Below are 57,671 nucleotides of genomic sequence, written 5' to 3'. Positions count from 1 at the left end.
CAGCCCTGCATAAAAGTAATATAACGGATCCCCGGACCGTCTACGGTTCCGAATGATTCCACTGAATGAATGCGACCTAAGGTCATTATTATTCCTCAAATATCTATAAAAAAGGCTGTATCGATAATTTGTTACACATCGATACAGCCAATTTTAGCAGAGACTACATACTTTTAGTAAATGTACGAGTAATCACGTCTTGTTGCTGCTCTGGAGTGAGCGCATTAAAGCGAACGGCGTAACCTGATACACGGATTGTTAATTGTGGATATTTATCCGGATGAACAATCGCATCTTCTAACATTTCACGATTCATCACGTTAACGTTTAAGTGTTGACCACCTTCACGATTTGGCTTGCTTAAGAAGTAGCCATCCATTAATGACGCTAAGTTAGTACGACGACCAGTGTCATCTTTACCTAATGCATTTGGCACGATAGAGAAAGTGTAAGAAACACCATCTTGTGCGTGAGCAAATGGTAGCTTGGCGACTGATGTTAATGAAGCAATTGCGCCATTTTCATCACGACCATGCATAGGGTTTGCACCTGGAGCAAATGGTGCACCTGAACGACGACCGTCTGGAGTGTTACCGGTTTTCTTACCATAAACCACGTTTGAAGTGATGGTTAAGATTGATTGAGTTGGAATGGCATTACGATACATTTTCTTATCGCGAATTTTTGCCATAAAACGTTCAACTAAATCGCAAGCAATGTCATCTACACGAGCATCATTGTTACCAAATTTTGGATAGTCACCTTGAATATCAAAATCAACGGCAATACCATTTTCGTCACGGATAGGCTTAACTTGAGCGTACTTAATTGCAGACAATGAATCGGCAGCAATTGATAAACCAGCAATACCACAAGCCATAGTGCGGCGCACATCGCGGTCATGTAATGCCATCAACGCAGACTCGTAAGAGTATTTGTCGTGCATATAGTGAATGGCGTTAAGTGCAGACACATACTGTGTTGCAAGCCAGTCCATTAAACCGTCAAGACGAGACATCACATCATCAAACTCAAGTACATCGGCAGTGATTGGATCTGCTTTTGGAGCAATTTGAGTTTTAAGTTTTTCGTCAACACCACCGTTAATGGCATATAACATGGTTTTGGCTAAGTTAGCGCGAGCACCAAAGAACTGCATGTGTTTACCCACAATCATTGGGCTAACACAACAGGCGATGGCGTAATCGTCAGACTCGAAGTCTGGACGCATTAAATCATCGTTTTCATATTGAATTGAGCTGGTGTCAATCGATACTTTTGCACAGTAGCTTTTAAACCCTTGTGGTAATTTTGTTGACCACAATACGGTAATGTTTGGCTCTGGGCTTGGGCCCATGTTGTACAAGGTATGTAAAAAACGGAAGCTAGATTTTGTGACTAATGTACGGCCATCAAGACCCATACCTGCGATAGACTCAGTTGCCCAAATCGGGTCTCCAGAGAATAGTTCATCGTATTCAGGTGTGCGAAGGAAACGAACCATACGCAATTTCATCACAAAATGGTCAACCATTTCTTGGGCTTGCTGTTCAGTAAGAACACCATTTTTAATGTCACGTTCAATATAAGCATCAATGAACGTTGAAGTACGACCCAGTGACATTGCTGCGCCATTTTGGCTTTTTACTGCAGCAAGATAACCAAAGTAAGTCCATTGAATGGCTTCTTTAGCATTTTTGGCTGGCACAGAAATATCACAACCGTATTTGGCTGCCATCACTTTCATTTGGCCTAAAGCACGATGCTGCTCAGAAATTTCTTCACGTAATTGAATCACACTTGATAAGTCTTCGCCTGCTTCAAACTGCGCTTGCAGTGAACTGAATTGGGCAAACTTATCTTTCATTAAGTAATCAATACCGTATAAAGCAATGCGGCGGTAATCACCAATAATACGACCACGGCCGTAAGCATCAGGTAAACCCGTTAATATACCTGATTTACGACAAGCCATAATTTCAGGGGTATAAACATCAAACACACCCTGGTTGTGGGTTTTACGTAATTCAGAATAAATGTAATTAACATCGCTGTTAAGTTCACGGCCATATGCTTTACATGAACCTTCAACCATACGAATGCCGCCATTAGGCAACATGGCACGTTTTAATGGTGCATCAGTTTGTAAACCGACAATAGTTTCAAGCTCTTGATTAATGTAACCAGCATTATGAGAAGTAATGGTAGAGACCATGTCAGTATCGAAATCGACAGGAGCATGAGTTTGGTTCTCTTGCTTGATGCCTTCCATAACTTTGTCCCACAAAGTTAATGTTGCATCTGTTGCACCTGTTAAGAATGACTCATCACCCTCATATGGTGTGTAATTTTGTTGGATAAAGTCACGTACATTAACTTCTGTTTTCCAATCGCCAGCTACGAAACCTTCCCACGCGTTGGCAAATAGTTCGGTTTTATCTGTCATTTACTTAACCCTCTGGTTGATTTTCAACGGATACTGTCTCAACTAGCACGAGCTGGTATCCGTGAGTATTTACATTCTGTCATCTAGGCGCATTCGCTAGATTGAGCTGTTAACATCTTCTGCGACATTGGTGGCAGAAATGTTCCGCCTGGTTTTTATAATGACGCTAATCGATATTGTTTTAGTCAATGAATTAATTGGTAAGACCATTTATCCATGAGTTGATAATAGCACAGCTAAATGACGATATCGGCAGCTTTTGATAATTGAATAACAAAAGTGTTAACTGGCTAACATATCTGTTTAGAATTAAGAGTAGCACACATTAATATTAGCCAATAAAAAAGCGAAATCGTTGCCGATTTCGCCTTTTAAGAGTGATATTACCAAGTACAACGCGATTATAAGAAGGCTGGGATACCTTCAATCATACCTACTGCTAACATCGCCGCTAAACAAATCACGAATGCTAGCGTTGGGATCACGATACGGTCGGCAAACGATAATGTTTTAGGACGTTCTTTGTCACCAATTAAGCCGTTGTTATCAAGCAACATGGTTAATGCCCATGCTAATACCGGATTGGCTACAAATGAGGCAAAAATACAGATCCCTGCAGCTTGGCTACTGGTGGTGTCTTTAACCATCTGTAAGCCGGCTTCCAGTAACGGTAGGAACACACCGACTAACAATGCAATTGACATAACCGGGCGCCATACTGTGATATCCATAGGATAACCAATGACAGCGACAATAATACATAAGCTGCCAAGCAAGATTGCGCCAGCAGGAATAGGACGTTTGGCTATTGCAGCAGGGATCATATAGGTTCCCCAAGAAGAGGTAATGTTACCGCCACCTACTGCTGTACCTACGATCTGTCTCACTGAACAGGTGGTCATGGTGTCATCGACATCCATCAGTACTTTTTCAGCCCCTTTTGGGTAATTTAATTCTTGGAAAATACGATGACCAAGGAAGTCTGGTGACCACATGGCAACAGCAAGAATAGCAAACGGTAATGATGCAATAAAATGGGCCATATTAGGTAAACCTAACTGCCAACCGTGTTCAGTTGAGCCCCACCAATACACAGGGTTTAAATTAGGAATCCCAGGCGCCGTGGTAAACTGTAAATCCAAGCCTGCACCAAAAGCAAATGCCAGTGCGACTGCTGCAATCGAACACAAAGGAATGGCTAACCAGCGTTTACCAAATTTAGCTAATGCTGCATAAATGATCACATTGATTAACAATATGGCAAAGGCAACATAACCGAGTGAGTAGTCCAAGTTATGCTTGGCTTGCAGTCCGCCAGCCCAGTCGAATAACGAGCCTATTTGACTTTTCGCTCCCATGAAGCCTAAGAACACTAATAAGCCGCCAGCCACGCCGCTACTGGTGAGATTGACCAGTTTCGAGCCACCTTTGAAATAACTTAAAATTAAGCCAAATATACCAATGAGAATTGCTAAGGCTAAAGGGTGGGCACCGGCGAGTGCGATAGTACCAATTAACGGGATCATTGGTCCATGGTTGCCGCCGAGGTTTGCCCTTGGGTTAATAAAACCTGAGCTAATAATACAGAACAGTAAAGCAGGGATGAGCATTTCTACCCGCACGACTTGGATAGCAAAGTCAGCGCCAAGATTGATGTGGTCCCACTTTTCGCTTAAGCCAGCAGCCCAAGCAGCCATTACCGCTGAATACATCACAGTAATACCAATGGTTCCAGCGATGGCTGGAACTAAGTCTTCCCATTCAAAGCGAAAATCACGCCCAGGGAGGTTAAGTCCCCAGCGTCTTGGTTTCATTATTTTTAGTTCGTTTTCTAAATAGGCATCGCGAGTATCAAATTCACTCGCAGGGCGGTGAAGTTCGCGATAGCTCGCTTCTTGTGCTTGTTTTTCTGAATTGCTGACAGTTTCTGACATAATTTCTCATTCTCCGAAAAGAACAGGTTAATCCATCAAATGATGAAGTTTAAGTGTGTTCCCTTGAAGTGATGGCGATATTCATAAGAGCTGCTTGCCAGAGAGCCGCTAATAGCTCTTATCACTTTACTCATCTGTAATGTTTCATTTGTGAAGCATTACAGTGATGTCCTTATTTAAGTCTTTCTTGGTAAGACCAATTTACCTAACGAATTTTAGCATAGTGATTTGATTGCATCACTTGGTATCAATAAAGTTGATGTTTTGTTTGTTGGAAGTGAGAGCTGGATAACAAGTTGACTGCATTATTAGACGAAGAAATGAGTCTAAAAGTTAGCTCGCTTAGCCCTTTGCTGTTAAAAATATCATGCCACATCAATATAATTGATACAAAGTATCGTCATCGTTCAATCGTAGTTGATATCAAAGCAGGTTATAGCATCAATACTAGACAATAAAAGTTTACTGAGGTAAAAATTATCTCGGCTTATGCAAATCGTTTGAAGGTAAAACTGAGTATCGAGAAACTTGATACTGATGATAATGTCTAGTCTTACTGTTGCTTAAAGCTCAATATTATTTTAGTTAATATGACTGTAGCAGGAATAATTAACTCGAGTTGACGTTAAATACAATCGACAGGTGTTAGCTGAGTTTACGCCAACTTAGCCTGCCACAGCGCGATGTTATGAGGCAGGTTAGTCGGTCGTATCAAAATAGATGCAGCAAAGCAGGCGAGCATAACCTGTTACTATTGCGCTTAGCGCTAATGGTGTGGTGTTTAAGCTGCGAAGATAGAGGCCATGCCGATTAACAATCGGCACTAAATATGTTGTACAAGTTCTTGGTCAATAATGAAGCTTAACTGCGAGTAACACACTTTGCTTCTGCAATAAGGCAATCTCTGAGTGGGTTATCACCAGTATCTTGGCGCCAGATAAATGATAAATGTCGTTTTAAGTTTAATTCAGGCGTAGTTAACACAACTAATTCGCCATTGGCGACATCTTGTTCGACATCCAAATAGGGCAAGCAGCTTAAATACACGCCATTTTTAACTAAAGCTTTTAATAAGCCGACGTGATCGTATTCTTTCCAGACATTTAATTTAACAATTACCCCATGGATGGCGGCATCAAAAATACGCCGAGTGCCAGCACCTGGCTCTCTTAAAACCCATTTGGCTTGTTCAAGTTGAGCAATGCTAGTGCGTTTGTTTTGCGCAAACGGGTGGTGCGGAGAGACAACAACAACCAGGTGATCATCAATCCATGGTTCTTGATGCAATCGACTGTCGTCAATTCGACCTTCAATAACCCCTAAATCAAATTGATAATCGAGTACCTCTTGTGCTACATGGTCGCTATTTTCAACGGCAATTTCGATTCTGAGCTCTGGAAAATCGTTATCAATTTTACTGATCAAGGCGGGTAATAAATGCTCCGCAGCGGTTTGGCTCGCGCACAGTTTTACTGTGCCACTAATAATATGTTGATCGTGAAGGCCCAGAGCGATTTGTTGTGCGTCTTGCAGTAGTTTTTGGGCCCTTGGACGTAACCATCTTCCCCAATGACTCAAGATAAGTCGATTTCCCTGGCGGATAAATAATGGTCGGCCCAATAAATGTTCGAGTTGGCTTAGCGACATGCTAACCGCTGATTGACTCATTGACAGTTTCTTAGCTGCTGCGCTAACGCTCTCTAAACTTGCAACAGCATCGAAAACGGCTATTTGCTTAAGCGTATAATGCATGAGATCCCTTATTGGTGAAAAACAAGATATAAAACAATGTTTCCATGATCAGCTATTTTTGATCCTAGGTATACTTAACACTATAAAATTTGTGGCCTTGCTTCAATAATCGTTATTTATCCGTTGGAAAAATCGCCATACCTGCTATCTAACAATGTTCACTTTTACAATGCTTAAATCTAAATGATGAAATTAACTGGCGAAGTGAACAAGACAAAGGTTTACGATTTCTATAAGACGTTGCCTGAATTTTGATGGGCATCAGATTGTAATTGAATGAATTAACGAATAAAAAAACGGCATCCTAAGATGCCGTTTAACCTATCTAACCTTAGTGGTTAGATAAATAGCTTAGCGCTCAATGTTTAAAACTTATAGCTAGCGGTAGTATGGAAGAAGCGACCAACGTTATCGTAAGCTGAGCTGGTGGTATCTGTACCTGTATAGCCGTAAGGCAAGTCACGGTTAAATACGTTATCGATACCAAACTTCAAGGTAATACCTGAGTTAAAGTTATATGCAACTGCCATATCACTGATAAAGTAATCACCAAATTCCATGTTGCTGTTTGGATTCGCATTTAAGGCTAATTCTTTATCGGTATAAAGGCTTACACCCTCAACAAAGCGTGTTCTCCAGCTAATATCCCAGCTATCGATTGAGTAACCTAAGCTCCAGTTTGCTTGCCATTTAGCATAACCGGCAGTGCCTGCAAGTTCTTCAAATGTATCTGGCTCATCCTGGAATGAAAAGTCTTTACGTTTTAATAGGCGAGTCGCAATAAGGTTAGTGCGTACATCACCACTAAAGGCTTCAAAGTTATAACCAATATCAAAGTCGATACCAGCAGCTTCAAGCGACGCAATGTTTAACGAGAACTGTCTAATTTGAGTAATTTCATGGCTCGCTGGATCACGAGTAATTAAGCTACAGTACTCGTTATTCACACCAGTTTTAGAATCGACACAACGGTCAATAATATCTTGAGCACCAACGGCACTGATGGCGTTTTCGATCTCAATATTCCAGTAATCGGTAGTGATCGATAATCCATCGATAAAATCAGGTTGATAGACAATCCCTAGGGTAAAACTTTTCGATTCTTCTGCTTTTAGCTCGCGGTTACCACCACTTAATCCTTCAAGCGTTTTATCGTCGTAGTCTGCATCAAAGCCAGCTGGGATCCCTAAAGCGGCACAATTTGTCTGACGTTGAGTTGGATCTTCTAAATCATTTAAGTATTTAGCACGGCAAGAATCATTTACTGAGAAGAATGTTTGGCTTTCTGCACCATACAACTCACTAATGTTTGGCGCACGCATGGCTTCAGAGTATGTTGTACGAACGCGGAGTTGATCGTCGACCTCCCAGCTTAAACCTGTTTTCCAAGTCGTTGCATTGCCAATAGTACTGTAATCGGCAAAACGAATCGCAAGATCAAGATCTAATTGGCGCATCATAGGTAAATCGGCTAATAATGGTAGCGTGATTTCAGCAAAAACCTCACTGACATCAAAATCACCTTTATCTTCACCTAATGCATTAAAGAAAGTACCTGCCGCATTTGATGGTTCAAAAATCTCGCTCTCTTCTTTACGGTATTCAACACCGGTAGAGAAGCCTGCATAACCGGCAGGTAATTCAAATAAACTCGAGTTAGTTAATGAGCCACCAAGTACAGTTTGCTTAATAACTGAAGTACCTGTTGAAGTGGTATTTATATAATTGATTGCATCTTGACTTGGCGCGCCAAAACCAAAGATGTTAACCGGCACACAGCCAGCATCTCTAGCGGCTTGATCTCGACATACCGCAACACCATTTTCTAAAACTGAATCAAGTGCGTTGGTATAATTATCATAGATTAAGTTATTTTTATTAACCCGCTCTAAATCCGTTTGACCGTATATAGCATAGGCGTCGTAATCCCAATCTTGAAATACTATACCTTCAAGACCGACAACATAGCGTTGGGTTTCACGAGTATCATCTTCAATGCGTGCACCCAAGTCCGTCATAAAACGACGGATATTGAGAGTGTCTAATGGCGCAGCATTTCCATCGCTATCTTTGTTTGCTTTCATTAAAGCAACAAGTTCAGGATTGATAAAAGCGTTATCAATTTTAATATTGTTAACCGGGTTGCCAAAGAAAAATGCCGGTTGACCTTCATCTGTTGATTGGCTGTTAACGTATTTAGCTTCAAAATAAACGTTATGGTTATCATTAAGCTGGTAGTTTGCTTTGAAGTTAATATTGTAACGTTCAAATTCGGGTTGTAACTCAACAAATTGATTCAAGTTTGTTACATCGCAATTAGCACAACGAATGCCATCAACATTTTGACCACTATAGACATCTCTTAACGAGCCATCAGGATTAAAGCTTTTCCAACCGTCTAAGTTGAAAGTACCCGCATTACTAATGGTGTAATGACCAGCATTAGGTGTCCATATTTTATCTGGATCTGATGGGTCATTATTATCGGTAGGACGATTTTTATTTGCTAGACTCGAAAATGAAGTTGATGTTTGATCGCGATCAAAGGCGCGAAGTTGCTCTTGAGCACTGTATTCAACTGCGAAGGCAACATTACCATCACCTTGGGCGAAGTCAGTTCCATAAGATAAAGAAAAACGATCCTTATTGTGGCCGCTGTCATCAGCCCAACCTTTGGTTGCTGATACATCTAAACCGTTAATGTCTTTCTTTAAGATAAAGTTAACTACACCAGTTACCGCATCAGCGCCATAAATAGCAGATGCACCGCCGGTGATCACTTCAACTCTTTCAATCCAAACACTTGGGATAGTATTAACATCAACAGAGGATGTACCAGCAGAGCTTGATACATGACGTTTACCGTCGACTAATACTAGTGTTCTGGCGGTGCCCATGCTTCTTAAATCGAGCAAGTTAAGACCAGATGTACCAATAAATCGCCCAGAGTTGGCTAGCGAGTAGGTATTACCGAGTGCAGGTAATTGGTTTAGCGCTTCACCAATATTAGTTACACCTGTTGATAATAACTCGTCGCCAGTAATTACTGTAACCGGTGTTGGTGCTACAGCGCCTTCACGAATAATACGTGACCCCGTTACAGATATTCTTTCTACCGGTGCAGCAGCAGTGTCTTCTGCTGCAAAAGTATTAAAAGTAGTTGCAGCAGACAGCGCCGCACCACCGATTAGCGCTACGCGAATCGCATTGGCTAGTTGTGAATTTACTTGCATTTATCTCTCCCAGAATTATTTTTTATTATGTGATGATTTTTTTTAAACATTTTTAATATAAAAATGAAACAAAATTACACCAATATGGATATAACCATAATGAGATTAAAATACAATACTTATAAATCAGTATGTTACCCAAATAGGCGTTAACACATTAAACATCTTTAATTAACACAAAATAAGCAATTCAGTGTCTAAAATACTTGATTGTGAGTGTTTTGATGCTAACTAGTTTCGTTGTTTTTGGTTTATTGTTGTGTATATGTTTATTTGTTGGGGGTATTGAGCGGGTTTTAATTACTGGTTGTTATGGGGTTGTAATTTTTGTTGGTGTAAAAAAAGATGAAATTATTTAATTACGCTGAAAATGATAGGGTAAATAATCCTTTTTAGACTAAGCAGTATTAGTCATTAATAGAGTTATGAATAACGCTATTAATAACTTAAGTGACTCGTGCGATATTATTTTCTTACTAGGAAAGATAATTGAAGTGGTATTTATGCGGTTATCTTGATTTGTTATTCCTGTTTAATCGGTTGTTGACTAGTGGTTAATTTTTATTCGGTAATATCTAACTCACAAGAGCAGACAAGTAGGCGAGCGGTATTATTATTTGCGATAAAAAATGCCAGCAATTTGCTGGCATTTTGGGGTTAATTTAGCGCTTAACGATTAAATTAAGCTAACCGGTATTACTGCACGTTTTCACTGTCACTAAATTCACCAGCAAATAATGCTGTTGATAAATATCGCTCTGCGGCAGATGGAAGAATAACCACAATCATTTTATCGGCAAATTCTGGTAATGCTGCAATACGGTTAGCAGCAACAACAGCAGCACCAGAAGAAATACCTACAAGGATACCTTCTTCTTTCATTAAACGACGGGCCATTTCAATTGACTCGTCATTTGTAACGGCTTCTACGCGATCAATAAGAGATAAATCTAAGTTACCAGGAATAAATCCAGCACCGATACCTTGAATTTTGTGTGGACCGGGCTGTATAGGCTGTCCAGCTAAAGCTTGAGCAATAACAGGTGAGTCAACAGGCTCAACAGCGACAGAGGTAATGGTTTTACCTTGTGCTTTTAAGAAACGACTGACACCGGTCAATGTACCGCCAGTACCTACACCTGCAACAAATACATCAACTTCACCATCAGTATCATTCCAGATCTCTGGACCTGTGGTTTGTTCATGAATTGCTGGGTTAGCAGGATTATCAAATTGGCCAAGTATTAGATATTTTTCTGGTGCTGATTGGCGAATTTCTTCTGCCTTCTCAATAGCACCTTTCATACCTTTAGCACCTTCTGTTAGCACTAAGTTAGCACCTAATGCCTTAAGCAGCTTACGACGTTCTAAGCTCATCGTGTTTGGCATAGTTAAGGTTAATTTGTAACCACGCGCTGCAGCAACATAAGCAAGTGCAATACCTGTGTTACCAGATGTAGGTTCAATTAACTCGATATCTTTAGTGAGTAGACCTTTTTTTTCAGCATCCCAAATCATGTTCGCGCCAATACGGCATTTGATACTGAAACTAGGATTACGTGATTCTACTTTTGCTAACACATTGCCATTGCTGACGCGGTTTAAACGAACTAGCGGTGTGTTGCCTAAAGTATATGAATTATCTTCGAAAATTTTGCTCATGGATTATTTGCTCCTATGGTTGCATTGTCTAATCATAATCTGCTTAGCAGGATTTAGAAGTGATAATTTGTTCTTCTTTATTCCTTTTAGTTATTAAGGTGTAAACCTTTATTCTAAAAAATCTCTATATGCTGCTATATTAGGCTTTTGGGGCGAATTATCATCATTCAATGGTCTGACCATCAGATAAATTTAATTTAGTATGCCAAGAATAAATCATAAAATACTAGAATGGCGTTAATCAGCAAAATGTTTCTATGTCGTGCTACCCAATTGACGAGCATGGTTTATTGATAAGGGAGAGTAAACCTTTCAATAAATTAGATCGATGAATTGATGTCGATCTCTCTGGCGCAGATGAACTTTCGCTAACTCATTCACTAAAAATGGTAGAGCAAAATGAATAAAGTTGTGATTTCAGGCAGTGGTTTATACACACCACCTTACAGTGTCTCTAACGACGAACTGGTTAACAGTTACAACAGCTATGTAGACCTATTTAATCAGCAAAATGCAGCAGATATCGAAGCCGGAGCCACGGTTGCAATGGCGTACTCTTCAAGTGAGTTTATCGAAAAGGCCTCTGGGATAAAAAGCCGTTATGTGATGGTGAAAGAGGGGATTCTCGATACCGATATCATGATGCCATTAATTGCTGATAAGTCTTCTGAATTATTATCTATGCAAGCTGAAATGGGGATTAACGCAGCCAAACAAGCCCTAGAGCAAGCAAACCTAACGGCTGAAGACATTGATTTAGTGATTGTTGCTTGTGCTTATACACAGCGCGCTTACCCGGCGATTGCGATTGAGATCCAGCAAGCTATGGGCACTAAAGGATTTGCTTATGACATGCTTGTGGCTTGTTCATCAGCGACTTTTGCGATTGTGAATGCGGTTAATGCGATTCGTGGCGGTACGGCAAACAGAGTATTGGTCATCAATCCTGAATTAACCTCACCACAAATCAATTTTCGTGATCGTGACAGTCATTTTATTTTCGGTGACGTTGCTACCGCAGTTGTGGTTGAGCGCGAAGAGTTATCGACCTCAAAACGTGCCTTTAGCGTATTGTCTATGCGTTGTTTAACTGATTACTCTAGTAATATTCGCAGTAATTTTGGCTTTGTAAATCGTTGCGATCCTGAAAATGCTACTACGGCTGATAAATTGTTTCATCAACAAGGTCGTAAAGTATTTAAAGAATTATTACCGATGATTTACCAGCATTTAGATGCCCAATTTACTGATGAGCAAATAAAACCTGAAGAATTTAAGCGTTTATGGTTGCATCAAGCTAACATTAATATGAATTTGTTTGTGGTGAAAAAGCTTCTTGGTGACAATGTTGAAGCAGATAAAGCACCAATAGTACTCGATGAGTATGCCAATACCGCTTCTGCGGGATCGGTTATTGCTTTCCATAAATTTAATCAAGATTTCAAAACCGGTGACTTAGGTTTATTGTGCTCATTTGGTGCGGGTTATTCTATTGGTAGTATTGTACTTGAAAAGTGCTAATTGGCTGATAGGCCGTCATTAAGATGCCTACCTTGCTAGCGCCGATTGATTCAATATAATAAAAGTAGCTCTTGTTCTATGGCTAAGTGAGCCGTTTGAGCCGATAAGATCTGTAATGAATAAGGCCGTTGATACTCAGTATCAACGGCCTTATTGCGTCTACAGCAACTTGCTTGGTGCTGGGAGTATTTCGTCATGGCAGAAATCTATCGCATTAGCTTACCCGTCACGGTTTTGTGATTAATGCTTACAGTAACCAAGCGTAGCTGACTTTCATAAAGTAGGTCTTTTCGTCTTGGGTTAATGAATCAATGTCATCATTAGCAATAAAGGCATCTGAGTAACCGAGATAGAATACGCTTTGTGGGTTGAGTTTATAGCCATACAGTAATTCATTACCCATATCTTGATAAAGTGAATCAGGGCGTTGGTAGCGGTATAAATCAGCATCGCGCTCTATACGCGTGTACACACTGCTAAGGCGGATAAAACTGTTTAGCGTCAGCTGCCAATTTAGGCGAACGTCACTGAGATTGGCTGTAAATAAACGTCCATCGTCAACGTCTAATACCTGGTAACGATGCGAGATATTCAGCACAAGAGATTCGGTTAGTTTCCATTCCACACCTGGATTGAACATGGTAATTGTTGCCGGACGATCGTTGGCAAAATCAATATCATCGCCATAGTTTACATCCAGCTCGAGTTTGAGTGAACCAATGGGAGTGAAGTTAGTGTAAAACCAGCCTAAGGTTTCTTCAAACATGGTGGTATTGCCATCAATGTTGATGATGCTTGGATTATGACGCCGACCCACTCGTTCACGTTGTACGATACCTGAGGCGATATAGCTTTGTAGACCACCTTCGAATTCAACAAGTATTTCTGTTTCTTGTTCCAAACGCTCATTATCTTGGCTATGGCTAATATCCCAGTCGCCACCGAATGTTATTTTGCTGAAGAAGTTATTTTCTGGGTACCAAATATAGCCGCCGCCAGCAACAAACTTGCTCACATCGACTTTATCAATGAATCCCAAATCGGCCCTAAAATCGCGGCCAATAGATTGGTATTGTGTGTTGGCATACCAATTACGGCGTTCATGCTTGTAAGTGATGCTGTACATAGCATCACTAAATTCACCGTCTTTACGAGTACGAAGCACGCGCTCATTTATCGCACAATCTCCTCGGTCACAATCAAGTTGGCTTTGGCTACAATTATCGCCGCCACAAAATTGATTAAATAGCGCATCAGGATAGGCGGTTTGTGAGTGGGCATATTGAGCCGTCAATGTATCTTGCTTTGTCGGTTGATACTTGATGTCGGCGCTAGCGACATAGTTATGGTATTCATTCGCCTGCTTCAACGTCACTAAACCACCGACTGAAAATTGCTTACTAGGATCGAAACGATATCGGGCTGCTACGTTATGGCTTGGCTCGTCGATAACGGCAATGTCTGAGCTTAAATTACCGGGCACTAAAAACTGACTTTGGACATCATTGGCTGCCAGTATTGCAAATGTATGGTCGTCGGTTTTACTCGTGAGTTTTAAGCCATAATCTGGCGAACTAATATTACGGGTGTGCAATAAATCCAGTTGAGTATCAAAGTAATCTTTATTATCGAGAAAAAAGGCTCGTTTTTCTGGAAAAAACAGCGCAAAGGTGTTGTTAACATCAAGCTGGCCAGCATCGGCTTCTACTTGAGAAAAGTCAGGGTTGAGGGTGGCATTTAACAATGTAGTCGGGGTGATTCCCCAACGTAAATCAACTCCAATATCAACGTTATTTTCATCATTCCAAGGTTGGGATTGAGTGACATCTCTTTGTTGACTTTGGTTAGCAACAATCGATGGTGTGAGCTGTAAATCTTTACCTTGAGTGGCACCTGCTAGGCCTGATGCCGTGCCTAATTGGCATAACTGACATGACACATTGCGGTCAATTTGGTGGGTGGATAAACGATGGGTTTCATTGCGAGGGTAAAAGCGGATCAGCTCAATGCCCCAGGTTTGGATAGGGTTAGTACCATCAAAATTAAATAATCTTAATGGCAGCTGCACTTCAACTTGAAAGCCGTTCGCGGTGAGCTTGCCTTCACTATACCAAATACCGTCCCAGGCATCACTTTCTTGGCCTGTGAGTTCATTTTCAATGGAATCACTTTGGACGCCATAAGGATTAATAAAAAATTGATACGCTAAACGAGCATTGTTGAAGGTATCCAGTTTAATCCCCACCATGTCATCGCCCCAGGATTTATCGCGGTCACGTAAGTTGACTCGAATATTATCGGGATTAGGGTCTTGGGCAGTAAATGCAAAATATAGGCTGGTGTTTGAAGCATATACCTTGACCTTAGTACTGACTGGCGCGGCAGTGTTTTCTCCAGGAGAAGTTTCGTAATTAAGCATCACTTCAGTGGCTTGTTGCCATGCTGCTTCATTAAAGTCGCCATCAAGTACTATATCTTCATTGATGGTCGGAATGTCGAGGTGAAATTGTTGGCTGGAACCTGCAAGTGCAGTGAAGGATAGAAAGCTGCTCAACATTAACCCGCAAGCAAGGTTATTCATTTGGCTTAAACGGTTGATTGGACGCGGGCTCTTAGCTGAGGTTAACAAGTTGGTCACAGGTACTCTTTGATATTTTTGTTATTTGCACCATTATCTCAAAAAACCTATTAAAGCGGAGGTTTGACCCGTGTTAAAATTACCGATAAATTGTTACCAAGTGTTAAATCTTGATGGTAAATATAATAAAAAGCCCGCTGCTAAGCATCGGGCTGAGGGAGTATCAAGTCGATCTATTCTCCAATGACGCCTTACTCATAAATCATCTCTGAAGGTATGCCATTAGACTGTTAGATTAGTATTTATTCATCGAGGCCAATAACAGCCGATTAATCCGGAGCGATAATATTGTTTTTGTAGACTTGACGATATTTATCTACCCACATCGCGGTTGCGCCGCAAATGGCTACAGGCATAACGATAAAGTTAACAATAGGGATCATCGAAAATAAGGTCACCGATGCCCCGAAACTGTAGCTTGAACCTTTAGTGTTCTTAAGGGCAAACTTCATATCATCAAAACTGACTTTGTGGTTGTCAAAAGGATAGTCACAATATTGAATCGCCATCATCCAAGCGGTAAATAAAAACCATAAAATAGGTGCAGCTGTTTGACCAATGACCGGCACCCAAAACAACACTAAAAATAATAATGCTCTGGGTAAATAGTATTTCAGTTTGATCCATTCTCGGCCTAACACACGGGGCAAATCTTTCACCATATCGACAGATGTGCCGGTATTTAAATTTTTACCCGTTAAGTGTTGTTCAACCTTTTCGGCCAATAAGCCATTAAAGGGAGCTGCCAGCCAGTTCATCACTGAGCTGAATATAAATGACATGACCACTAACATGGTTAACAAGGCTAATGGCCACAAGAAAAAATGTAACCAACTTAAGTAGTCAGGGAGTTGGCCATTCATCCAATCGAATAGCTCAGTCAATTGGCCCAAGGCAAAATACATTGCCCCAGCAAACAGCAGTAAATTTATCATTAACGGGATAAACACAAACGAGCGTAACCCCGGCTGTTTAATTAATTGAAAGCCTTGCATAAAATAATTTACACCGCTCTTTTTAACGGTCTGAGTGTTGTTTACCATTTAACGCGCCTTTTTTATGACTCATAACATTGATTTTGACCAGCCAGAGACAATAAAACAAGTGATAAACAGGATCAATAGGATAAAAATCGTTACAAAATGCGGCTCAATTGCTAAAGTGAACTGCTTTTTCCTTTTAATGCGTACCTGAACTGGCAACATGAGATTAAAACAAATAAAACTTGCTGGATTTAAGTCGTTTGTAGACCCAACAAAAATCCCATTTGATAATGCCTTATCGGCCATTATTGGCCCTAACGGCTGCGGCAAATCCAATGTGATTGATGCTGTACGCTGGGTGCTGGGGGAAAGTAGTGCCAAGCATTTACGTGGCGATTCGATGACCGATGTTATTTTTAACGGTTCATCTTCGCGCAAGCCTATTTCAGTGGCTGGGGTAGAGCTTGTATTTGAAAATACCCAAGGACGACTTACTGGTCAGTACGCCAGTTATCAAGAAATATCGGTTAAGCGCCAAGTCAACCGCGATAGTGAATCAAGTTACTTTTTAAATGGTCAAAAGTGTCGTCGCAAAGACATTACCGACTTATTTATGGGGACCGGTCTTGGGCCACGAAGCTACGCAATTATCGAACAGGGGACGATTTCACGTTTAATTGAATCTAAACCTCAAGAGTTGAGAGTATTTATTGAAGAAGCCGCCGGTATTTCGCGTTATAAAGAACGCCGCCGTGAAACTGAAAATCGGATTCGTCATACCCGTGAAAACCTTGAACGTTTAAATGATATTCGGGTTGAGCTCGGCGCTCAGTTAGATAAATTATCGCAACAAGCTAAAGCGGCGTTGCGCTATCGCGAATTAAAACACAGCGAACGCCAGTTACATAGCCAGCTCCTCGTTATGCGCTATCAACAACTATTACAGCAAACCGACAAGCTCGACACCGAAACGGCTGCAGGTGAACTGAGAGCTGAGGCGTTAGCTAAAAATGCCCAGCAGGGCGATACCAGTGTTATTCAGCTGAAACAGCAATTGGCTGAACTCAGTGATGCCGAACATAAACTGGTTGAACAGTATTACCAAGCTGGCAATACCACCACCAAGCTTGAGCAACAGCTTGCGCATCAACAGCAACAAGATAACCAGCTGCAACAACAAATTCAGTCGTTACAACAGCAAGTTGAGCAAGCTGAGGAACATATTGTCAGGATGACTGACGTTCACCAGCAGTTAGTTGAACAAGTGAATACTCATCAACCCGCTTATGATCAGGCAAACCAGGCGCTTGAGCAGATCGATGAGCAGGTGTTTGCTATTGAAGAAGCTTGTGATGATCAGCAACGCCAGCTAACCCAGTATGCCGAAACCTTGGCGAGCAATAAAATGCAGTTGGCACTGAGTCAATCAACCCTCAGTCATCAACAGCAAAGTGTTCGGCAAGACGAGCAGCGTTTATCTCAATCTCAAAGCGAATTCGCTGCTTTGGCACAACAGAATAACCATCAAGAATTGCAACTCAGTGAGACCGAATTAGCCAAAGTTGATCAACAACTTACTGATAAACAGCTGCAACACAGTCAACTTAAATTGACCTTAGTTGAACGGCAGCAAGCTGTGACTGAAGCAAGCGAAACCTATCAAAAACTCAAGCAATCGGTGACTCATCATCATTCGCGCTTGCAGTTTATTGACGAGCTATTGGCTGAGCACACTCAAGATGAGGGTCAACAATTATGGCAAGTGATTGAGGTGATGCCCGGCTGGGACAAAGCGGTCGATAAAGTCTTACAAGGGTTAAGTCAGTTACCTATTTTAGCTGAGGACATAACGTCCTTGGTGGATGAAACCAGTCCAATCGTGGGGTTTGAACAGCAAGAAACCGTGGTTTATCCTGCTTTGACCACGCCGGTGAATTTAGCGCCTTGGTTACAACACGTGGTGTGGGCGACGAGTATGGCTGAAGCCAAAGTGTTATTGCCGACATTAGCCCCCGAACAATATATTGCCACCCAAGAAGGTTTTTTGATTGGCCATGGTTTTGTGCTTAATCATACTCAGTCGGGGCAATCAGCTATTGTGCTCAGCCAAGAGCGCTTAAGTTTAAGTCAGCAGCTAGCAGAACTTGAGCAACAGCAGGTATCGTCTCAGCAATCACTGACATCATTAACTCAACGGGCCGCAACTACTCAGCTAGAACTGAATCAATGCCAACAAGCCTGTCATCAGTTACAAATAGAGCAGACAAAACTGCACTCTTTGGTCACGAGTTTAACTCAGCAAGTCGCTGATAAACGTCAAAAGCAACAACAATATAGTCAGACTATAAGCAAACTTACTCAGCAAATAGACGATAAACACATACAAGTTGATGCGTTTGAAGAGCAGATCCTTATTCAAGAAGAAGCATTGTTACAGGCAATGAATCAACACGAGCTGGCCCAACAAGCTTGGCAAACGAGTCAAGCTAAGCTTCGAGAAACCAAAGCTATTCGCTCTGATGCTGCTAATCGTGTTAAGCACCAGCAAGCACAAGTGCAACAGCATGTCACTGAACAAGCATTGAGCGAGCAAAAATTAAAGCAAAAGCATCAAAAAAAGACTGAATTAATCAACCAATTGACTCAGTTACAACAAATGTTACTCGACAATCAGCAGCAACGCGGTCAACATGATTTGAGCCAACTTTCAACTCAGTTAGCTCAAGTACTCGAGCAGCAGCAAGCTCTGCAGCAGCAATTACAGCATAATCGTTCTCAACAAGCAGAGCTGCAAACCAGCTTAGACAGTTTAGTATTGATGCAAAAACAACAGCTTGTAGTGCTACAGGACTTGACTCAAAAGATAAGCGCGTTAAAGTTACGTCGTGAAGGTTTAAAAGGGCAGGCCAATGGTCAGCTGCAATTACTCCAAGAACAGCAAATCCAGCTGCAACAAGTGATTGCCGACATGCCAGAGCAGGCATCTATTGACGCTTGGTCGCAACAGCTTGAAAAAGTGAAACAGAACATTTTACGTCTTGGTGCCATCAACCTTGCAGCCATTGAAGAATTTGAATCGCAACGAGAGAGAAAAGCGTATTTAGACAGTCAGGATGACGACTTAAATAAAGGATTAGCGATATTAGAAGACGCTATCCGTAAGATAGATAAAGAAACCCGCAGTCGTTTTAAAGCAACATTTGAAACGGTAAATCATGATTTAGGTCTGCTATTTCCTAAAGTCTTTGGTGGCGGAAAAGCGTACTTGGCATTAACGGGTGATGACCTTCTCGAAACGGGGGTTACCATCATGGCGCAGCCGCCAGGTAAGAAGAATAGCACCATACATTTACTTAGTGGTGGAGAAAAAGCGTTAACCGCTTTATCATTAGTCTTTGCCATTTTTAGACTGAATCCAGCACCTTTTTGTATGCTAGATGAAGTTGATGCACCTTTGGATGACGCCAACGTCGAACGTTTTTGTCGGTTACTGAAAGAAATGTCACAAAGTGTGCAATTTATTTATATCAGTCATAATAAAATAACAATGGAAATGGCTGATCAACTTATTGGCGTTACTATGCATGAACCTGGCGTTTCAAGAATAGTCGCAGTGGACATTGAAGCCGCAGTCGCCATGGCTGACGCGGTATAAATTAGGAAGACAGGGAATCTATGAAAGATCTACAACTGGTGTTATTCGTATTAGGCGCAATCGCAATCATTGCGGTGTTAGTGCACGGTTTTTGGTCGATTCGTAAGCAACAACCTAAGTCAATGAAACAAAGTCCTATGGCTGGGTTTTATAAAGAACAAGCTAAACGTATCGACTCTGACGGTTTTGACGCCGATGGCATTGGCCCGGTGCGCGTGCGTAAACCTGGCGAGGTTGAAGAGACGGTCATTAAGCCGATATTAAAAACTAATTTAAGCCAAAAGCCTCATTCAAGTGATGCAAAGCTTTCCAACACACCCTTGCAAGACTCGCTCCGTCAGCCCGCGATTAAGCCATCTGAGCCTAGCCATGCTGAAGCTAAAACTGCGCAACCAACACAACAGACATTGTTTGTTGAAGATGATCTTCAAGCTGCTGTGACGTCAAGCGTATCAATGAATACGCCTAAAAAGATATTTAATCCTTCAACCAGTACAGCCAAGTTAGAAAGCTATACCGGTAAGCCTCTGGCAGCCAAAGCCGAACCCCATAAAGCAACGCAAATGGCAGAGCCAACACCTGCCGCTGAGATTAACCCTGAGGTTAAGTTAGACAATAACGCTAATTCAACTCAGGCAGCTGATGCCCCGGCTGATGAACCGCTAGAGCCGACCGATGTCTTAGTACTGCATATCGTGGCAAAAGAAGGTGAACAAATTCAGGGCGCTGAATTATTACCAAGTTTATTATCGCTTAATTTTAAATTTGGAGACATGGATATTTTTCATCGTCACATCGATAATGCTGGTACAGGTAAAGTACTGTTTTCTCTTGCCAACATGTTAAAGCCAGGCGTATTTGATCCAGATGAAATGGAGCAGTTTGTGACTCAAGGTGTGGTGTTATTTATGACCTTACCTGGATACGGCGATCCAATGATGAACTTTACCATTATGTTGAACTCGGCTTATCAAATTGCCGACGATCTCAATGCACAATTACTAGATGGACAACGTCAACCTTGGACCGATGGGACCAAAAAAGAGTATTTACGACGACTCAATGCGGCGTAGGTTGATGTTTTTATTAAGGCCGCAGCAGCGGCCTTAATTGTTTTATACCTGTTCATTTTTATAAGAAAATCACGGTTACAACTCGTATTACGGATACCACAATGCACGCTATTCAAACTGAAATGGATCAACTCACTCATACTATTAATCAGCATAATATTCGTTATTACGTTGATGATGCTCCGTCAATTCCCGATGCTGAATACGATAGATTAATTAAGCGCTTAACTGATCTAGAGCAAGAGTATCCGCAATTTAAGTCAGTTGACTCACCGACACAGCGAGTCGGTGGTATGGCCCTGCAAAAGTTTGCTCAAATTACCCACCTTAAACCAATGCTAAGCCTTGATAATGCTTTTGAACAAGCCGACTTTGCTGCCTTTAACAAGCGTATCACTGATAAAGTCGATAGCGTTGATTATGTCTGCGAACCCAAACTCGATGGTCTCGCGGTGAGTATTACTTATCGTTTGGGTCTGTTTGAGCGAGCAGCAACACGGGGTGACGGCAGTGTCGGTGAAGACATTACTGAAAATGTGCGCACTATCCGTTCCATTCCTCTTAAATTACGTGGTGAAGGATTTCCCGATCTTGTTGAGGTGCGTGGCGAAGTGTTTATGCCTAAAGCAGCGTTTGAGGCATTAAACCAACGTCAAATCAGCAAAGGTGACAAAGTGTTTGTGAATCCGCGTAATGCGGCTGCAGGGAGTTTACGCCAGTTAGACAGTAAAATTACCGCTGCACGCGCACTAGGGTTTTATGCTTATGCACTCGGTGTGGTTGAAGGTGAATCACAACCGATGCAAACCACTCATTTTGGTCAGTTAACACAGCTAAAACAATGGGGGATACCGGTTAGCAATGAAGTGAAAGTGACTGAGTCATTGGAGCAAGTGTACGCCTATTATGCTGACATTATGGCCAGACGCACTGCACTTGAATATGAAATCGATGGCGTAGTCATCAAGGTTAACGACATTGCTAAGCAGCAAACTCTTGGGTTTGTCGCTAAAGCCCCTCGATGGGCCATAGCCTATAAATTTCCTGCTCAAGAAGAAATGACTTTGCTGGAGTCGGTCGACTTTCAGGTCGGCAGAACTGGCGCCGTGACCCCGGTAGCCCGTCTAAAACCAATATTTGTTGGTGGCGTGACGGTATCAAATGCTACCTTGCATAATGCAGATGAAATCGCTCGCCTTGGGGTTAAGATTGGCGACACTGTGATCATTCGCCGCGCTGGCGACGTTATCCCACAAATTGTTGCGATAGTCCCAGAGCAGCGCCCTGATGATGCCCGAGATATTGTGTTTCCACTGCATTGTCCTGTTTGCCAAAGTATTGTTGAGCGTTTAGAGGGCGAAGCCGTTGCGCGTTGCAGTGGTGGTTTATTTTGTGAAGCGCAACGTAAAGAAGCGATCAAGCATTTTGCCTCACGTAAAGCGTTAAATATTGATGGTATGGGCGATAAAATTGTCGAGCAACTTATTGATAAAGAATTAGTTAAAACCCCTGCCGATTTATTTACCCTAACGGCTTCTGCGGTGACCATGTTAGATCGCATGGCAATGAAGTCGGCGACCAATATCGTGGCTGCAATTAAAGATGCTAAAACCACTACCTTGGCGCGTTTTTTATATAGCCTAGGTATTCGAGAAGTCGGTGAAGCAACCGCAGCTAATTTGGCACAACACTTCGCTGATTTTGAACTAATCCGCAGTGCCAGTGTGGAACAGTTACTTGAGGTGGCAGATGTTGGTGACATTGTTGCAAAGCACATTCGTCAATTTTTTGCTCAGCCACACAATATCGAAGTAATACAACAATTGCTTGCTGCGGGTATTACTTGGCCGGTTATAGAACAAGCCGATGAGTCACAATTAAGCCTAAAAGGTCAAACATGGGTATTAACTGGCACATTGACTCAACTTAATCGTAATGATGCTAAAGCCCAATTACAGGCCTTAGGTGCAAAAGTGGCCGGCAGTGTGTCTAAGAATACCGATTGTGTTGTTGCTGGTGAAGCTGCTGGCTCTAAGCTTGCTAAAGCACAGGAGTTGGGGGTTAAGGTCATCGACGAGCAAGGTTTGCTGGATTTACTCAATGGATCAAACTAACCGAACTGATATTGATATTATTAAAGATGTTTTATTTATACTTGTGACAGCCGATAAGAGGCTATTGTGAATTTTAGTAATATTACTTGGCTTGATGATCGCGGTCATATTAAACCACCGTTGTTTTTGTATTTAATCTTAGTTTTTTTAGCCCGCGGTTGGTGTATTTTTATCGCCTCACTCACTCAGTTTAATGACCGCGCGGGTTTAGTTCGGTTGTTTTATCCTGAAAAAAGCGACTTTGTCTTAGCATTAATTGCTGGCGTTGGCGCCGTGTTGCTTTATGGACTTATTATTGCCGAACGAAAACGCAGTTGGCCGATACTCATTCCACTGTTTAAGAACAGTGGTTGGTTTTTATGGGCATTGCTTATCCTTGATGGCATATTTTTATTCCAGCGGATGATGCACGATGACTTTTTGTTTAAAATTGGCTATTCAATTGACGCACTTTTTCTTTTTTGGTCAGTGATTTATGTATTAAAGTCAAAACGATTATACTACTACTTTGCCGATTGGACTGAAGATGAGACCGAGGCGCAAGTTGCAACGTCATCAATAGATGAGAGTAAACAAGATACGAAATAATGTACGCCTAGGCATAAATGCACTATATTTGATCATCACCAAAGGTAAAGATGTAAGACCTTGATACACATAAGTCTATTTGTGAAAATGTCAGTGTAACAATGGCACTTTCATTACCGCCATCATTCGGCGAATGTGAAAAGGATCGATATTTTGGCTAAAGCAGAATTACTAAAAATACCTGTTTCGCAAATGGTGCTCGGGTTAACCGTTAAGCTGCCTTTATCTTGGACTAGCCATCCTTTTTTCCGCAGTAAAGTTAAGCTTGAAAAACAAATCCAAATTGAGATGATAAAAGGTCTCGATTTGTCATACGTTTATGTGATTGAAGGTCATGATTTATTGCCGCAAATTGCAGAGCCTGAAGACATCGAATTACCTGAAGAAGTGGTTGATGAAGAAATCGATTATCGGCCATTAGCAAAAAAGAGTATGCGCGTTAGCCAACAACATTTTCTTAAATCAGTTAATGATAGTCGAACCGTGTTTGGCAAAATCGTTAGCGATCCTGAAGGTGCTTATCGGGAAGCGGCCACTTTAGTCGAAGATTTAGTTGATCATTTGTATGAAAGCGAAACCCCTCATTTAACCTTAGTGGGCAGCGGTGAAACCGATATCAGCGTCACACAGCACGGTATTTCAGTGGCGGTTATTTCTATGCTGATTGCTCATACTTTATTACTGACTAAAAGTGAGGTGCGTGACATTGCATTAGGCAGTTTGTTTCATGATATCGGTAAACTCAAAGTGCCTGAAACCATTAGGCGCAAGCGGGGTGAATTAACCGATCACGAAAGTAACTTTTTGAAAATGCATCCTAACTTTGGTTATGACATTCTTAATCGAACCGGATTGTTTCCTGAAGCCATGCTGGATATTGTGCTGCATCATCACGAGTTTATTGATGGCAGTGGATTTCCTAATCATTTAACCGAAGCAAAAATTTTACAGACAACCCAAATAGTGTCTTTGGCCAATAGTTATGAAATCCTTTTACATCAACATCAGAGTCCACAAATTGCATTGGGCATATTATTTAAAACTCAAAGCAGTAAGCATAGTAACAATTTGATTTCGGTGTTAGTTAAAATATTAGGTATTTATCCACCAGGCACAATAGTGCGCTTAACCGACGATAATATTGCCAAGGTGATGATGACGACTACCGATGTCAAACAACCTCATGTATGGTCCTGCCATGACAGCGGTTCAGAGCCAAGCTTTCGATTTTTAATTGATGAAGATGTGCAAATAAAAGAAGTCATTAAGCTAGAAGACTTATCAGAAGGCGCGATTAAAACATTACAAGCTAACAGCCCAATCAGCTTTTATTTTAACCACTTTAATCACTAATACATCACCTAGTTACACTGAGAACACATGAATACAATTACCATTATCGGATGTGGTTGGTTTGGTTTCCCACTAGCCACACAGTTAGTTAAACAAGGTTTCAAGGTAAAAGCTTCAAAGCGTGATCCTGATGATTTAGCTCAGTTACAGCAAGCGGGTATCGAGGCTTATCAACTCGATTTGGCCCATATTATTGCTGATGCAAAACACTCATCTTTATTCGATGCCGATGCTATCGTGATTAATATACCGCCTGGACTAAGGCGCGGTGATACTGACTATCTTGCTTATTTAACTCAATTGAAAAACTTTATCGGTGAACGCCAATACCAAAAAGTGATTTTTATTAGTACGACAGGGGTTTATCCGTCGCTAGATCAAACCGTCACCGAACATGATGCGGCGGTATTTAATGATAGCAGTGATATTTTATTACAAGCAGAAGCGATATTTTCTGCAATGCAAAACAGCTGTATTGTGCGATTTTCAGGCTTAGTTGGACCTAAACGTCATCCTGGACGTTTTTTTGCGGGTAAAACCGATGTGAGTGGTGCCAATGTTGCGGTAAATTTAGTGCATTTAGATGACTGTATTGCTGCCGTTAGCTTGATTTTGTCACGTAAAGATACCTCAGCTATTTATAATCTTACTGCAAATGAGCATCCTACTCGCGGTGAATTTTATGTTGCTGCGACCGAGCATCTGGGATTAATTGCGCCGCAGTTTAATCAACAGGAACAACCCAGTAAAATTATCGACGGTCAATTAATCAGCCATCAGTTAGGCTTTGAATATGCCTTTAGTAGTCCATTTAAAATGCTTGATGCTTGCTAAACTGGCATAGGCTATAATAACCGATATATTTTGATAAAAAGGCGATTATTGTGACGACTCAAACTCAAGCGTTTGCATTACTTCAAGGTGATGAATTCGTAGAACTGTACAAAGTACTCAAAGTACTTGGTTTAGTTAACGGTGGTGGTGAAGCAAAGCATGTCATTACCGAAGGTCAGGTTACCGTTAATGGTGAAGTTGATACGCGTAAACGTAAAAAGTGTGTTGTTGGCGATATGGTGTCGTTCAATGGTACAACAATTGAAATTGTTCCAGCAGAGTAAGGATTGATAAATGCAATTCCCAGAAGATGATAATGGCCAAATGTTGGCAGCAATGGCGGATGCCGGTATTGATCTTACTAAGTCAATAGAAGTCGATTTCTTCTTAGTGTTTGATGACCAACGTGATGCAGAGTCAGCGTTAGAGGCATTAAGCCAAACCGATATGCAAGGCGAGCTTGAGCTAAATTTTGATGAAGAAAACACTAAGTGGGAAGTGATTGTTTGCTTGCAAATGGTGCCAGAATACGCGGCACTGGTTGGTAAAGAGACCGAGTTAAATAGCTTTGCGCAAGAATTTGACGGTATTTCTGATGGTTGGGGCGTAATGCAAAATCAAGGTGGCGATGATGAATTTGCAGATGACGACCATGTACACGGTGAGCATTGTAAACACTAATATCGCCATTTAGTCATGATTAAAAATTGAATTGTCCAATTCAAAAAAAGCCGTTAATGCCCCGCATTAACGGCTTTTTCTTAGTTTATACAACGGAATTTAGTCATCTTCTTTTATGTCATTAATGACTTCTTTAGTTTCGTGACCAATGGCCTTTACGGCATCGCGCGTACCGTGACCGATTGCTGTGGTCACTTTTTTTGTGGTGTGACCGATTTCTTTGCCAGTGTGTTTTAATTCAGCGCAAGCTGACAAGCCAAGAAGCAGGTTGATCGACACCAGTATTACGACGACTTTTTTACACATTGTGGTGGCCTTATCAATAATCTAATATTAAATGTATCATCAGTTAACGATATTGCTATTTCAGCATAACGGGCTTGATGATTAAAGGGTAAAATCATGAATTTAAATGCCACATTGATTGGCCAAATTATTTTCGTTCTAACCTTGGTTGTGGTGTTTTTCACCTTAAAGTTTGCCAAAGGTAAAACCACTAATTTACCGCTTGTCGGATTTTATGCCTTAGTGTTAAACATTGTTTTTGCTCCAGCAGGTTGGATATATTGCTGGTATTGGTCAACAAAGCCAACTCTTTAATCAACAAACGGCTTGTTAACTACGATTAAGGGTAATGTCCGACACATAACCATGCTCAGTAGCGATTAAAGCTTGCTTAAGCATTGTGGCTGCTTCTGCTGCAGTCATAAAGCTTGAGGTATCGATGTCTTTGCCACTGGTTTGCCAAAAGTCGGTTGCCATGCCTCCGGGATAAACGGCAACTAATTTCATGGGACTGTCTTTTAATTCTAGTCGCAAGGATTCAAGCAACCCTTTTACCGCCCACTTAACCGCACAATAGGTTGACTCATTTGCTTTGCCAGCCTGCGCTGCCGTCGACATGACTACAACAACCGTCACCTTGTGATGACGATAACGACTTACGAGCTCTCGTAACAGTAAAATGCTTGAGGTGAGGTTATTGTTAATTAGTTGATTAATCGCGTGCGGAGATTGTTGTTCAATTGGGCCAAAGTAACCACTACCTGCACAATGAATTACCCGACTGGGCGGCGTCGATAAACGCGAAAATAAATCACTAACATCCTGCGCTACACATAAGTCTGCTGCGTGAGCGGTTACATTAGCTTGCTCAAGTGGGGCTAAGTCTGCCATGACATTAGCCAATTTTTGCTGGCTGCGACCAGTGATCAACAGACTGTGCTTTTCTGCAGCGTAAAGATGGGTCAATGCGGCACCTAAGCCGCTGCTCGCGCCGGTAATAACAATCATAATAAAGCCTTCAGCTAGTGTTCATTAGGTCGGCTACTATATCAATGCACAACTGAAGCGCAAAGTGCCAGTGTCCTAAAACGATAATCAATGCAAACATTGAGCTGTTTGATAATCATTTATTTATGCGAGTAGCGATTAGTTAAGTTAAATCGAATAAATAACTCGGAACGCTTTGTATTTTGACGTTAAAGATTGTCTAATAACGCCTTATTATTGTCTTACTGACTTCACATTTGTTGCCATTATAGAGAACTTTCATGTTTGAACTCACGCTCCAACTCGGCGTTATTTTGTTTGCTGTTGCTTTAATTGCAGGTTTTATTGACGCAATAGCTGGTGGGGGCGGTTTACTCACCATTCCGGCATTGATGTGGGCTGGGCTGCCGCCAGCAGCGGCTTTAGGCACCAATAAGTTACAAGCCTGTGGTGGGAGTTTTTTTGCAAGTCTATATTTTGTCCGTAAAGGCTTGGTCGATTTACGCAGTATAAAACTGTCGTTGATTTGCGCTTTTATCGGTGCCTCAATTGGCACCATATTAGTACAAATGATCGACGCGAAACTGTTAGAGGTAGTGTTACCTTTTTTGATTTTAGCCATTGGTTGTTATTTTTTATTGTCTAAAAAAATCAGTGAGCAAGACCGCCAACAAATTCTCACGCCAAGCGTATTTGCATTTACTGCTGCATTAGGCGTTGGCTTCTATGATGGTTTTTTTGGCCCAGGTACTGGGAGCTTTTTTGCTTTGGCATTTGTCTCATTAGCCGGTTTTGGTTTAGCTAAAGCCACTGCGCATGCAAAACTGCTCAATTTTGCCACGAACATTGCTTCGCTCATTTTCTTCTTAATTGGTGGTCAAGTGGCGGTGATATTAGGATTAATTATGCTGGTAGGCCAGGCCATTGGTGCCACATTAGGCTCACGCCTTGTGGTCACTAAAGGAGTTAAAATTATTAAACCTTTGGTGGTGATCATGTCATTGGGAATGAGCGGTAAATTATTGTGGTCGCAATATATGTGATCGTAATAGCGGCAATTCGGGTTTACTCACGCCATTATTAAGCGTTTTTGATTAAAAGGGATGTTATGCGCATTATTCACACATCAGATTGGCACCTCGGCCAATATTTTTATGGCAAAAGCCGCGCAGCCGAGCATCAAGCTTTTATGGCATGGTTACTTGAGCAAATCGACCTTCATCAAGTTGATGCCGTTATTGTTGCGGGCGATATTTTCGATACTGGCACGCCGCCAAGCTATGCCCGCGCCTTATATAATCAATTCATTGTTCAAATTCAACAAACAGGTTGTCAGCTAATTTTACTGGGTGGTAATCACGATTCAGTATCAACCTTAAATGAATCTAAAAATCTGTTAGCCTGCCTTAATACCGTGGTTATCCCAGGGGCTCTTGAACGTGTTGAAGAGCATGTCTTTACTCTCAATAATCGCATGGGTGAAGTAGGAGCTATTTTATGTGCGTTACCTTTTTTACGCCCACGAGATGTGGTGTTAAGTGAATCTGGTGAATCTTCAATCGATAAACAACGCAAATTAGGTGATGCCATTAGTGAGCTCTATCAAAGTTGTTTTGAGCAAGCAAAGCTTGTTAATACAAGGCTGGCAACACCAGTGCCTATTATTGCGACCGGCCATTTAACCACTGTTGGTGCAAGTACTTCTGAATCCGTACGTGATATTTATATTGGCAGTTTAGATGCTTTTAACGCGGCACTTTTTCCGGCAGCAGATTACATTGCCTTAGGCCACATTCATCGGCCACAAGTGGTGGCGAAATCTGCCCATATTCGTTATAGCGGCTCACCTATTGCACTCAGTTTCGATGAGCTATCAAGCGACAATACGCCAAATAAATCGGTATTTCTGGTTGAGTTTAACCATGCCGCACTCAGCCAGGTTACGCCGTTGCTTGTACCCATTTTTCAGCCGATGCAGGTGCTCAAAGGCGACTTAGACAGTATTGAACAACAGATAAGTGCATTTGCTGTGCAAGCCGATGCCACAACCATGACTTGGTTAAGCATTGAAGTCTCGCAGCAAGATTACCTCTCAGATCTGCAATCGCGTATCGCCGACATGACTCAAGGTCAAGCGGTTGAGGTATTGCAATTAAAACGTGCCCGTAGCCAACGTCAACAACATATTAAACAGTTAGATAATGAAACCTTATCTGAGTTAAGTGTTGATGAGGTCTTTGCTCGACGTTTAGCCCAAGAAACATTTGACAGTGAGTTGCAGCAGGCGCAGTTAGGTCGCATTAAGCAGCGCTTTAGCCAAGTGGTTGCTGAGGTTGAGTCTGAGCGACATACTCAAGAAACCGCTGCAAGTCATGTGTTGCAAGAGACTATGTCTCATCAGGTTAACACTGAGGTTGTTACACAAAGTGCGACAGACGGTGAACAGTCATGAAAATTTTAAGCCTTCGTTTTAAAAATATTAACTCGCTTAAAAATGAGTGGAAAATCGACTTTACCCAATCACCTTTTGCTGAAAACGGTTTATTTGCCATTACTGGGCCCACAGGTTCGGGTAAAACCACCATACTGGATGCTATTTGCTTAGCGCTTTACCATCGCACGCCACGGTTAAATAATATCTCTAAAACCACTAATGAGTTAATGACGCGCGGCACCGCTGAATGTTTAGCCGAAGTTGAGTTTGAAGTTAAAGGCGTTGCTTATCGTGCTTTTTGGAGTCAAAGGCGCTCGCGTGATAAAGCCGATGGTAATCTGCAAGATGCACAAGTGGAGCTGGCACAGCTAAGTGACGGTAAAATTCTTGCTAGCCAAATAAAGCGTAAAACAGAATTAATTGAACAAATTACTGGGCTCGACTTTGCTCGTTTTACCAAATCAATGATGTTGTCTCAAGGGCAGTTTGCGGCTTTTTTGAATGCCGATGCCAATGATCGTGCTGAATTGTTAGAAGAGCTCACCGGCACCGAAATTTATGGACTGATCTCAGAACGAGTTCACCAGCATTTTAGCGAAGCCAAAACCAATTTGAAATTGCTCGAGGCAAAACTTGGCAGTGTCGAGTTGTTTGATCAACAGCAAATACAGCAACACAAAGACCAGATTGAACAATATAGCCAAACCTTGCAGCAGCAACAATTACAGCTGACTCAATTAAGTCAGTTTATTACCTGGGCCAATAGTTCTGAGCAAGCCCAGCAGTCATTAGCTAAGCTTGAGGCTGAGCAGCAACAGGCGCTAACGAATCAGCAACAACACAGTGACGCGTTAATGCAATTACAGCGCAGTGAACCTGCGCAGCAGATTTTGCCATTATTTGAACAACAGCAGAAAACGCACGAAAAAGCGCAACTATTAACGGCGCAGTTGAGTGAATTAAACCAACAAACCGAGCAAGCTGAAACGCTACTGCAAGAGCATAAACATAAGCAGACTCAAAGCCTACTACAGCTTGAAAATGTTAATCAGGCACATAACGTTTTACTGGCATTAATTGATGAGCAAGTGTTGCCGTTGGATCAGCAGATCCATCAACACAATTATCAATTAAACCACATTAAATTAACTCATCAACAAACCCATGAGCAGCAACAAAAGACGCGCGAGCAACAACAAGATTTATTAGTGCAGCAACAGACATTGACCGCCGCAAAGCAACACATTCAGCAACAGCTCGAGAGTTTGCCACAAGGCCAGGAAGTGGCTAAAAAGTTTGCCGCTTGGCAAAACCAGTACACACAAGTTGTGCAACTTAGCGAGCAGCTGAGCCAGATTAATAGCCTATGTAAGCAGCAACAAGATGCGATTAAGCACAATCAGGTGAAGCTAGGGGCGTTCACGCCACAAATACAACAAGCTCAAACTGAGCTTGCTCAAGCAAGATCACAGCAAGAAGACAGCCAAAAAGCATTAGCAGCATTATTGGCCGGCCAAGATGAAGCACAAATTAATGCTGATTATCAGCAACTGATTGAGCAGCAAGCGGGACGCTATCAATTAACCCAGTTGTTGAGCCAATTTATCCGCCAGCAACAGCAATGCCAGCAGTTAACTGCTGATTCGGTGCAATTTGAGACTGAGTTGCAAGCTCTGGTGCAGTCTCTTTCTGGGGTAAGAAGCCAGTGGAGTGATAAAAATCAGCAAGTTAAAGATGTGCAAATGTTATTGCACCAAGAACAGCAAATTGCCAGTTTAACCATAGAGCGTGCCAAACTTAAAGCCGGTGAGCCTTGTGCTTTATGCGGTTCAACCGAGCATCCGTTAGTTGAGCGCTACCAAACACTCAATGTGTCAGCGACAGAACAAAGAGCACAACAGTTGCAGGCTGAGCTTGACGCTATTAAACAACAAGGTGAGCAACTTAAACATCAACAAACGGCGCTGCAAATTAATTATGACAATACGCAACAACAGTTAACTCAAACTCAAGCAGACATCCAAGCCATAGTTCATCAGTGGCAGCAGCAAACAGAGGCTTTATCAATATCTCTTGAATTGGATTTGCAGCAGCAGTCCGCATTAAGCGATTACATCGACCAAACTGAAACCAAGCAACAGCAATTAGCGCTCACAATCTCTCAGCTTAGCCAATGTCAAAAAACCTTACACAAGCATCAGCAGTATGTGGTGCAAGCTCAACAAGCGCTTACTGAGTTGATTAATCAGCAAGCGCTGTTACAACAACAGCTTGATAACTTGCAGCAAGGTTTACTCACTCATCAGCAGCAAGTGGAGACGGTGACTGCGCAGCAAACGTCATTACTCAACGGGCTTGAAAAACAGATTATCGCCACAGGGTTAGCGGCGCCGACAATAGCCGATGCCGTAGATTGGCTAAACCAGTTACAACAGCAACTCGAGCTTTGGACTCAAGCGCAGCAGCAGGCAAATGATAATCAGCAGCAATTGAGTATTACGGCTGAAAAGCTCATGGCCAATAATCTGCAAGCGGACGATTTGAGTACAAGGTTAAGTGCAGTGACAGAGCAATTCGATAATGCACAACAGCAGCTTCGCAACCTACAGGCACAACGTAAGCTTATTTTTGCAGATAAAGTGATTGAGGATGAAAAACAACTAAGCCAAACAGCATTAGAGCAAGCTCAGCAACAATTAGCGACAGTACAGCAGCAATTACAAGCAGCGGATAAACATCTTGCTAGCTTAAGTGCGCAGCAAAGCGCCACACAAACTCAGACAACACAAGTTAATCAAGAATGGCAGCAATTACACCGCCAATGGATGAGTGCCTTACAAGCTAGTCCATTTGATGATCAACATGCTTTTGAGCAAGCGTTACTTAGCGCCGATGAACGTTATCGATTGCAACAACTTAAACAACAATTAGACAATGAAATTGTTAAAGCCAAAACCTTGGTTGAGCAGGCCGTTGCGCGCCAAACTGAGTTGATGCAGCTTGGGCAACAACATCGTTATGATTTAGCCCAACAAGGTGAAATATTACAGCAGCATCAGACGCTCGATTCAGAGCATCAACAATTAACCCAAACTTTGTGGCGCTTAACGCACGAGCTAGAACTTGATGCCAGTAGGCGAGAAGGGCAGCAGCAACTGTTAAAACAGCAGGCACAATCACAGCAAGTTTATGACGATCTTGCCTATTTGCATGCTCTCATCGGCTCACAAAAAGGCGATAAGTTCCGCAAATTTGCTCAAGGGCTTACTTTAGATCATTTAGTGGCGTTAGCTAATCGACAGCTTGAACGTCTCCAGGGCCGTTACTTATTAGAGCGCAAAGAGTCGGATGCATTAGAGTTACAAGTGCTCGATACCTGGCAAGGTGATGCAGTTCGCGATACCCGAACCTTGTCCGGCGGTGAAAGCTTTTTGGTTAGCCTAGCGCTTGCGTTAGCGCTATCTGACTTGGTAAGTCATAAAACGAGCATTGACTCACTGTTTTTAGATGAAGGCTTTGGTACCTTAGACAGCCAAACTCTAGATACCGCACTCGATGCATTAGATAATTTAAATGCATCGGGCAAAATGATAGGCGTGATTAGCCATATTGAAGCGATGAAAGAGCGGATCGACGTGCAGATAAAAGTGAATAAAATGAATGGTCTTGGCATAAGTAAATTACAGCATGAATTTGCGATTAACGGCAGTTGATCTACCTCAAACTCCCGTAATGACTGCCATTGAGTTCAAAATTAATATTAATTAAATAACATTTTATATTTGTAATATGATTTTTTTTTGATATAAAAGAGCGTTGAAATGCAATTTGAGTACAGAAGCCCGCGTTTTAAGCTGTTTTTACCGGACTGCGAAGTATCAAATATTAGGCCATATTGATGATAAAAATGACCTAAACGTAACGTGTTAGCTCATTTTATTCTCAGTATCGCAATAACAGTTTGCAGTAAAAGAAAAAACAATAAATATAAAACGTCATCTTTTAGGGTGGATTAGACATTGCTAATGAGTAAAATAATGGCCTTCCAACGGCCATCGGTAAGTCAATTAAACTTACCAAACTTGCACAAGAAATTCTTGCTAGCAAGCGTGTTTGTTGTCGGTGCCGCCTTATTATGGCCAACACAACAAGAGTTTTCATCTCAACGAATTCCCGTGGCTATTGATATCGATTCACTATTGCCACATATAGCTCAGCAAGACAGTACCTTGAAAATTGTTAAGCCGACATCGCCAATTTTAGACCGCGTGATCCAAAGTGGTGATACTTTAAGTCAGTTATTTGAGTTAGCCGGTATCGACCAACGAACCATGTACAAAGTCCTTGAGGCTGATTTAGAAGTGTTAGCGTTAGATACTTTGTTACCCGGTAACCGTATCCAGTTCTGGGATAACGCGAACGGCGAACTTGATAAGTTAGAGTTATATTTTAATCCTGCTCATCAAGTGGTTTTCACTCGTTTTGAAGATGGAACTTACGCTGTAAATGACATTAATATTGATGGTATTTGGCAAAATCGTATCGTCGGCGGCGAAATAAATGGTTCTTTTTATGTGTCAGCTAAAAAAGCCGGTTTAAGTGCTGCTGAAATTCAAAAAGTGGAGTCATTACTAAAGTCGAAATTAAACTTTTCACGCGAGTTACATGCAGGTGACACCTTTTCGGTTTTGGTAAATGATCAGTTCGTTGAAGGTGAACTAACGGGGATGACAACGATTGAAGGTATTAGGATTAATACCAGTCGTCGCGATATAACCGCATTTCAAAATACTGATGGCAACTATTACGACATCCAAGGCCAAAGTTTAACCCCAGCTTTTCAACGTGTACCGCTTAATAGACAATACCGTTTGAGTTCTCGCTTTAACCCTAATCGCAAACATCCTATTACAGGCCGCGTGCGTCCTCACAATGGTACCGACTTTGCAACTCCAATTGGTACTCCTGTTGTGGCTCCCGGTGATGGTGTGGTGACCTTGGTGACTAAGCATCCTTTTGCGGGTAACTATGTTGTGATTCAACACGATAATAAAGTCAGCACTCGCTACCTACATTTGTCGAAGTTTTTGGTTAAAAAAGGACAACGAGTGACTCGTGGTCAAGTGATTGCCCTATCGGGTAATACCGGTGCTTCAACAGGCCCTCATTTACATTATGAATTCATTGTAAATGGTCGTCCTATTGACGCGATGAAAGCTAATATCGCAGAAGCCAAAGTATTACCTAAAAAGCAATTGCAAGCCTTTCAAGCTTTGGTTAAAAGCCGAAGCATGATGATGGATTTAGGCTAATTAACCTCGATTAATCCACGCTATTTATCTCAATTGCTTAGCGTTAGTACAAAATAAAAATGCAGCCTGATGGCTGCATTTTGTTTTATTTCTTAAGTTTAATCATACACCGTATTTAGTTACGCTGATGTCATTATGCATGGGCATGTATTTCCTGGCCATTAGCAAATAGCCATTACAATATTGCCGCTAAACTGGCATTTTTTATGTTTGGTTGAGTCGTGTTCAGCTGAGTGGGTATTAGTTAAATGGGTTTGAAGCTTGTACCTTTATTACAGTCAATCACCTGCAGTGGGCTTATGTGCAGCTACTGCTTTAGGACGATTTGCACCATCCATGGCCGCTTATCGAAAACGTCCCTGTTTTCGATACCCTCAGCATCTACACTGGTTCATGCTATCTCTTCGATTTAGCTTCATTTGGTACGAATGTTAAGTTAACAGCTAACTTGGTTTTGCCTCGTTCCAAGTTAGGAATAACGTTCTATTTCATTTATGGGTCATCATTTCTCTTTAATAAAAAAGATCATAATTCCTCTGTAGCAAAGACCATTTATTGTTAATTTAATGAACATATTGGTTAACTGTTTTTATATACAGTTATAATAAGTTTTTAGGGCAAATTGAATGAGAATGATGAATAAGCAAACGAAAGTAGTATGGTGGAATAATCTCGTTACCCCTAAGTTGTTGATAGTTAGTTATTTAAAATAATTATCATTTTTTAGCCACTTTTATCGTGCAACCTCGATTTTTTTTATAGTTCAATAATAACTTATCGTTTTACATCAATAAGATAAAAAATGTAGGATGTTATTAATCAATAACTTGAACAGCCGACTTTATCGGGCGTGCCGTTCAATAAGCTGTTAGCCAAATGTCGTAATGGAGATACTGTGCAAGCCAACTTAGAAAAATTCAAAAAAGATTTGAAAGCCCTTTCTAAAAGGGGGGAGCTTTTGTTGCTGTCCATGCAGTATGACTGCCATCCGGAGGCGGTTGAGAAGGCCTATGGAAAGGATTTCGCCGATCTTAAAAAGGTGTTGCCGAAATTTGGCACTGACTATCAATCTTGGTATTCGGAATCGAAGGCTTTAATAAAGCAGCTTCTTCCCGACAGACTTGCTGATTTTTCTCGCCATTATGAGAAGCCCAAGCCACGAAAAGATATAAGTTACGAGAACTACCGAATTGAAGACTATCTTCAAGGTTTGAGAGTTACACGAGGCTGGGAGAAAGAGAAAGTAGTGGGACCTGATGCAGCTATTCCCCACTTAGAGCAGCAACTAGCTATCGTTAAAGCAGTGTCATCTCGGTTTGAGAGCTCACTGTTCGATATCCGCCAACTTGTACAGGCAGATTTGTTTGATTCAGAAATTGCAGCGTCTCAAGAGTTACTAAAGAGCGGTTTTTCCCGAGGTGCAGGTGCGGTAGCCGGAGTAGTATTAGAAAAGCACCTTGGTCAGGTGGCAGAAAACCACAACATCACCACTAGAAAGAAAAATCCAACGATTAGCGACTTTAATGACCTTTTGAAAGGCGCAGAAGTGCTAGATACGCCAGCGTGGCGCCAAATTCAGCGGCTTGGCGACATTCGAAATTTATGTGATCACAGTAAAGATCGCGAGCCAACCAAAGACGAGGTTCAGGAGCTCATAAGTGGTGTTGAAAAATTTACCAAAACACTTTTTTAAAAAGGCTAACAAGGCCATCAAATTTGCTCCCTTCGGTCGCCGGACGCTCGCGCCGTTTATGGCGGCGTTATTTGTGAATGACTATGGATTGGCGTCAAATGGAAGTCTTTAAAGGTATCGATCTCAATGATTCTTTCGTTTTAGATTGGGGTTTTGAGAATAACTGTCTGTGCTTTGAGCTGGAGGCCAGCATTTGGCCAGAGTCCAAATATTATGTTGAGCCAAAGCTAAATGAATATACGTGTTACCGAAAAGCAATACTTCAATTCACTAATGCAGTTTCTGTATCTGGTTTAAAGCCCAAATCAGCTGTAATGTCATCAACTGATCCAGACGGTTCAATTGATTATGGCAACATTGATACATTGCAGGTAGCCGACGGTGGATTTGAGCTTACCGGTAATTTTGGCAATATAAAAATATCTGGCGGGGAGCTTCGATTTGAAATTCACACATAACAATCTGCGTCATTCGGCCCCTGCGACGCTCACAAGTTCGCGCGCATGCGCGGGGCGTTATGTGTTACTGGAGGTTTTGTGACAATAATTTTTGACCTTAAGTCAGAACCTTGTGAGTGGGCAACAGATATAAATGAAGAAATTGCTGCTGCCTTTCCCAGTTTTTTCGATCAAAACCCTCTTGTAGGTTCAGATGAGTGGTGGGAGTCTTCTGAATTTGAAATTACAAACGGGAAGATTAGCCATGCAGGTCCCTTGCTTGAAAATGGTGAATTGGTTGATGTTATTTCCATCGAAATATTAGATAACGACTACCACAGTGCCGGTGGATATCCAGAACAACTTATTGATCGTGAAGACTTTTGGTTGCATGAAGCTGTAGCGGTCGATAAATTAGTTGAAACCAAGTCAATTACAATTATGCCATCTGGAGAGTTGGACGAAACCTCCATTTATTTAGAAACAAAGGTCCGAGTTTGGTAACACATAACAAACCAAGTTATCGGACAATCAGTCACTGGCTGCGCCACAGCGTTCTCGCTTTCCGCTGCTTGGGTTGTTATGAGTAAATCTTGTATTAAGGAGCTTCATCAAGTGTCAGAAAAATCAAAAATGCTAGCAGGGGAATTGTATGATCCTAGCAATAAAGAACTTGTTGAGATGAGATTAAGTGCTCGCCTAACGACAGAGAAGTTAAATCAAACCTCTGTAGCAGATTTACAGGTAAGAACTAAATTATTAAAGTCTCTGTTCGGTAGTACGGGTAAAAATATACATATTGAGTCAATATTTAACTGTGATTACGGTTCTAACATTCACGTTGGAGAAAATTTTTACGTTAACTTTGGGTGTGTTATTTTAGATGTAGCAGAGGTTCGAATTGGCGACAATTGTATGATTGCACCACAAGTAGGCATTTATACTGCAACCCACCCCTTAGACCCAATTGAGAGAAATAGCGGACTAGAACTTGCCAAACCAATTACTATCGGAGATAACTGCTGGATTGGGGGGCACGCAACAATTAATCCTGGAGTGACTTTAGGTGATAACGTAGTTGTTGCTTCAGGGGCAGTAGTTACAAAGAGCTTTGGTAGCAATGTTGTCATCGGTGGTAATCCTGCGAAAGTAATTAAACAGATTACAACTACGGTGTAACTTACTCATAATAAGTCGTTTAAAAGGACAAAAAACCGTTGGCTTTTGCTCCTTCGTCGCTAATTTTAGTCAATAATTTTTTTCCTTTTAACTATTCGTTACACATAGAAAATTTAACCTGAAACTCACGAATTAACATTAATGTTCCAACTCGGAAATGTCCAAAAGTGAGTTTGAAAGTGATCAAACTTTATAATCAAAAAATGATATTCGGTTGTCTAATCTTTGTTGATATAAGTTATCCAATAGCCAGTTTGGTTGATGGATAACGCAGCTTGGTAGTCCGAGGGCTCGCGAGGAAATAGGCCAATGTTAATGGTCCTAAGCGTCCCATAAACATCAGGAAGATAATGATAAGTTCGCCAGCGCTAGACAGATTGGCAGTTAAACCTCTTGATAAGCCAACTGTACCTAGGGCCGAGATTGCCTCAAAAATGATATCCAACATAGGGGCTTTCTCACTGAGTAACAGAGAAAATATGGCTAAACAACTGACTCCGATAGACATGATGGTTAACGCAAACGCTTTGCTGACGGTTTCTTTTGGAATTTCACGTTTAAACACGTAAACCGCTTCATCACGTCTAAAATAGGAGTAAGTGGCTAATATTAAAATCATAAATGTCACCACTTTTATGCCACTTGCGGTACTCATCGAGCCGCCACCGATAAACATTAACATCAACATGACTGCTGTAGTTGCATCTTCAAGTTGATCAATCGCCAGTGTATTAAAGCCCGCAGTTCTGGGGGTTAATGCTTGAAACCAAGACGCTAACCATTTTCCAGACTCGCTCAGTGGCGCTAATGTATTTGGGTTATCATATTCAATAAGGTAAATCAGGATAACAGCGATTGCATTAATGAAGATGGTTCCCAAGATCATCATTCTGCTATAGACAGTTAAACGCGCCCATTTTCGATTTCGATTAAGATCAATCCAAACAGAAAATCCTAGTCCGCCAATAACAAACAGCGACGTAATCGTTATATTCACCACTACATCATCAACGTAAGGCATCAAGCTGTCCGCACTGAGTGCAAAACCAGCATTGTTAAATGCACTTATAGTATAAAAAAAGCCATGAAATAGGCTTTTTTCCCAACCTAATTCATTACGCCAATACAGGGTCAAAATTAGCATACCAATGCACTCAACAATGAGCGCAAAAATGATCACTGATTTCGCTGTTGAAACTAAGGTTGACGAGTCGGTTTGATTAAATGCTTCTCGAGCGACAGTACTTTGTAAAAAGCCAATCTTACCCCCTAATGCGATTAAGGTCACAATGGCAAAAGTCATCAAACCCAAACCACCACATTGAATTAATATGGCAATAACAATCTGACCAAAAGGCGTGAAAGCCGTACCAGTATCAACAACGACTAATCCTGTTACCGTTACCGCTGAGGTGGCAGTGAAGATACTTTGAAGCCAGTTTATTGGGACATAAGTGGCTATCGGTAATTTTAATAACACTGACCCGAGTAAGATTAATACGACAAAGCTGCCACATAAGATAAGCGGCGGTGCTGCAAATAATTTCTTACCCGCTTTGGGTTTTCGCTCAATAGGCGTGATAGAGGGATGCCATAAAATCATGTTATACCAGCCTTGGCGCAACGTATTTTAATTGAGCACGCGTGCCACACAGCAGCAAAATGTCGTTAGCCTGTAATACAAATAAAGGCTCGAGCTGAGAGAAAATAGTTTCCTCCCGTTTAACCATTATTGGCTTAATGGTGTTTTTTACGTCGCCTAATACTTGCGATAATGTCTGACCGTTGAGGATCTGTTTTATATGGATCTCCACAACATAAATGCCATGACCAATGGCAAGATAATTATTCACCATAGGATAATTGAGTGACTGAGCCACTCGAATGCCCATTTCATCTTCGGGATGAATGATCCTTTGTACCCCGAGTTTAGACACAATAGTATGATGGGCTTTGGTACTGGCTTTTACCCATATATTTTTAACACCAATATTTTTAAGGGCCAGAGTACAGAGCAAACTTGATTGCATGTCCTCTCCAATTGCCACCAACACCGCCTCACTCGTGCACAGATTAAGCTCCCTCAAAACGCTTTCATCAGAAGAGTCGCATATAACCGACTCGGTTAGATCTTCTGCGTATTTCTCGACAATTTTAGGGTCAAGATCCACGCCTGTTACCGTGTGCCCTAAATGGATCAGCTCTAAAGAAGCTGACACTCCAAAACGGCCTAAGCCAATTACTGTAAAATGTGCCATTTATGACCTGTATTTTTGTTGATAAAAAGAAAACGAAATAGCCTGATCGATAACTTGATATACCGAGCGATCACTGATCATCAGGATCCGCCGCTATATTTAATCGATAACCTAATCCGGCTTCGGTTTTGATAAATGGTTGCTCAGCAGTGTTATTGAGTTTTTTACGTAATTGGCTAACCATAATTCTCAGATAATGAGTGTCCTCCTGATGACTCGGTCCCCAAATCCGTTTGAGCAGGACTTCTTGCTTAACCAGATTTCCCGGCTGAGCCAGTAAAAGCTCAATAAAGGCGAACTCTTTTTTTGTTAGCGCTAATTCATTACCATTAATCCAGAACTGATGAGTACTTTTTTGTAAGCTTAATGCCCCATGTTTGATTACATCTGTGACAGGCTCATTGACGACTAAATCTCTCACTAATACCTTAATACGTGCGATTAACTCTCTTACACCAAAGGGTTTGATCAGATAATCGTTTGCTCCTGCCTCTAATAGGCGGATTTTTTCGTCTTCCTGATCTCTTGCTGTCAAAATAAGCACAGGTGTTTTGCTGCTGTGGCGAACATAGTTAAGGAAATCTATGCCATCTCCATCAGGTAAACCTAAGTCTAAAATAATCACTTCAGGACGCTGTTGATTGAATATAGTTTTAGCTTCTTCAATAGACTGCGCACCAACATAGCAATAACCTTCAGCCGTTAACGAAATACGAATAAAGGTATGAATTTGCGGTTCATCATCAACGACCAGTATTTTATAAGTCATTTATGCCTCAGGTTTACTTATGGGGAGCGCAATGCGGATTAAACAGCCTTGCTCAACAGGAATGAATGAAATATGGCCTTGATGCGCGGCAATTATCCCTTTTGAAACGGCAAGTCCAATACCCGATCCACTGCCAGAGTCACTAGGTTGGTGATCGTGGCTTGAATAAAAAAGCTCAAATATATTGTCTGCGTATTTGGGATCAATGCCTTGGCCATGATCTTGGACATCAATATGAACATAATCTTGGGCGCAATAAAGGCTGATACTGACAGATTTATTTTTCGGGGAATATCGGAGGGCATTATCAACAACATTAAATATCGCCTGCTCAATCAATGAGCTACTAATGTATAACTGCGAAACCTTTTCCGTGTTCAAGGCAATTCGGTTCGAGCCATCGCTAAAACGTTCAACAACACGATCAATCACACTAACAATAGACACAGGCAGTTTTTTAAACGTTAATGTTCCATGCTGCATCCTGGTTGCTTGCAGTAAGTTTTCAATGTATTGATGTAATCGATGACTTTCAGCTGTTGCACTATCGAGCAACTCCTGCTTTTCAAACTCGCTAAGTTTAGCCATGTATTCTTTGAGTGTCGTTAATGTGCCAATAATGGTCGCCAGTGGCGTTCTCAGATCGTGAGACACAGACAACAAGATACTATTTCTAAGTTGTGCCTGCTTTAATTCATGCTGTTGACGACGGTAATGTTGCGCCAGTTTGCTGGTAGCAAATGCCACAAAAATAAACACCAGTAAATTCATGATGTCGTTAATGTTGAACATTTGTAGTGAATAACGCGGCGTGGTGAACAAAAAATTGAAGCTTAATGCTTCAATGATGGCAGAAAAATAGGCAAGCTTGATGCTACATTGCAACGCGATAACCACGATGGCCAATTGTAATAGCAATAATATTACAGCTGGTGAACCCCACACATAATCGATAATCCAGGTACTTGTTAATACCAAAAATAGCACTACAAAACTAAAAATATAGCGAGTTGAAATTAAATTTGCCCACATAATGCTGTTTATCACTTAAAATTCAGTGAAGTAACAATATCAAATGACAAGCAGTATATCGCGTAAAAAAACCGTAAAATTATCAATTGTACTGAATACAATAGAGCAGTAGGCTACACTGCAAAATAGCGTTTAACGGCTATTTTTATCGTGGTGATAACCTAAGTCGCGTTGAATAAGTTAGAAACCACAATGAGGTAGTACGATCTTAGATGGATAAATTACTGGCGTTGAAAATGTTTGTTGAGACAGTTGATGCGAAGGGATTTTCATCGGCGGCACGCAATCTTTCGGTGGCTACGTCATCGGTAACCCGCATGGTCGATTCGCTTGAATCTGAGCTCGGTACCGTGCTGTTAAACCGTTCAACTCGTCAAATTACTGTGTCTGATGCGGGCATGGCTTATTACATGAGTGCGAGGAAAATTCTCGACAGCGTGTTAGATGCCGATGAACAAATAAAAGACAGCCAAGATGAGGTATCAGGTCCACTGCGCGTGACAGTGCCAACAACATTTGGCGGTTTTGTTATTGCACCACACATTGGCCGTTTTTTGCATCAATACCCCAAATTAGATTTGGATTTGCAGCTCAGTGATGACATTACTGATTTATTTACCCAGCGCATCGATCTCTCCATCAGGTTGGGCTCTGCTGCACCGACCGAAGAGTTAATCAGTCGACCCCTAGGTCAGTTTCGACGGCTAGTGGTTGCCAGTCCAGAGTATATAAAACAATATGGCCTGCCACAGCAACCAGCAGATTTGTTACATCACCAATGTTTGCGCTTTAGTAGTCAGCTGGTCTGGACGTTTTTGTCTGAAGACGAAGAGCAACGGATCCCTATTAAAGGTAAGCTAAAGACCAATAATGTCGAAGTGATCAGAGAAGTGGTGTTATCAGGCCATGGTATTGCTTTATTACCAGATTGGTTAATTCAACAAGACATTAATAGTGGTCAAATGATCAGTTTACTGACGTCATATCAAGTTAATCCCAACAGTTCCAGTGCAGCAATTTCGGCCTTATATTTACCTAATCATCGTGGTTCGAGAAGGGTTAATGCGTTTATCGATTTTATTAGAGAGATAGTTACATAATCAGTGATTAACTCACAGGTTCATAAACTGATATACGTTACGGGTGAGTGTTGCAAAATAAGCAATAGTGTTTTGCGTCCAGTCGATATTCTGCTGTGATAGTTATTCCTTTATCATGTCTGATTAAAATCATCACTACGCTTGAGCTCTCGTCTCTGGGTAATAATCTCTTCGTTAGCGTGATTATTACCAGCTAAGCTATGGCACAATTTTACGTATCTACCTAAGCCACTTGAAACAATTTTATCAACGGGTTAACAGTATTTAGCTGATTGTTGATAAATAGGCTAATGGTGTAGTGAGGAAAAATAAGACTAAACCTAAGTCGTTTAGATCTATTGTTACCACGAATATATATTTACTACTGACGCCGATCCATGAGTCACCTGTGTCACCTTATACCAACAAGGAAACCTTTTTATGAGTCATTTGTTTGAATCCCTGAAAATGGGTCAGTTAACTTTGGAAAACCGGGTCATTATTGCGCCAATGTGTCAGTATTCAGCAGATGAAGGCGCCGCAACGGATTGGCATACTTTGCATTGGGGACGATTTGCATTATCTGGTGCAGGATTGTTCATTCTTGAAGCCACGGCGGTCAATCCGACTGGGCGTATTACCTATGCCGATTTGGGATTATGGGACGATAGAACAGAGCAGGCAATCGCTAAATCATTGGCTGTTGCTCGCCGTTATTCCACTATGCCCATTGCCATTCAGTTGTCACATGCTGGCCGTAAGGCATCAACTCAAAAACCATGGGATGGTGGCAATATTATCGCTGCTGATCAACCGAACGGATGGCGACCCGTTGCCCCCTCACCAATACCGTTTACCCTTGATGGACCGCGACCAGAAGCCGCCAGCATTATCGATATTGGTCATATTGTGGCAGATTTTGCCGCCGCGGCTAAACGTGCAGAGCGATTAGGCATTGATGCCATCGAAGTGCATGCTGCCCATGGATATTTAATCCATCAATTTTTATCTCCATTGTCGAATCAGCGTGATGACCAATACGGTGGAAGCATTGAGAACCGTATGCGTTTATTGCTCGAGATCATTGATGCCATCCGCGCTGCAGTATCCGATAAGATCACGCTTGGAGTGCGTATTTCAGCTACCGATTGGGTCGATGGTGGCTGGGATCTTGAGCAAAGTATTATATTAGCCAAAGCCCTTAGCGTTAAGGGTTGTCAGTTTATTCATGTCAGCACAGCAGGATTAAGTCCTCAACAACAGATCCCCGTTGCACCAGAGTTTCAGGTGCCATTTGCTGATGCCATAAAACACGCTGTTGATATCCCGGTTATTGCGGTGGGCCTAATAGACAAGCCAAAGGCGGCCGATGAGATCATCGCCACTGGCAAGGCCGATGCCGTGGCATTAGCTCGAGGGATCCTTTACAACCCACATTGGGTTTGGCATGCGGCCGCTGAATTAGGGGCACAAGTGACTGCACCACCGCAGTATCTTCGCTCGTCACCTCATGGTATGCCTTCGCCCATTAAGTAGTGCCATTTAAGCGCTATCCCTTATTACGCCAGCGTGCTTTGTATCAAGGGTTAATGTTTGCATCATTCAGCTTGTTTTGGACCGCTGCGCCATTACTGTTGTCATATGTCTACGGGTTAAGCCAAACGCAAATTGCTTTGTTTGCATTAGTTGGTGCAATAGGTGCTGTTGCTGCGCCTATTGCGGGACGAATGGCGGATGCGGGGCACACCGAAAAATCTCAAAGTTTGCCATGGTGCTAGCCGTGATTAGTTTTGTTCCGGGTTTTTTTAACCTGCCGTATGGTGTGATATTTCTGGCGCTAACCGGCGTATTACTCGACTTTGCCGTGCAAATGAATATGGTGCTAGGTCAGCGAGCCGTCTACACACTTGATCCACACAGTCGTGGTCATTTGAATGCACTATATATGACGAGTATTTTTATTGGTGGCGCCCTTGGTTCTATATTGGCCAGTGTTGTGTATGCCCATGGTGGTTGGATTTACGTCGCGGCAATTGGCAGTGCTTTGCCATTGTTGGCACTCATTCTATTTATGAGAATATCAGCGCTAAGTACTTCAAATAGTCAAAAACAGGTGCATGTCTAAGTTCATATAACCGAGAGGGGGGGGATACACCAACAGTTTGCCCTCAAACTCAGACATCTTTGCCACCTCTGTGTTATGTCTCAAAGCTTGTTTAGAGCATCAATTAAATACAATCAATTGCCTTCGGCAGGGGGTAATAAATATATAAGTATTTATGATGTTGAGATGAATTTAATGGGAGACTCCGGAATAGTTGCTGTTTTCGACCGCCTCAGAGATATGCCCTCAATCACTTAGCTCTGTAGCTTTTATCCGTTTTCGGTACTCACAACCTTAAGAAAAAAATCGCAAACGGTGTTCAATTTATTTGACCGCTAAAAGTACAAGCTAAGCACTTTTAAAAATAAACCGCCTCACCGTTTCACGCACAAACTTAGACGCTTTTTATCAACAAACAAAGGTCTGCGTTAATAAAGTCACTCATATTTAGGCCAAAGGTAGGTTTAATGGATAAATTACTGTCCCGCAGTGATTGAGTTGACATACTTGTCTGATTAATTCGTCTACAATCAATGCATGCATAATAAAAAGCTCACCCAATGAAAAACCAAAGTAAAACATTGACTAAGCCACTTAAGGATTACAGTAGGTTGGCTGTGGTGAATACACCTATCATTGTGGGTATTGGTGCTTCAGCTGGTGGCTTGGAAGCATTGGCAGATTTTTTTTCCCATGTATTAACTCCCAGCAGCATTGCATTTGTTGTTATTCAACACCTTGACCCAACTCGCAAAAGCATTATGCCTGAGCTTTTGCAACGCACGACCTTAATGAAAGTCACCCAAGCCAGCAATGGGATGGAAGTTAAGCCGAACTGTGTATATGTGATACCACCTAATAAAGATTTATCTATGCTTCACGGATCGCTATTTCTACTTGATCCAACCGCCAGTCGCGGATTGCGTTTACCGATTGATTTCTTTTTTCGGGCCTTGGCTAATGATCAGAATGAGCGGGCTGTAGGGGTTATTTTGTCTGGTATGGGGTCTGATGGCACCCTAGGTTTACGCGCCATTAAAGAAAATGCTGGGGTGTCTGTGGTGCAGTCACCTGAGTTTGCCAAATTTGATTCAATGCCTTATAGCGCGATTAATACTGGACTGGCTGACATCGTTGCTCCTGCTGAAGCTTTACCAGAACAGATTATCGCTTTTCTCAAACATAGCCCTCGCGGTGTGCCAAACGATTTTGAGTCGAGTGCGGAGCTCATGTCAACAAGCGCGCTTGAGCGGATCATTATTATCTTACGTGGACGCAGTGGTAATGACTTTTCACTGTACAAGAAAAATACTATCTATCGTCGTATAGAAAGACGTATAGATTTGCATCAGCTTAAAAACATTGAACTTTACGCGCACTATTTGCGTGATAATCCGCAAGAGCAAGACCTGCTGTTCAAAGAAATATTGATAGGCGTTACTCATTTTTTTCGAGACCAAAAAGTGTGGGCGCAGCTTAAGCGCGTCTCACTTCCTGCACTGTTAGCCCATTATCCACAAGGTAAACAACTTCGAGCATGGGTAACGGCTTGTTCTACCGGCGAGGAGGCTTACTCGCTTGCGATGACGATTATGGATGTATTGGATGACGTTAAGCCAAAAGGGCATTTCACACTACAGGTATTTGCAACTGATCTTGGTGAGGATGCCATCAATGTTGCACGAAAAGGTTATTACCCAGCAAGTATTGAGGCTGATGTCTCGCCAGAGCAATTGAATCGATACTTCATTAAAGATGGAAGTGGTTATCGCATCAATAAGCGCATTCGAGACATGGTCATTTTTGCGCCACAAAATATCATCATGGATCCACCGTTCACTAAGTTAGATATTGTTACCTGTCGTAATCTGCTGATTTATTTGGGACCGGAATTACAAAAAAAGTTAATCCCCTTGTTCCACTACTCATTAACTTCTCAAGGTATGTTAATTTTGGGAAGTGCTGAAACCATTGGTCATTACACTTCGTTGTTCTCAGAGCTCAAAGAAAATACACGCATATACACCCGCATTGATGGCCCTGCACCGCAGACGGAAGTCGACTTTTTACCCAGGATATTTCCGATTATATCTTTGGTAGAAAGTGAACCTGAGAGAACCAGTAAGATGACTACAACGATTACTAATCTACAAATGCAGGCAGATCAACTTCTCCTACAGCACTTTTCTCCAGCAGCGGTTTTGGTTAATGCGGCAGGTGACATTATTTATATTAATGGCCGCACTGGAAAATATTTAGAACCCGCGGCAGGAAAAGCCAACTGGAATATTCATGTGATGGTGCGTGAAGAACTGCAATATCAACTTGACCTGGCTATGAAGAATGCCCAGATGCAAGTCGATCCCGTAATCATTAAAAATCTAAGCATAGACACATGTACGATCAATTTGACCGTACAAGCTATTTCTAAACCAAAAGCTTTGCTCGGCTTGATGATGGTGGTCTTTACTGAGGTGGCGACACCGCCCCCATATCCGCGTAGAAAAAGCGATTCACTAGCCAAAGAAACTCAGGCCGAACTGCAACAGGCCTATGACGAAATACAATCACTTCGCGAACAAATGCAATCTTCTCAAGAAGAGCTAAGGGCTGCCAATGAAGAGCTACAATCTGCCAATGAGGAATTGCAATCTACCAATGAAGAATTGACCACATCCAAAGAAGAGATGCAGTCAATGAATGAAGAATTGCAAACCGTCAATAATGAGCTGCAATCAAAAGTGGATGATTTGTCATGGGTCAATAACGACATGAAAAATCTGCTTAATAGTACCCAAATTGCCACCATTTTTCTGGATAATGAACTGCATGTTCGCCGCTTCACTAACTATGCGACGCATTTATTTAAGCTTATCCAAAGTGATGTGGGCCGTGCGTTGTCTGATATCGTTACGGAATTAGATTATGTCCTGCTACAAGAGGATTCAAAGGAAGTATTGAAGACGCTTATCTTCATCGAAAAAGAAATAACCGCTAAAAACCAACGCTGGTTCAAAGTCCGTATCATGCCTTACCGTACCCAAGATGATGTAATTGATGGTGTGGTGATCACCTTTACCGATATCAGTGAAGCCAAGCTGCTTGAATCAGAGTTACGTAAGATCAGGCCTAGCTTATGAAGACTACTCCTAAGTCAGCCAAGCAGTCTACCAAAGTGCTACGTGAGCGTGCGGAAGCTAAACTGAAAAAACAAACTAGTGATACTCAATCTCCTTCTAGTGACTATGAAGCCAAAAAGATGCTCCATGAGTTGCAGGTTCATCAGATTGAATTGGAAATGCAAAATGAGGAGTTAAAGCAAGCTCGGATAACAGAACGGTTATATTATCGTTACACCGAGTTATTTGAATTTGCTCCGATTGCTTACTTTGTATTTGATCTCAATGGCATGATTAGTCAAGTCAATTTACGAGGTGCCAGCCTATTGGGTATTGATCGCGATCACTTAGTCGGCAAACCGTTTTCGCACTATGTCACAGCACAATATCGGGAAATTTTTAAACGTTGCTTAGGAAAAGCTTTTAGCGGTAGTGGTATTCAATCTTGCGAAGTATTAGGCCAAGTGAGTAATAATACGCTTTGGCTCGATATTGAGGCTAATCTCGGTATCACTGGCACAGACTGTCTTGCTGCTATGATTGACATCAGTGATAGAAAACAAGCTGAAGATAGTCAAAACCGAGCTAACAAAGAGCTCGCCTTTCAAAACCAAGAGAAAGATAAGCGGGCAGACGAGTTGGTTCTGGCCAACGCAGACAAAGAACAGCGCGCCAACGAATTAGCCCTTGCTAACATAGAGCTGGCCTTTCAAAACCAAGAGAAAGATAAGCGGGCAGACGAGTTGGTTCTGGCCAACGCAGACAAAGAACAGCGCGCCAACGAATTAGCCCTTGCTAACATAGAGCTGGCTTTTCAAAACCAAGAGAAAGATAAGCGGGCAGATGAGTTGGTTCTGGCCAATGCAGACAAAGAGCTGCGTGCTAATGAATTAGCCCTTGCTAACATAGAACTGGCTTTTCAAAACCAAGAGAAAGATAAGCGGGCAGACGAGTTGGTTCTGGCCAATGCAGACAAAGAGCAACGTGCTAATGAATTAGCCCTTGCTAACACAGAGCTGGCTTTTCAAAACCAAGAGAAAGATAAGCGGGCAGACGAGTTAGTTCTGGCCAACGCAGAGAAAGAGCAGCGCGTAAAACAATTAGCCCTTGCCGCCAAGGTATTCACTCATGCTCGTGAAAGCATTATGATCACGGATGCTGAAGGTCTTATTATCGAAGTCAATAAGACCTTCAGTGACATCACAGGTTACAGCCGTGAAGAGGCCATAGGGAAAACCCCTCGTATTCTCAAGTCAGAACGTCAATCACCAGAGTTCTATGTTGATATGTGGCAAGCCATCGTCAACGAAGGATACTGGTATGGCGAAATTTGGAATCACCGTAAAAATAATGAAGTGTATGCAGTAATGCAGACCATCAGTGCAGTTCGTGATGTAAACGGTATAACGACCCATTATGTCTCTTTAGCGAGCGACATTACGCCGATGAAGCAGCATCAAGAACAATTAGAACGTATTGCTCATTATGATGTACTGACCAATTTGCCCAATCGGGTATTGCTGGCAGACAGATTATCCCAAGCCATGCTGCAGTGCAGTCGGCACGGGCAGTCCTTAGCGGTGGTATTTCTAGATTTAGATGGTTTTAAAACGGTCAACGATGCCTATGGGCATGATATCGGTGATGAACTGCTTATTGCACTATCGATCCGGATGAAAGAGGCGCTTCGTGAAGGTGACAGCTTAAGCCGCATTGGCGGTGATGAATTTGTCGCTGTGTTGGCCGATTTAGCCAAAGTTGAAGATTGTGAGCCAGTATTGGAGCGGCTATTATTGGCCGCGTCAGAGCCTGTAACCGTTAGTGGTGTGGTACTCAATATATCGGCTAGTATTGGTGTTACGCTTTATCCGCGAGATAATGTAGATGCTGATTTACTGATGAGGCATGCCGACCAAGCTATGTATATGGCTAAAGAATCCGGCAAGAATCGTTATCATTTATTTGATACCGCGCAAGATGATGCCGTTAAAATACAACGAGAAAGTCTAGAGGCTATTCGCTATGCTTTAGATCATCATCAGTTTGTCCTCTATTACCAACCTAAAGTTAATATGAAGATAGGTACAGTGGTGGGCGTTGAGGCGCTTATTCGTTGGCAACATCCAGAGCGCGGATTATTAAGTCCAATCGAGTTTTTACCTGTAATTGAAAACCACACCATGATGATTGAAATAGGTGAATGGGTTATTGATACCGCATTAACACAAATCGGCCAATGGCAAGCTATGGAACTTGATCTCCCGGTAAGCACTAGCGTTAACATTGCGGCAGTACAATTAATGCAGCCTGGCTTCATACAGACGTTAACGGATCTTCTCGCTGCCCACCCCAATGTTGAACCTCGCTATTTAGAGCTAGAGATGTTGGAAACCAGCGCATTAGAAGATGTTAATCATGTGTCAATTATCATGAATGACTGCATGAGCCTAGGTGTCCATTTTGCTTTAGATGATTTCGGCACTGGCTATTCGTCGCTAACTTACCTTAGGCGCTTGCCTGCCAGTTTGATTAAGATAGATCAGAGCTTTGTCAAAGACATGTTGAGTAATATTGACGATTTCGCCATTGTTGAAGGCGTAATCGCCCTAGCGAAATCATTTAAACGTGACGTGATTGCTGAAGGTGTTGAAACCGTTGAACATGGCACTGCATTATTACAACTAGGCTGTGAATTAGCACAAGGTTATGGCATTGCCAGACCTATGCCTGCCTGTGATATCCCCGCGTGGATGAATAACTGGAAGCCTGATGCGAGTTGGCAATGATTAAAATCCATCGATTATTTTCCGTAGGGCGATTGGCCAACTTCTTCAGCGACTAACCATACTCGCATATCAAATTCTAATTGATGGTAATCGGCGAGCATAAAAGTACACAGCTGATAAAAAGCTTTGTTGTGTTCTTTTTCGCGCAAGTGGGCCAGTTCGTGCACCACGACCATTTGTAAAAGCTCAAACGGAATATGCTTTAAGTGTGAGGCTATTCTAATCTCATTTTTGGCTTTGACTTTATTGCCTTGACGGCGATTAACATAAGAATGCAAACCTAGCGCGTGATGGCTCAAGCTAATTTTTTCATCAAAAATGACTTTGGCTAATGGGTCTGACTGACGCATGTAGGTGTTTTTTAATGCGATGGCCATATCATATAAGGCTTTGTCTGTACGTACTTGGTGTACTTTGGGGTAGCGGGTTAGAAAGTGATCACCCAATGCATTGGTATCAACCAATTGGCGGATTTTATCAACCACATCAGGCCGATAACCGTTTAGGTAACGTAAAGGGCTCTGTTCACTCTGCTGTTTTTTGATATCTGCGCTAGTGACTAGCAGGCTGAGGTCTGCTTTTGGTTTTAATGACTGGCTCGCCGATTTGACTGGCATTTTAGGCGGGGCTTTGAGCGTTTTAGTTTTAGTGTCTGTCATAAATCAACTGATTAGTTCTGGCGCTACCGCGACCGTTTTTTCGGTATGGGTAACGCCACAATACAACGGTTCTGTGTTTACACTTTACCGAAAATGAGTCGATTATGTTGAACATAAGCAACGTCAAAAGCATTTAACTGGACGCGTTTTAGGTCCAATGAGTCAAAGTCAACTTGTGGTGGGTTGCGCTTTAGTTGCTCTTTAATGGTTAAAGGAGAAATAAGCGAAACCGGAAGGTCCATTAATTGTAGTGTCGCTTCAAGTTTGAAGCTGGTAGCACTACCAGCAAATTTACCTTTTTGCTCACGTTCAATAATGGCGATTTCATCAACTTTATAATCGCTCATTAGTTTTTTAAACGCAAAATCAAATTCACGAATGGATTCAGTGCTAGCTGATTGTGAAATACTGAATGAAACTTTACGACATGCTGGCACGTTAAACGTTTCGCCTTCATAGGTCAGTAAACAGATAATGGCTTCGCCGCCTTTTAATTCCACACCACAAATTTTCATGTTAATCCTTACTGGTTTATTCATACGATAATGCTGTTAGCATGTTCGTTATTGTTCATTTGTTGTAGGGCAGTGTTCTGCCCTACATTGATTATTCTGTCATCGCAGTTTATCAGCGATTGATGTGCCGTTTAGTCTTCTGTTGTTCCGTCGTCTTCAATAATGACAATCGGTTTAACTTTACGGCGCACAGGTGCATCACCTACATCAACCCCGGTAATAAAGCGTTTATCACTCTTAGGGGCTGCTTTGGCTTTTTTCGCCACGCTAGCTCTATTGCTGGTTACGGCTGCTTTTGCACTGGTACCGGCTTTAGCTGCTTGAGGCTTGTCTTTTAGGCCATTAAATTTGGCTTTTAAACCTTCAACCACAGTGAAGTCAAAGTTTTTACGTAAAAATAGTTGGATTTTTTTAAAGCTGTCCCAATCTTTAGGGCCCACAAACGACACAGCATCGCCTTTAGCGCCTGCGCGACCTGTTCGGCCAATACGATGGACATACTCTTCTGCAAACTTTGGCATATCAAAGTTAATCACTAAGGAGACGTTGATTAAATCAAGGCCACGTGATGCCACATCGGTAGTCACCAGTATTTGCGATTGGCCTCGAGCAAATTGATCCATAATTTGGTTACGAGCCGATTGCTTCAAATCACCACTGAGCGCTGAGGTCGCAAAACCTTGTGCGGCTAACAGGGTCGCTAAACGGTCTGTATCTGAACGCGTCGCGGTAAATACAATCACTTGCTTATGCTGTTCTTGGCTTAATATATGCTGCAACAAGGCTTGTTTATGGTCTAAATGGTCAACCAAAATAATCCGTTGTTCAATATCTTTGTGTTCACTGTAAGACTCACCAATGGATACATGGCTTGGGGTTTTCAGTAATGTTGCTGCAATATCACCTATGCTGTCATGATCTAAAGTGGCCGAAAACATTAAGGTTTGGCGACGTTTATGATCGGCGGCATCGTTGATGGCTTTTAATTGCGGGGCAAAACCTAAATCGAGCATGCGGTCTGCTTCGTCTAGCACCAACAATTCTAAGCCGTTTAAATATAAGTGGCGTTGTTGTAAGTGATCGGCAATACGCCCTGGTGTGGCAACGATAAAATGCGGATCTCTGGCCAAGGCTTTAGCTTGGTCGTTAAAGTTCTCACCACCAAGTACGCTAATGGCTTTATATTGAGTATTAGCAACTAATAAACGTAATTGGCCATAAACTTGTTGGGCGAGTTCTCGCGTAGGTAACAAAATCAATACCCGCGGATCTTTTTTCGACAATGCTCTGGTGGATATCACTCGCTGCATAGCAGGCAACAAAAACGCTAAGGTTTTACCTGAGCCGGTTTTAGACGATGCCATTAAATCTTTACCTGATAAGGCAATGGGAAGTGCTTGCGCTTGAACATCGGTAGGCGTAGAAATGCCAAGGTGCTTTAAACTGTCAAGCAGGCGCTTGTCCAACGAAAAATCGGTAAATTGCAAAGGTAGATCCCCTAAAAAATGTAAGCCGACGATTATAGCTGTTTCACCTTGCTATAGCCAACAAGAGTCGCTTTAGTTATGCTATTTTTTAGCATTATATTATTGCCTGAGTTCGACGAGGTCATTGGTCGACTAAGCCGAGCTTTATGGTAAAGATGAATACAGAGTATGGAAGGAACAAAGATGACAAAGCTCACCGTGGGATTAGCGCTAGGCAGTGGAGCCGCTAAAGGTTGGGCACATATTGGGGTATTGAATGGGTTAGCCAAGTTAGACATTTACCCAGACAAAGTGGCTGGTTGTTCGGTGGGGGCGTTAGTCGGCGCAGCTTATGCCAATGATCATTTGGCTGAGCTTGAAACTTGGGTCAGTGGCTTTTCAAGCTGGGATGTACTTGGTCTAATGGATTTAGGCTGGCGTAAAGGCGGACTTATTAGTGGTGAGAAAGTGTTTGATGTTTTAGCTAACCGTATTGGTGACCTTAATATTGAACAATTGCAGCGCCCGTTTGCTGCGGTGGCGACAGATTTATATTCTGGGCAAGAGATTTGGTTTAAAGAGGGTGACTTGCGCCATGCCGTGCGTGCTTCATGTTCGATGCCTGGATTTTTACCACCCGTGCAGCAAGGTAATCGATGGGTTGTCGATGGTGCAGTCGTCAATCCGGTACCTGTTTCATTAGCCCGTTCGATGGGCGTTGATGTGGTTATTGCGGTAGATTTAAATGCTCATCGCCGAGGCCAAATGCATTTGATCCCAGAACAAGTAAAAAGCCGCAAAGCCAGTAAGTCAGAACCTATTGAACAAAAGCGTGAGCTTGAAACCGGCTTTATGGATTTATGGGGGAAAGGCAAAGAGTACATGAGTGGCTTAACCGATAAGCTGGCCATGGGCAGCTCAAAATCTCATCCTGGTATGTTGGCGGTGATGTCACAATCCATGGATATTTTAGAACAACGCCATAAACGTTCGCGTTTAATGGGCGAGCCACCTGATATTTGTATTGTGCCCGATGTGGCTGATATTGGCACCATGGAGTTTCATCGCGCCAAAGAGGCCATTGAAGCGGGTGAGCAGGCAGTTAAAGATATTCATCATTTAATTGAAGCAACCTTAAAGTAACATTTAGGCGATGTCGGACTGGTGTATTGATGGCAATATACCCGTTCGCGTCTAAGTGCTTAATGGGTGATTAATCAGGTAGTGCCTGTTAATCGTGGTACAGATATTGGTATCACATGGATGTTCAGCATCAAGGAGAGGGCGCTTATTTATTCTGGGATGCGTTATCGGCGCAATCTGTATTAGTTTGACTTATTCAATCTCATGTCGCGCCTTTTCGTCCTGATTATTCATCTTGTCGTAATGAATAAGTCACTTATACGGTTGATACTGTCATTAACGCTGTATTTGATGCCAGGTCATCGAAATAATCATCATTTTGAACGGCTAAAAACCACAACTACACGGTTACCTATGAGATAACTTGTTTGCCAAAATCTTACATCGCGATGCTGTTTTCAATTTTTTCTACCATGCGATCTCCCGTCATAAAAATCATTTTCCACACCTACAATATCTATTGCGAATAGCAAGTTATTTGCAATAAAAAGTACTGCCGACAATTATGATCTGGATCAAAGTAATACTCAGCGTTAATGTATCTAATACACTCTATATTGTGTCTTTTGTAAATTAAAGCTCTATATATAGTGCTTGTAAGGATGGTTGTATGCTTGTAGTCGTGAAAAGGGATGGATGCCGGACAGCATTTGATGGATGTCGGATCAAAGAGGCTGTTGTGGCTGCAATGGAGTCTGCAGGTCAAGCTGACCATCAATATGCGCTGCAGTTAGCGCAAACGGTTGAGCAGCAAATGGCTTGCAAAACCGAAGTTGATATTCACGAGCTACAAGATGCAGTTGAAAACTTATTAATGTCAGGACCGTTTAAGTCGGTGGCACGTCACTATATTGAGTATCGACACGACCGTGATACTCATCGTGAGACTCAGAGTAAATTAAACTGCGCTATTCGTGGTTTGGTTGAGCAATCAGACAATGCCATTTTAAACGAAAATGCCAATAAAGATGCCAAAGTGATTCCAACTCAACGAGACTTACTCGCAGGGATTGTTGCCAAGCATTACGCTAAAACTCACTTGTTACCTAAAGATGTGGTTAGCGCTCATGAGAAAGGAGAAATTCACTATCATGATCTCGACTATGCACCATTTTTCCCGATGTTTAACTGCATGCTAATTGATTTAGCTGGCATGTTAACTCATGGTTTTAAAATGGGTAATGCTGAAATTGAACCGCCTAAATCCATCTCAACAGCAACGGCGGTGACTGCGCAAATTATTGCCCAAGTGGCGAGCCATATTTACGGTGGTACAACCATTAACCGTATTGATGAAGTGTTGGCTGAGTTTGTGCAAATTAGTTATCAAAAACACCTTGCTGTGGCTCGCAAATGGCAAGTAGCCGATGTCGAAGGTTATGCAATGACGCAAACCGAAAAAGAGTGTCATGATGCATTCCAGTCGTTGGAATATGAAGTCAACACCTTGCATACCGCCAATGGCCAAACGCCGTTTGTGACCTTTGGCTTTGGTTTAGGTGTGTCGTGGGAGTCTCGCTTAATTCAGCGGTCGATGTTAACTGTGCGCATGGCTGGTTTAGGTAAAAACCGCAAAACGGCCGTCTTTCCTAAATTGGTGTTTGCCATTAAAGATGGCGTCAATCATCAAGCTACTGACGTCAATTACGACATCAAAAAGATGGCCTTAACTTGCTCAACTATGCGTATGTATCCAGATATTTTAAATTATGATCAGGTGGTTAAAGTCACTGGTTCATTTAAAACCCCCATGGGTTGTCGCTCCTTTTTGGGGGTTTATGAACAAGACGGTCAACAAGTACACGAAGGTCGCAATAATTTAGGTGTGGTCAGCCTTAACTTACCGCGTATTGCGTTAGAAGCGGGTAAAGATGAGCAGCGTTTTTATCAATTACTCGATGAACGTTTGTTAGTCGCTCGCAAAGCGTTAGACACGCGGATTGCACG

General features: G+C 42.0%; 43 protein-coding genes (2 of these 43 cut by a window edge). 26 read left to right on the top strand and 17 right to left on the bottom strand.

All coding sequences use genetic code 11. The annotated features are described in order from the left end of the window. The 6 genes from pflA to cysK form a co-directional block, all read right to left on the bottom strand. Nucleotides 1-89: the beginning of a pyruvate formate lyase 1-activating protein gene (pflA, locus tag H5114_RS16225; RefSeq protein ID WP_182723504.1), read on the bottom strand. 652 nt of this gene lie to the left of the window's left edge; the window shows 89 of its 741 coding nt (coding positions 1-89); it begins with the start codon at nt 87-89; the stop codon falls past the left edge of the window. 74 nt (nt 90-163) lie between these two features. After that, entirely contained in the window at nt 164-2,446 is a 2,283-nt protein-coding gene (pflB, locus tag H5114_RS16220) for a formate C-acetyltransferase (protein ID WP_182723475.1), read from the bottom strand. Between the two features lie 401 nt (nt 2,447-2,847). Continuing rightward, nucleotides 2,848-4,380 carry a DUF3360 family protein gene (locus tag H5114_RS16215; RefSeq protein ID WP_124016132.1) on the bottom strand — a complete coding sequence of 511 codons (1,533 nt, stop codon included), beginning with the start codon at nt 4,378-4,380 and terminating at the stop codon, nt 2,848-2,850. An 861-nt stretch (nt 4,381-5,241) separates the two neighbouring features. Further along, a complete protein-coding gene (locus H5114_RS16210) occupies nt 5,242-6,132 on the bottom strand; it encodes a LysR substrate-binding domain-containing protein (protein ID WP_124016130.1) in 891 nt (296 codons plus the stop codon). A gap of 365 nt (nt 6,133-6,497) precedes the next feature. Beyond that, nucleotides 6,498-9,365 (bottom strand): TonB-dependent receptor domain-containing protein, encoded by a 2,868-nt coding sequence (locus tag H5114_RS16205; protein WP_182723474.1) that lies wholly within the window; start codon nt 9,363-9,365, stop codon nt 6,498-6,500. A 696-nt stretch (nt 9,366-10,061) separates the two neighbouring features. Further along, on the bottom strand, nt 10,062-11,027 hold the full coding sequence (gene cysK / locus H5114_RS16200) for a cysteine synthase A (protein ID WP_124016128.1): 966 nt from the start codon (nt 11,025-11,027) through the stop codon (nt 10,062-10,064). Between the two features lie 399 nt (nt 11,028-11,426). Here cysK and H5114_RS16195 point away from each other — a divergent pair, with 399 nt between their 5' ends. Beyond that, on the top strand, nt 11,427-12,548 hold the full coding sequence (locus tag H5114_RS16195; RefSeq protein WP_124016127.1) for a beta-ketoacyl-ACP synthase III: 1,122 nt from the start codon (nt 11,427-11,429) through the stop codon (nt 12,546-12,548). Between the two features lie 247 nt (nt 12,549-12,795). On the opposite strand, the gene H5114_RS16190 is transcribed toward H5114_RS16195, so the two are convergent. Together H5114_RS16190 and cysZ are read right to left on the bottom strand one after the other, a co-directional pair. Continuing rightward, nucleotides 12,796-15,129 carry a carbohydrate binding family 9 domain-containing protein gene (locus tag H5114_RS16190; protein WP_182723503.1) on the bottom strand — a complete coding sequence of 778 codons (2,334 nt, stop codon included), beginning with the start codon at nt 15,127-15,129 and terminating at the stop codon, nt 12,796-12,798. 326 nt (nt 15,130-15,455) lie between these two features. Then, complete coding sequence (gene cysZ / locus H5114_RS16185; RefSeq protein WP_182723473.1) at nt 15,456-16,229, bottom strand: sulfate transporter CysZ; 774 nt, start codon at nt 16,227-16,229, stop codon at nt 15,456-15,458. A gap of 160 nt (nt 16,230-16,389) precedes the next feature. On the opposite strand from cysZ, the gene H5114_RS16180 reads away from it, so the two are divergent. From H5114_RS16180 to H5114_RS16145, 8 genes are all read left to right on the top strand, one after another. Further along, nucleotides 16,390-19,824: a chromosome segregation protein SMC gene (locus tag H5114_RS16180; RefSeq protein WP_182723472.1), complete on the top strand. Its 3,435-nt coding sequence runs from the start codon at nt 16,390-16,392 to the stop codon at nt 19,822-19,824. Nucleotides 19,825-19,844: 20 nt separating this feature from the next. Then, nucleotides 19,845-20,897, top strand: coding sequence for a cell division protein ZipA (gene zipA, locus H5114_RS16175; protein WP_182723471.1), 1,053 nt, complete (start codon nt 19,845-19,847; stop codon nt 20,895-20,897). Nucleotides 20,898-20,998: 101 nt separating this feature from the next. Further along, the gene (gene ligA, locus H5114_RS16170; RefSeq protein ID WP_182723470.1) at nt 20,999-23,011 is read left to right on the top strand and encodes an NAD-dependent DNA ligase LigA; all 2,013 of its coding nucleotides are present in this window, start codon (nt 20,999-21,001) and stop codon (nt 23,009-23,011) included. Between the two features lie 66 nt (nt 23,012-23,077). Next, a complete protein-coding gene (locus tag H5114_RS16165; protein ID WP_124016123.1) occupies nt 23,078-23,599 on the top strand; it encodes a DUF2919 domain-containing protein in 522 nt (173 codons plus the stop codon). Between the two features lie 153 nt (nt 23,600-23,752). Further along, nucleotides 23,753-24,952: an HD-GYP domain-containing protein gene (locus H5114_RS16160; protein WP_182723469.1), complete on the top strand. Its 1,200-nt coding sequence runs from the start codon at nt 23,753-23,755 to the stop codon at nt 24,950-24,952. Between the two features lie 27 nt (nt 24,953-24,979). Further along, a complete protein-coding gene (locus H5114_RS16155) occupies nt 24,980-25,786 on the top strand; it encodes an SDR family oxidoreductase (protein ID WP_182723468.1) in 807 nt (268 codons plus the stop codon). A gap of 50 nt (nt 25,787-25,836) precedes the next feature. Continuing rightward, nucleotides 25,837-26,070 carry an RNA-binding S4 domain-containing protein gene (locus H5114_RS16150; protein ID WP_124016120.1) on the top strand — a complete coding sequence of 78 codons (234 nt, stop codon included), beginning with the start codon at nt 25,837-25,839 and terminating at the stop codon, nt 26,068-26,070. A 10-nt stretch (nt 26,071-26,080) separates the two neighbouring features. Further along, nucleotides 26,081-26,467, top strand: coding sequence for a ribonuclease E inhibitor RraB (locus tag H5114_RS16145; RefSeq protein WP_182698474.1), 387 nt, complete (start codon nt 26,081-26,083; stop codon nt 26,465-26,467). 99 nt (nt 26,468-26,566) lie between these two features. Here the strand turns inward: H5114_RS16145 and H5114_RS16140 are convergent, their stop codons facing one another. Beyond that, a complete protein-coding gene (locus tag H5114_RS16140; RefSeq protein ID WP_182698473.1) occupies nt 26,567-26,773 on the bottom strand; it encodes a hypothetical protein in 207 nt (68 codons plus the stop codon). Between the two features lie 96 nt (nt 26,774-26,869). Between H5114_RS16140 and H5114_RS16135 the strand changes: the two genes are divergently transcribed. After that, the gene (locus H5114_RS16135) at nt 26,870-27,067 is read left to right on the top strand and encodes a hypothetical protein (RefSeq protein ID WP_124016117.1); all 198 of its coding nucleotides are present in this window, start codon (nt 26,870-26,872) and stop codon (nt 27,065-27,067) included. A gap of 15 nt (nt 27,068-27,082) precedes the next feature. Here H5114_RS16135 and H5114_RS16130 read toward each other — a convergent pair whose 3' ends face one another. Next, nucleotides 27,083-27,760: an SDR family NAD(P)-dependent oxidoreductase gene (locus H5114_RS16130; protein WP_182723467.1), complete on the bottom strand. Its 678-nt coding sequence runs from the start codon at nt 27,758-27,760 to the stop codon at nt 27,083-27,085. Between the two features lie 260 nt (nt 27,761-28,020). Here H5114_RS16130 and H5114_RS16125 point away from each other — a divergent pair, with 260 nt between their 5' ends. From H5114_RS16125 to H5114_RS16090, 8 genes are all read left to right on the top strand, one after another. Beyond that, the gene (locus tag H5114_RS16125; protein WP_124016115.1) at nt 28,021-28,782 is read left to right on the top strand and encodes a TSUP family transporter; all 762 of its coding nucleotides are present in this window, start codon (nt 28,021-28,023) and stop codon (nt 28,780-28,782) included. 65 nt (nt 28,783-28,847) lie between these two features. After that, nucleotides 28,848-30,191, top strand: a complete 1,344-nt coding sequence (sbcD, locus tag H5114_RS16120) for an exonuclease subunit SbcD (RefSeq protein WP_182723466.1) — start codon at nt 28,848-28,850, stop codon at nt 30,189-30,191. Then, the gene (locus H5114_RS16115; RefSeq protein ID WP_182723465.1) at nt 30,188-33,886 is read left to right on the top strand and encodes an AAA family ATPase; all 3,699 of its coding nucleotides are present in this window, start codon (nt 30,188-30,190) and stop codon (nt 33,884-33,886) included. Before sbcD ends, H5114_RS16115 begins: the two co-directional genes overlap by 4 nt. A 312-nt stretch (nt 33,887-34,198) precedes the next feature. Further along, entirely contained in the window at nt 34,199-35,485 is a 1,287-nt protein-coding gene (locus H5114_RS16110; RefSeq protein ID WP_182723464.1) for a peptidoglycan DD-metalloendopeptidase family protein, read from the top strand. A gap of 895 nt (nt 35,486-36,380) precedes the next feature. After that, complete coding sequence (locus H5114_RS16105) at nt 36,381-37,178, top strand: hypothetical protein (protein WP_182723463.1); 798 nt, start codon at nt 36,381-36,383, stop codon at nt 37,176-37,178. 83 nt (nt 37,179-37,261) lie between these two features. Further along, nucleotides 37,262-37,636 (top strand): hypothetical protein, encoded by a 375-nt coding sequence (locus tag H5114_RS16100; protein WP_182723462.1) that lies wholly within the window; start codon nt 37,262-37,264, stop codon nt 37,634-37,636. 78 nt (nt 37,637-37,714) lie between these two features. Next, nucleotides 37,715-38,119, top strand: coding sequence for a hypothetical protein (locus H5114_RS16095; RefSeq protein ID WP_182723461.1), 405 nt, complete (start codon nt 37,715-37,717; stop codon nt 38,117-38,119). 111 nt (nt 38,120-38,230) lie between these two features. Next, nucleotides 38,231-38,794, top strand: a complete 564-nt coding sequence (locus H5114_RS16090) for a sugar O-acetyltransferase (RefSeq protein WP_273059135.1) — start codon at nt 38,231-38,233, stop codon at nt 38,792-38,794. Nucleotides 38,795-39,032: 238 nt separating this feature from the next. On the opposite strand, the gene H5114_RS16085 is transcribed toward H5114_RS16090, so the two are convergent. From H5114_RS16085 to H5114_RS16070, 4 genes are all read right to left on the bottom strand, one after another. Further along, a complete protein-coding gene (locus H5114_RS16085) occupies nt 39,033-40,397 on the bottom strand; it encodes a TrkH family potassium uptake protein (protein WP_182723459.1) in 1,365 nt (454 codons plus the stop codon). Nucleotide 40,398: 1 nt separating this feature from the next. After that, nucleotides 40,399-41,052, bottom strand: coding sequence for a TrkA family potassium uptake protein (locus H5114_RS16080; RefSeq protein ID WP_124016106.1), 654 nt, complete (start codon nt 41,050-41,052; stop codon nt 40,399-40,401). A gap of 70 nt (nt 41,053-41,122) precedes the next feature. Continuing rightward, nucleotides 41,123-41,821 carry a response regulator transcription factor gene (locus tag H5114_RS16075; RefSeq protein ID WP_182723458.1) on the bottom strand — a complete coding sequence of 233 codons (699 nt, stop codon included), beginning with the start codon at nt 41,819-41,821 and terminating at the stop codon, nt 41,123-41,125. Beyond that, on the bottom strand, nt 41,822-42,853 hold the full coding sequence (locus tag H5114_RS16070) for an ATP-binding protein (protein ID WP_182723457.1): 1,032 nt from the start codon (nt 42,851-42,853) through the stop codon (nt 41,822-41,824). 212 nt (nt 42,854-43,065) lie between these two features. Between H5114_RS16070 and H5114_RS16065 the strand changes: the two genes are divergently transcribed. The 6 genes from H5114_RS16065 (at nt 43,066) to H5114_RS16045 (ending at nt 51,941) form a co-directional block, all read left to right on the top strand. Continuing rightward, complete coding sequence (locus H5114_RS16065; RefSeq protein ID WP_182723456.1) at nt 43,066-43,953, top strand: LysR family transcriptional regulator; 888 nt, start codon at nt 43,066-43,068, stop codon at nt 43,951-43,953. A gap of 420 nt (nt 43,954-44,373) precedes the next feature. Next, a complete protein-coding gene (locus H5114_RS16060) occupies nt 44,374-45,468 on the top strand; it encodes an NADH:flavin oxidoreductase/NADH oxidase (protein ID WP_182723455.1) in 1,095 nt (364 codons plus the stop codon). Between the two features lie 53 nt (nt 45,469-45,521). Further along, nucleotides 45,522-45,710 (top strand): hypothetical protein, encoded by a 189-nt coding sequence (locus H5114_RS20555; RefSeq protein WP_235781880.1) that lies wholly within the window; start codon nt 45,522-45,524, stop codon nt 45,708-45,710. Between the two features lie 2 nt (nt 45,711-45,712). Further along, complete coding sequence (locus tag H5114_RS16055) at nt 45,713-46,057, top strand: MFS transporter (RefSeq protein WP_235781879.1); 345 nt, start codon at nt 45,713-45,715, stop codon at nt 46,055-46,057. Between the two features lie 539 nt (nt 46,058-46,596). After that, a complete protein-coding gene (locus H5114_RS16050; protein ID WP_220492596.1) occupies nt 46,597-49,176 on the top strand; it encodes a chemotaxis protein CheB in 2,580 nt (859 codons plus the stop codon). Beyond that, on the top strand, nt 49,173-51,941 hold the full coding sequence (locus H5114_RS16045; RefSeq protein ID WP_182723454.1) for an EAL domain-containing protein: 2,769 nt from the start codon (nt 49,173-49,175) through the stop codon (nt 51,939-51,941). The genes H5114_RS16050 and H5114_RS16045 overlap by 4 nt, the downstream gene beginning before the upstream one ends. Nucleotides 51,942-51,955: 14 nt before the next feature. On the opposite strand, the gene H5114_RS16040 is transcribed toward H5114_RS16045, so the two are convergent. The 3 genes from H5114_RS16040 to H5114_RS16030 all read right to left on the bottom strand — a co-directional run bounded on the left by H5114_RS16040 (nt 51,956) and on the right by H5114_RS16030 (nt 54,602). Further along, nucleotides 51,956-52,558, bottom strand: a complete 603-nt coding sequence (locus H5114_RS16040) for a YgjP-like metallopeptidase domain-containing protein (RefSeq protein WP_259395322.1) — start codon at nt 52,556-52,558, stop codon at nt 51,956-51,958. A 119-nt stretch (nt 52,559-52,677) separates the two neighbouring features. Continuing rightward, nucleotides 52,678-53,115: a DUF3010 family protein gene (locus H5114_RS16035; RefSeq protein WP_124016100.1), complete on the bottom strand. Its 438-nt coding sequence runs from the start codon at nt 53,113-53,115 to the stop codon at nt 52,678-52,680. A 131-nt stretch (nt 53,116-53,246) separates the two neighbouring features. Further along, nucleotides 53,247-54,602 (bottom strand): DEAD/DEAH box helicase, encoded by a 1,356-nt coding sequence (locus H5114_RS16030; protein WP_124016099.1) that lies wholly within the window; start codon nt 54,600-54,602, stop codon nt 53,247-53,249. A gap of 183 nt (nt 54,603-54,785) precedes the next feature. On the opposite strand from H5114_RS16030, the gene rssA reads away from it, so the two are divergent. Together rssA and nrdD are read left to right on the top strand one after the other, a co-directional pair. After that, nucleotides 54,786-55,724 (top strand): patatin-like phospholipase RssA, encoded by a 939-nt coding sequence (gene rssA / locus H5114_RS16025; RefSeq protein ID WP_124016098.1) that lies wholly within the window; start codon nt 54,786-54,788, stop codon nt 55,722-55,724. Between the two features lie 610 nt (nt 55,725-56,334). Continuing rightward, nucleotides 56,335-57,671, top strand: partial view of an anaerobic ribonucleoside-triphosphate reductase gene (gene nrdD, locus H5114_RS16020; RefSeq protein WP_182723453.1) — the 5' portion only. Its footprint extends 781 nt past the window's final position; the window shows 1,337 of its 2,118 coding nt (coding positions 1-1,337); it begins with the start codon at nt 56,335-56,337; the stop codon falls past the right edge of the window.

This window comes from Shewanella sp. SR43-8 (genome assembly GCF_014163775.1).
Taxonomy (GTDB): Bacteria; Pseudomonadota; Gammaproteobacteria; order Enterobacterales; family Shewanellaceae; genus Shewanella; species Shewanella vesiculosa.
The sequence above is the reverse complement of the archived record's forward strand: the minus strand, read 5'-3'. Positions and strand labels throughout refer to the sequence as shown.

What these genes read in the sequence shown, in the direction of transcription:
- H5114_RS16075 (WP_182723458.1), bottom strand. Translation starts at nt 41,821, where the DNA reads ATGACTTATAAAATACTGGTCGTTGATGATGAACCGCAAATTCATACC.
- zipA (WP_182723471.1), top strand. Translation starts at nt 19,845, where the DNA reads ATGAAAGATCTACAACTGGTGTTATTCGTATTAGGCGCAATCGCAATC.
- H5114_RS16110 (WP_182723464.1), top strand. Translation starts at nt 34,199, where the DNA reads ATGAGTAAAATAATGGCCTTCCAACGGCCATCGGTAAGTCAATTAAAC.
- H5114_RS16050 (WP_220492596.1), top strand. Translation starts at nt 46,597, where the DNA reads ATGAAAAACCAAAGTAAAACATTGACTAAGCCACTTAAGGATTACAGT.
- H5114_RS16065 (WP_182723456.1), top strand. Translation starts at nt 43,066, where the DNA reads ATGGATAAATTACTGGCGTTGAAAATGTTTGTTGAGACAGTTGATGCG.
- H5114_RS16210 (WP_124016130.1), bottom strand. Translation starts at nt 6,132, where the DNA reads ATGCATTATACGCTTAAGCAAATAGCCGTTTTCGATGCTGTTGCAAGT.
- H5114_RS16190 (WP_182723503.1), bottom strand. Translation starts at nt 15,129, where the DNA reads ATGAATAACCTTGCTTGCGGGTTAATGTTGAGCAGCTTTCTATCCTTC.
- cysZ (WP_182723473.1), bottom strand. Translation starts at nt 16,229, where the DNA reads ATGGTAAACAACACTCAGACCGTTAAAAAGAGCGGTGTAAATTATTTT.
- H5114_RS16205 (WP_182723474.1), bottom strand. Translation starts at nt 9,365, where the DNA reads ATGCAAGTAAATTCACAACTAGCCAATGCGATTCGCGTAGCGCTAATC.
- H5114_RS16035 (WP_124016100.1), bottom strand. Translation starts at nt 53,115, where the DNA reads ATGAAAATTTGTGGTGTGGAATTAAAAGGCGGCGAAGCCATTATCTGT.
- H5114_RS16180 (WP_182723472.1), top strand. Translation starts at nt 16,390, where the DNA reads ATGAGATTAAAACAAATAAAACTTGCTGGATTTAAGTCGTTTGTAGAC.
- H5114_RS16155 (WP_182723468.1), top strand. Translation starts at nt 24,980, where the DNA reads ATGAATACAATTACCATTATCGGATGTGGTTGGTTTGGTTTCCCACTA.
- H5114_RS16215 (WP_124016132.1), bottom strand. Translation starts at nt 4,380, where the DNA reads ATGTCAGAAACTGTCAGCAATTCAGAAAAACAAGCACAAGAAGCGAGC.
- cysK (WP_124016128.1), bottom strand. Translation starts at nt 11,027, where the DNA reads ATGAGCAAAATTTTCGAAGATAATTCATATACTTTAGGCAACACACCG.
- sbcD (WP_182723466.1), top strand. Translation starts at nt 28,848, where the DNA reads ATGCGCATTATTCACACATCAGATTGGCACCTCGGCCAATATTTTTAT.
- rssA (WP_124016098.1), top strand. Translation starts at nt 54,786, where the DNA reads ATGACAAAGCTCACCGTGGGATTAGCGCTAGGCAGTGGAGCCGCTAAA.
- H5114_RS16060 (WP_182723455.1), top strand. Translation starts at nt 44,374, where the DNA reads ATGAGTCATTTGTTTGAATCCCTGAAAATGGGTCAGTTAACTTTGGAA.
- H5114_RS16145 (WP_182698474.1), top strand. Translation starts at nt 26,081, where the DNA reads ATGCAATTCCCAGAAGATGATAATGGCCAAATGTTGGCAGCAATGGCG.
- pflB (WP_182723475.1), bottom strand. Translation starts at nt 2,446, where the DNA reads ATGACAGATAAAACCGAACTATTTGCCAACGCGTGGGAAGGTTTCGTA.
- H5114_RS16070 (WP_182723457.1), bottom strand. Translation starts at nt 42,853, where the DNA reads ATGTGGGCAAATTTAATTTCAACTCGCTATATTTTTAGTTTTGTAGTG.
- ligA (WP_182723470.1), top strand. Translation starts at nt 20,999, where the DNA reads ATGCACGCTATTCAAACTGAAATGGATCAACTCACTCATACTATTAAT.
- H5114_RS16045 (WP_182723454.1), top strand. Translation starts at nt 49,173, where the DNA reads ATGAAGACTACTCCTAAGTCAGCCAAGCAGTCTACCAAAGTGCTACGT.
- H5114_RS16100 (WP_182723462.1), top strand. Translation starts at nt 37,262, where the DNA reads ATGGATTGGCGTCAAATGGAAGTCTTTAAAGGTATCGATCTCAATGAT.
- H5114_RS16040 (WP_259395322.1), bottom strand. Translation starts at nt 52,558, where the DNA reads ATGCCAGTCAAATCGGCGAGCCAGTCATTAAAACCAAAAGCAGACCTC.
- H5114_RS20555 (WP_235781880.1), top strand. Translation starts at nt 45,522, where the DNA reads ATGTTTGCATCATTCAGCTTGTTTTGGACCGCTGCGCCATTACTGTTG.
- H5114_RS16140 (WP_182698473.1), bottom strand. Translation starts at nt 26,773, where the DNA reads ATGTGTAAAAAAGTCGTCGTAATACTGGTGTCGATCAACCTGCTTCTT.
- H5114_RS16115 (WP_182723465.1), top strand. Translation starts at nt 30,188, where the DNA reads ATGAAAATTTTAAGCCTTCGTTTTAAAAATATTAACTCGCTTAAAAAT.
- H5114_RS16135 (WP_124016117.1), top strand. Translation starts at nt 26,870, where the DNA reads ATGAATTTAAATGCCACATTGATTGGCCAAATTATTTTCGTTCTAACC.
- H5114_RS16195 (WP_124016127.1), top strand. Translation starts at nt 11,427, where the DNA reads ATGAATAAAGTTGTGATTTCAGGCAGTGGTTTATACACACCACCTTAC.
- H5114_RS16080 (WP_124016106.1), bottom strand. Translation starts at nt 41,052, where the DNA reads ATGGCACATTTTACAGTAATTGGCTTAGGCCGTTTTGGAGTGTCAGCT.
- H5114_RS16125 (WP_124016115.1), top strand. Translation starts at nt 28,021, where the DNA reads ATGTTTGAACTCACGCTCCAACTCGGCGTTATTTTGTTTGCTGTTGCT.
- H5114_RS16130 (WP_182723467.1), bottom strand. Translation starts at nt 27,760, where the DNA reads ATGATTGTTATTACCGGCGCGAGCAGCGGCTTAGGTGCCGCATTGACC.
- H5114_RS16085 (WP_182723459.1), bottom strand. Translation starts at nt 40,397, where the DNA reads ATGATTTTATGGCATCCCTCTATCACGCCTATTGAGCGAAAACCCAAA.